The sequence below is a fragment of the Nocardiopsis synnemataformans genome (assembly GCF_965343085.1).
Lineage (GTDB): Bacteria > Actinomycetota > Actinomycetes > Streptosporangiales > Streptosporangiaceae > Nocardiopsis > Nocardiopsis alborubida.
Map to the genome: position 1 here is coordinate 1 of NZ_CBDRFA010000066.1, position 48,095 is coordinate 48,095.

General features: G+C 72.3%; 47 protein-coding genes. 26 read left to right on the plus strand and 21 right to left on the minus strand.

Annotation, left to right across the window (positions count from 1 at the left end):
• Positions 1 to 46 precede the first annotated feature (46 nt).
• From ACSIH6_RS29320 to ACSIH6_RS29340, 5 genes are all read right to left on the minus strand, one after another.
• A complete protein-coding gene (locus ACSIH6_RS29320) occupies positions 47 to 439 on the minus strand; it encodes a VOC family protein (protein WP_435111563.1) in 393 nt (130 codons plus the stop codon).
• Positions 436 to 747, minus strand: coding sequence for an ArsR/SmtB family transcription factor (locus ACSIH6_RS29325; protein WP_435111607.1), 312 nt, complete (start codon positions 745 to 747; stop codon positions 436 to 438). Before ACSIH6_RS29325 ends, ACSIH6_RS29320 begins: the two co-directional genes overlap by 4 nt.
• A gap of 137 nt (positions 748 to 884) precedes the next feature.
• Positions 885 to 1,520 (minus strand): maleylpyruvate isomerase family mycothiol-dependent enzyme, encoded by a 636-nt coding sequence (locus tag ACSIH6_RS29330; protein WP_435111564.1) that lies wholly within the window; start codon positions 1,518 to 1,520, stop codon positions 885 to 887.
• A 208-nt stretch (positions 1,521 to 1,728) separates the two neighbouring features.
• Positions 1,729 to 2,283 carry an SMI1/KNR4 family protein gene (locus ACSIH6_RS29335; RefSeq protein WP_435111565.1) on the minus strand — a complete coding sequence of 185 codons (555 nt, stop codon included), beginning with the start codon at positions 2,281 to 2,283 and terminating at the stop codon, positions 1,729 to 1,731.
• A 96-nt stretch (positions 2,284 to 2,379) separates the two neighbouring features.
• A complete protein-coding gene (locus ACSIH6_RS29340) occupies positions 2,380 to 3,003 on the minus strand; it encodes a TetR/AcrR family transcriptional regulator (RefSeq protein ID WP_435111566.1) in 624 nt (207 codons plus the stop codon).
• 100 nt (positions 3,004 to 3,103) lie between these two features.
• Between ACSIH6_RS29340 and ACSIH6_RS29345 the strand changes: the two genes are divergently transcribed.
• The 4 genes from ACSIH6_RS29345 (at position 3,104) to ACSIH6_RS29360 (ending at position 7,108) form a co-directional block, all read left to right on the plus strand.
• Complete coding sequence (locus tag ACSIH6_RS29345; RefSeq protein WP_435111567.1) at positions 3,104 to 4,549, plus strand: MFS transporter; 1,446 nt, start codon at positions 3,104 to 3,106, stop codon at positions 4,547 to 4,549.
• A gap of 841 nt (positions 4,550 to 5,390) precedes the next feature.
• Positions 5,391 to 6,095, plus strand: coding sequence for an HAD family hydrolase (locus ACSIH6_RS29350; protein ID WP_435111568.1), 705 nt, complete (start codon positions 5,391 to 5,393; stop codon positions 6,093 to 6,095).
• 105 nt (positions 6,096 to 6,200) lie between these two features.
• On the plus strand, positions 6,201 to 6,626 hold the full coding sequence (locus tag ACSIH6_RS29355) for a helix-turn-helix domain-containing protein (RefSeq protein WP_435111569.1): 426 nt from the start codon (positions 6,201 to 6,203) through the stop codon (positions 6,624 to 6,626).
• Positions 6,627 to 6,631: 5 nt separating this feature from the next.
• Positions 6,632 to 7,108 carry a VOC family protein gene (locus ACSIH6_RS29360; protein WP_435111570.1) on the plus strand — a complete coding sequence of 159 codons (477 nt, stop codon included), beginning with the start codon at positions 6,632 to 6,634 and terminating at the stop codon, positions 7,106 to 7,108.
• Between the two features lie 68 nt (positions 7,109 to 7,176).
• Here ACSIH6_RS29360 and ACSIH6_RS29365 read toward each other — a convergent pair whose 3' ends face one another.
• The 3 genes from ACSIH6_RS29365 to ACSIH6_RS29375 are packed head-to-tail and all read right to left on the minus strand — an operon-like array spanning position 7,177 to position 10,096.
• A complete protein-coding gene (locus ACSIH6_RS29365; RefSeq protein WP_435111571.1) occupies positions 7,177 to 8,046 on the minus strand; it encodes a citryl-CoA lyase in 870 nt (289 codons plus the stop codon).
• Positions 8,043 to 9,305 carry a CaiB/BaiF CoA transferase family protein gene (locus tag ACSIH6_RS29370; protein WP_435111572.1) on the minus strand — a complete coding sequence of 421 codons (1,263 nt, stop codon included), beginning with the start codon at positions 9,303 to 9,305 and terminating at the stop codon, positions 8,043 to 8,045. The genes ACSIH6_RS29365 and ACSIH6_RS29370 overlap by 4 nt, the downstream gene beginning before the upstream one ends.
• Positions 9,302 to 10,096 carry an IclR family transcriptional regulator gene (locus tag ACSIH6_RS29375; protein WP_435111573.1) on the minus strand — a complete coding sequence of 265 codons (795 nt, stop codon included), beginning with the start codon at positions 10,094 to 10,096 and terminating at the stop codon, positions 9,302 to 9,304. The genes ACSIH6_RS29370 and ACSIH6_RS29375 overlap by 4 nt, the downstream gene beginning before the upstream one ends.
• 306 nt (positions 10,097 to 10,402) lie before the next feature.
• Here ACSIH6_RS29375 and ACSIH6_RS29380 point away from each other — a divergent pair, with 306 nt between their 5' ends.
• The 6 genes from ACSIH6_RS29380 to ACSIH6_RS29405 all read left to right on the plus strand — a co-directional run bounded on the left by ACSIH6_RS29380 (position 10,403) and on the right by ACSIH6_RS29405 (position 15,272).
• Positions 10,403 to 11,392: a Bug family tripartite tricarboxylate transporter substrate binding protein gene (locus ACSIH6_RS29380; protein WP_435111574.1), complete on the plus strand. Its 990-nt coding sequence runs from the start codon at positions 10,403 to 10,405 to the stop codon at positions 11,390 to 11,392.
• On the plus strand, positions 11,389 to 12,006 hold the full coding sequence (locus ACSIH6_RS29385; RefSeq protein ID WP_435111575.1) for a tripartite tricarboxylate transporter TctB family protein: 618 nt from the start codon (positions 11,389 to 11,391) through the stop codon (positions 12,004 to 12,006). Before ACSIH6_RS29380 ends, ACSIH6_RS29385 begins: the two co-directional genes overlap by 4 nt.
• Positions 12,007 to 13,563, plus strand: coding sequence for a tripartite tricarboxylate transporter permease (locus ACSIH6_RS29390; RefSeq protein WP_435111576.1), 1,557 nt, complete (start codon positions 12,007 to 12,009; stop codon positions 13,561 to 13,563).
• Between the two features lie 158 nt (positions 13,564 to 13,721).
• Positions 13,722 to 13,925, plus strand: coding sequence for a hypothetical protein (locus ACSIH6_RS29395; protein ID WP_435111577.1), 204 nt, complete (start codon positions 13,722 to 13,724; stop codon positions 13,923 to 13,925).
• 8 nt (positions 13,926 to 13,933) lie between these two features.
• Positions 13,934 to 14,389 (plus strand): Clp protease N-terminal domain-containing protein, encoded by a 456-nt coding sequence (locus ACSIH6_RS29400; protein ID WP_435111578.1) that lies wholly within the window; start codon positions 13,934 to 13,936, stop codon positions 14,387 to 14,389.
• Between the two features lie 7 nt (positions 14,390 to 14,396).
• Entirely contained in the window at positions 14,397 to 15,272 is an 876-nt protein-coding gene (locus tag ACSIH6_RS29405) for an alpha/beta fold hydrolase (protein ID WP_435111579.1), read from the plus strand.
• Between the two features lie 31 nt (positions 15,273 to 15,303).
• Here ACSIH6_RS29405 and ACSIH6_RS29410 read toward each other — a convergent pair whose 3' ends face one another.
• Positions 15,304 to 16,863, minus strand: a complete 1,560-nt coding sequence (locus ACSIH6_RS29410) for a sodium:solute symporter (protein ID WP_435111580.1) — start codon at positions 16,861 to 16,863, stop codon at positions 15,304 to 15,306.
• Between the two features lie 31 nt (positions 16,864 to 16,894).
• Positions 16,895 to 18,085 (minus strand): anhydro-N-acetylmuramic acid kinase, encoded by a 1,191-nt coding sequence (locus ACSIH6_RS29415; protein WP_435111581.1) that lies wholly within the window; start codon positions 18,083 to 18,085, stop codon positions 16,895 to 16,897.
• Positions 18,086 to 18,375: 290 nt separating this feature from the next.
• On the opposite strand from ACSIH6_RS29415, the gene ACSIH6_RS29420 reads away from it, so the two are divergent.
• Complete coding sequence (locus ACSIH6_RS29420) at positions 18,376 to 18,642, plus strand: hypothetical protein (RefSeq protein ID WP_435111582.1); 267 nt, start codon at positions 18,376 to 18,378, stop codon at positions 18,640 to 18,642.
• Between the two features lie 200 nt (positions 18,643 to 18,842).
• On the opposite strand, the gene ACSIH6_RS29425 is transcribed toward ACSIH6_RS29420, so the two are convergent.
• Positions 18,843 to 19,406, minus strand: a complete 564-nt coding sequence (locus ACSIH6_RS29425; RefSeq protein ID WP_435111583.1) for a dihydrofolate reductase family protein — start codon at positions 19,404 to 19,406, stop codon at positions 18,843 to 18,845.
• Positions 19,407 to 19,461: 55 nt separating this feature from the next.
• Complete coding sequence (locus tag ACSIH6_RS29430) at positions 19,462 to 19,836, minus strand: hypothetical protein (RefSeq protein WP_435111584.1); 375 nt, start codon at positions 19,834 to 19,836, stop codon at positions 19,462 to 19,464.
• 165 nt (positions 19,837 to 20,001) lie between these two features.
• On the opposite strand from ACSIH6_RS29430, the gene ACSIH6_RS29435 reads away from it, so the two are divergent.
• From ACSIH6_RS29435 to ACSIH6_RS29455, 5 genes are all read left to right on the plus strand, one after another.
• On the plus strand, positions 20,002 to 20,952 hold the full coding sequence (locus tag ACSIH6_RS29435) for an MSMEG_6728 family protein (protein ID WP_435111585.1): 951 nt from the start codon (positions 20,002 to 20,004) through the stop codon (positions 20,950 to 20,952).
• A gap of 213 nt (positions 20,953 to 21,165) precedes the next feature.
• The gene (gene mug / locus ACSIH6_RS29440) at positions 21,166 to 21,711 is read left to right on the plus strand and encodes a G/U mismatch-specific DNA glycosylase (RefSeq protein ID WP_435111608.1); all 546 of its coding nucleotides are present in this window, start codon (positions 21,166 to 21,168) and stop codon (positions 21,709 to 21,711) included.
• Positions 21,712 to 22,139: 428 nt separating this feature from the next.
• The gene (locus ACSIH6_RS29445; protein ID WP_435111586.1) at positions 22,140 to 23,210 is read left to right on the plus strand and encodes a CPBP family intramembrane glutamic endopeptidase; all 1,071 of its coding nucleotides are present in this window, start codon (positions 22,140 to 22,142) and stop codon (positions 23,208 to 23,210) included.
• 16 nt (positions 23,211 to 23,226) lie between these two features.
• Positions 23,227 to 24,396 (plus strand): sensor histidine kinase, encoded by a 1,170-nt coding sequence (locus ACSIH6_RS29450; protein ID WP_435111587.1) that lies wholly within the window; start codon positions 23,227 to 23,229, stop codon positions 24,394 to 24,396.
• Positions 24,393 to 24,998, plus strand: coding sequence for a response regulator (locus ACSIH6_RS29455; RefSeq protein WP_435111588.1), 606 nt, complete (start codon positions 24,393 to 24,395; stop codon positions 24,996 to 24,998). Before ACSIH6_RS29450 ends, ACSIH6_RS29455 begins: the two co-directional genes overlap by 4 nt.
• A gap of 170 nt (positions 24,999 to 25,168) precedes the next feature.
• Here the strand turns inward: ACSIH6_RS29455 and ACSIH6_RS29460 are convergent, their stop codons facing one another.
• The 3 genes from ACSIH6_RS29460 to ACSIH6_RS29470 form a co-directional block, all read right to left on the minus strand.
• A complete protein-coding gene (locus ACSIH6_RS29460) occupies positions 25,169 to 26,083 on the minus strand; it encodes a MerR family transcriptional regulator (protein ID WP_435111589.1) in 915 nt (304 codons plus the stop codon).
• A gap of 179 nt (positions 26,084 to 26,262) precedes the next feature.
• Positions 26,263 to 26,553, minus strand: a complete 291-nt coding sequence (locus ACSIH6_RS29465; RefSeq protein WP_435111590.1) for a hypothetical protein — start codon at positions 26,551 to 26,553, stop codon at positions 26,263 to 26,265.
• Between the two features lie 26 nt (positions 26,554 to 26,579).
• Positions 26,580 to 27,725 (minus strand): UDP-N-acetylglucosamine--N-acetylmuramyl-(pentapeptide) pyrophosphoryl-undecaprenol N-acetylglucosamine transferase, encoded by a 1,146-nt coding sequence (locus ACSIH6_RS29470; RefSeq protein WP_435111609.1) that lies wholly within the window; start codon positions 27,723 to 27,725, stop codon positions 26,580 to 26,582.
• Positions 27,726 to 28,492: 767 nt separating this feature from the next.
• Here ACSIH6_RS29470 and ACSIH6_RS29475 point away from each other — a divergent pair.
• Together ACSIH6_RS29475 and ACSIH6_RS29480 are read left to right on the plus strand one after the other, a co-directional pair.
• The gene (locus ACSIH6_RS29475; RefSeq protein ID WP_435111591.1) at positions 28,493 to 31,639 is read left to right on the plus strand and encodes an AfsR/SARP family transcriptional regulator; all 3,147 of its coding nucleotides are present in this window, start codon (positions 28,493 to 28,495) and stop codon (positions 31,637 to 31,639) included.
• Between the two features lie 597 nt (positions 31,640 to 32,236).
• Positions 32,237 to 34,363: a tetratricopeptide repeat protein gene (locus ACSIH6_RS29480; RefSeq protein WP_435111592.1), complete on the plus strand. Its 2,127-nt coding sequence runs from the start codon at positions 32,237 to 32,239 to the stop codon at positions 34,361 to 34,363.
• Between the two features lie 4 nt (positions 34,364 to 34,367).
• Here the strand turns inward: ACSIH6_RS29480 and ACSIH6_RS29485 are convergent, their stop codons facing one another.
• On the minus strand, positions 34,368 to 34,973 hold the full coding sequence (locus ACSIH6_RS29485; RefSeq protein ID WP_435111593.1) for a hypothetical protein: 606 nt from the start codon (positions 34,971 to 34,973) through the stop codon (positions 34,368 to 34,370).
• Entirely contained in the window at positions 34,970 to 36,205 is a 1,236-nt protein-coding gene (locus tag ACSIH6_RS29490) for a hypothetical protein (RefSeq protein WP_435111594.1), read from the minus strand. Before ACSIH6_RS29490 ends, ACSIH6_RS29485 begins: the two co-directional genes overlap by 4 nt.
• A 632-nt stretch (positions 36,206 to 36,837) precedes the next feature.
• Between ACSIH6_RS29490 and ACSIH6_RS29495 the strand changes: the two genes are divergently transcribed.
• Positions 36,838 to 37,860 (plus strand): LacI family DNA-binding transcriptional regulator, encoded by a 1,023-nt coding sequence (locus tag ACSIH6_RS29495; protein WP_435111595.1) that lies wholly within the window; start codon positions 36,838 to 36,840, stop codon positions 37,858 to 37,860.
• Between the two features lie 23 nt (positions 37,861 to 37,883).
• Positions 37,884 to 38,477, plus strand: coding sequence for a mycothiol-dependent nitroreductase Rv2466c family protein (locus ACSIH6_RS29500; RefSeq protein ID WP_435111596.1), 594 nt, complete (start codon positions 37,884 to 37,886; stop codon positions 38,475 to 38,477).
• A 311-nt stretch (positions 38,478 to 38,788) separates the two neighbouring features.
• Here the strand turns inward: ACSIH6_RS29500 and ACSIH6_RS29505 are convergent, their stop codons facing one another.
• Both ACSIH6_RS29505 and ACSIH6_RS29510 read right to left on the minus strand, forming a co-directional pair.
• Positions 38,789 to 38,959 (minus strand): DUF397 domain-containing protein, encoded by a 171-nt coding sequence (locus ACSIH6_RS29505; RefSeq protein WP_435111597.1) that lies wholly within the window; start codon positions 38,957 to 38,959, stop codon positions 38,789 to 38,791.
• On the minus strand, positions 38,956 to 39,762 hold the full coding sequence (locus tag ACSIH6_RS29510) for a helix-turn-helix domain-containing protein (protein WP_435111598.1): 807 nt from the start codon (positions 39,760 to 39,762) through the stop codon (positions 38,956 to 38,958). Before ACSIH6_RS29510 ends, ACSIH6_RS29505 begins: the two co-directional genes overlap by 4 nt.
• Before the next feature lie 198 nt (positions 39,763 to 39,960).
• Between ACSIH6_RS29510 and ACSIH6_RS29515 the strand changes: the two genes are divergently transcribed.
• The 5 genes from ACSIH6_RS29515 to ACSIH6_RS29535 all read left to right on the plus strand — a co-directional run bounded on the left by ACSIH6_RS29515 (position 39,961) and on the right by ACSIH6_RS29535 (position 43,431).
• Entirely contained in the window at positions 39,961 to 40,413 is a 453-nt protein-coding gene (locus ACSIH6_RS29515) for an ATP-binding protein (protein WP_435111599.1), read from the plus strand.
• Between the two features lie 122 nt (positions 40,414 to 40,535).
• Entirely contained in the window at positions 40,536 to 40,760 is a 225-nt protein-coding gene (locus tag ACSIH6_RS29520; RefSeq protein ID WP_435111600.1) for a helix-turn-helix domain-containing protein, read from the plus strand.
• Between the two features lie 107 nt (positions 40,761 to 40,867).
• Positions 40,868 to 41,839 (plus strand): D-alanine--D-alanine ligase family protein, encoded by a 972-nt coding sequence (locus ACSIH6_RS29525; protein WP_435111601.1) that lies wholly within the window; start codon positions 40,868 to 40,870, stop codon positions 41,837 to 41,839.
• Positions 41,823 to 42,824 (plus strand): threonine ammonia-lyase, encoded by a 1,002-nt coding sequence (locus ACSIH6_RS29530; RefSeq protein ID WP_435111602.1) that lies wholly within the window; start codon positions 41,823 to 41,825, stop codon positions 42,822 to 42,824. The genes ACSIH6_RS29525 and ACSIH6_RS29530 overlap by 17 nt, the downstream gene beginning before the upstream one ends.
• Positions 42,778 to 43,431, plus strand: a complete 654-nt coding sequence (locus tag ACSIH6_RS29535) for a cysteine peptidase family C39 domain-containing protein (RefSeq protein WP_435111603.1) — start codon at positions 42,778 to 42,780, stop codon at positions 43,429 to 43,431. Before ACSIH6_RS29530 ends, ACSIH6_RS29535 begins: the two co-directional genes overlap by 47 nt.
• 1 nt (position 43,432) lies before the next feature.
• Here ACSIH6_RS29535 and ACSIH6_RS29540 read toward each other — a convergent pair whose 3' ends face one another.
• Together ACSIH6_RS29540 and ACSIH6_RS29545 are read right to left on the minus strand one after the other, a co-directional pair.
• Entirely contained in the window at positions 43,433 to 44,812 is a 1,380-nt protein-coding gene (locus ACSIH6_RS29540) for a UDP-N-acetylmuramoyl-tripeptide--D-alanyl-D-alanine ligase (RefSeq protein WP_435111604.1), read from the minus strand.
• 399 nt (positions 44,813 to 45,211) lie between these two features.
• On the minus strand, positions 45,212 to 46,852 hold the full coding sequence (locus tag ACSIH6_RS29545) for an SLC13 family permease (RefSeq protein ID WP_435111605.1): 1,641 nt from the start codon (positions 46,850 to 46,852) through the stop codon (positions 45,212 to 45,214).
• A gap of 115 nt (positions 46,853 to 46,967) precedes the next feature.
• Between ACSIH6_RS29545 and ACSIH6_RS29550 the strand changes: the two genes are divergently transcribed.
• Positions 46,968 to 48,008 carry a LysR family transcriptional regulator gene (locus ACSIH6_RS29550; protein WP_435111606.1) on the plus strand — a complete coding sequence of 347 codons (1,041 nt, stop codon included), beginning with the start codon at positions 46,968 to 46,970 and terminating at the stop codon, positions 48,006 to 48,008.
• Positions 48,009 to 48,095 lie beyond the last annotated feature (87 nt).

Sequence of the window (48,095 nt, forward strand, 5' to 3'; positions counted from 1 at the left end):
GGTCGCCGCCGCGGCCGGGCCCCGCACCCGGGTGACCACTGACCGCCTACTGCGGGCTGCTCGCGATCTGGAGCAGGTTGCCGCAGGTGTCGTCGAGGACGGCGGTGGTGACCGGGCCCATCTCCAGGGGCTCCTGGGTGAACCGGACGCCGAGGCCGTGCAGGCGCTGGTACTCCGCCCGCACGTCGTCGACGGCGAACTGGGCGAGCGGGATGCCGTCCTTGACGAGGGCGTCGCGGTAGGGCCTGACGGCCGGGTGTGCGGCGGGTTCGAGGAGGAGTTCGGTGCCGTCGGGGTCGTCGGGCGAGACCACGGTCAGCCACCGGTCGTTCCCGCCCACCGGGACGTCGTGCTTCTTCACGAAGCCGAGGATCTCGGTGTAGAAGTGCTCGGCCCTGGCCTGGTCGTCGACGAAGATGCTGGTCAGATGGATCTTCACGGGGTGCTCTCCTCCGGTCCGGACGTGTCTGGCGGGAGCCAGCGTTCGGCGATCCGCCGCAGCGGGGCCGTGTTGAGGTCGTGGAACTTGTAGCGACCCTCTCGCCTGGTCTCGACGAGTCCGGCGGCCTCCAGCACGGCGAGGTGCTGGGAGACCGCCTGGCGCGAGATGCCGAGCTGGTGCTTCATGGCCAGCCGCGAGCAGATCTCGAACAACGTCTGGCCGGACTTCTCCGCGAGCTCGTCGAGGATGGTGCGTCGGGTGGGGTCGGCCAGGGCTTTGAAGAGGATGTCGGCCACGACCACCAGAATAGGCAAGTAGCTACTTGCCTGTCGAGTCGGGGCGCGCCGTGTCCCGGATCGATCTGTGCGGAGGTGGCGTCCACGGAACAGGTGCCGGGGCCGACCTCACCTCATGACCGGTCCGGCCCGCCGGGCGGAGCGCGTCAGCCCTCCACGCGTTCGCGCAGGATCTCCACACCGTCGCCGGTGAGCTCGTCCAGGTGCGCGGAGCGGCCGGTCATCGCCATGACCAGGGCGAGTGTGCCCCCGCGGACGAGCGGTCCGGTGCCGGAGGAGAACGGGCCGTCGGTGGCCTGGAGCCCCAACCCCTGAACACGGCTCTTGGCGACGACGACCTGGTCCGAGCCCCGGTAGTAGTCCGCCACGCGGGTCAGCGTGGCGATCGGACGAGCGCTGACGATGCCCAGGGGTCGCCGGACGTCCTCCCCGTGCACGATCGCCTCCCCCAGGATGGCGGACTTGGGCAGGGGCGGTGACGTCGTGCTCTCCACGATCCCCCGGAAGCGTGCGAGGGTCTCGGCCCCGGAGTTCCCCATCTGCTCCGCCAGGCGCATCGCGACCTGGGCGTCGAAGTCGAACCGGCAGCGGACGACCCCGGCCAGCCAGCGAAGGCCGTTGAGGGACGCCGACGACGTCAGGTGTGCGAGTACCTCGCGCACGGTCAGGCCCGCGCACAGCGACGGCGTCGCCCACTGTTCCTCGGTCAGGCCCGACAGGTCGTCGGCCAGCGCCGCCCGCTCCTGGTGGATCAGCGGCCACAGGTCCGCGCGGCCGCTCATCGGCGGGCTCCCTGGCGCGGACGGAGTGTCGGTGACGTCATCGGGCTCTCCTCGAAAGCAGGCTCTCGCCGTGCCCCCTGCGATGGTGGGCGGACGCCGGGATTATGACTCGGGCCTACGACAGTTTCGGGCCCGTCGCCCGCTGGCAGCGTGGTGCTCGTGCCACCCGCATCGCCGGGTTCCGGCACCGACCTCGTGACGCGGCGTGTCACTCACCTTGCGCCTCTTCCTCCGCGTAGGGCCTGAAGAGCACGTCGCGTTCCATCCACGACCCGTCGAGCAGTTCACTGCGCACCTCGCCCCGGACGATTCCCAGAAGAAGGTCGGTGGTGAGCAGGTCGTACCTCTCCCACACGTCGCCGTTCCGGTCCGAGACCCGGATCGGGTACGAATCGGCCGCCGCCTCGGGTGAGGCCTGCCAATAGAGCGTGACCCCCGTGCCGGTCGAGGCCCAGGGCAGCAGCCTGGAACCAGGGTCGAGATCGTCGGGCGACCCCACGACCTCGTCCTCGAACAGGTCCTGGAGCTGTTCGGACTCCAGTCCCGACCGTTCGAGGTCGACGTGCCTGAGACCGGGGCCGGGCGCCGGAACGTGGAGCCTCACGCAGTCCAGCCAGAGTCCGCCGCCTCCTGCGTCGAGAAGCTCGCGGTAGTCCTGCGGCACGGACGTCCCGAGCCGGTGCTCGACCCGTTCCCAGTCGAACGGGCCGGACAGCGGTGCGAGACGCGCCGTTTCGATCAACTGCTGAGCACTGGTTGTCATGCGGGTGCCTTCCTCGGGGTCGCTGGTCCAGGTCCGATCCGCCCGTGACGGAGCCCGTCAGCTCTCCGCCGCCGGTGGACGGCGGCCCGGGGACGGTCAGGCCCGCACACCGGGGTCGGGCGTGTGGAGGGCGGCGATCTCGGAGAGCACCCGATCGCGGGCCGCCTCGGCCGGGTGGACGTCCACGAGCACGTAGTAGGCCAACCCCTCGGCCAGGGCGACGAGCGTGACCGCCCGCTCCGCGGGGTCCAGGGCGCGGGGCACCGCGCCCCCGTCCTGTCCGCGGCGCAGCAGGTCCGCGACCTGGCCGTGGAAGCGCGCGTACTCCTCGCGCATGCGCCGGGCGATGGCCTCGTCGGACAGGGCGAGCGCGGTGAAGGCCTGGCGGACGCGCATGTGGGCGCGCGTGGCGTCGTCGTAGGGGATCAGCTCGGTGAGCACGGTCGTCAGGAGGCGGCGCGGGCTGCCGTCCGGGCCCGCCTTGGCGGCGATGCGCGCGGAGCTCAGGGCGTTGCCCCGGTCGAAGGCGGCCTCGATCATCTGGTGCTTGGCGGGGAAGTAGTGCTGGACGCGCCCGGGCGAGACCCCGGCGCGGGCCGCCACGCTGGTCTGGGACACGGCCGCCATGCCGTGTTCGGCCGCCACGGCGAGGACCGCGTCGGCGATCTCGCGTCGGCGCTGTGCGTGCTCGGTTCCCGGTCCCCGTGTCGGTGCGTTCACCCGGCCCCTTTCTCGATGTGCACACATTGCTTTGTGATCCCGTCGGCACTACCGTACAAACCAATGTAACCACATTGCTTTGCTGGAACGAGGTGGTCCCGTGCTCCGGATCCGGACCGGGGAGACGACTTCACGCCTGCTGCTCGCCCTGGTGTGCGCCGCGCAGCTCATGGTGGTGCTCGACGTGTCGGTGGTCAACGTCGCCCTGCCCTCGATCCGCTCCTCCCTGGGGTTCTCCGCGACGGAGCTGCCCTGGGTGGCGCACGCCTACACCCTGGCCTTCGGCGGCCTCCTCCTGCTGGGCGGACGGCTGGCCGACCTGTACGGACACCGGCGGGTGTTCACCGCCGGGCTCATGCTGTTCTGCGCGGCCAGCCTGCTGGGCGGGGCGGCCCCCTCCCCCGGCCTGCTGGTCGCCGCCCGCGCGCTCCAGGGGGTGGGCGCGGCGGTGCTGGCCCCCGCGACCCTGACCATCCTGACCACCTCCTTCCCCGAGGGGCGGGCCCGCGTGCGGGCGCTGGCCGCCTGGACCGCGGTGAGCGTGGCGGGCGGCGCGGTCGGCAACCTCGTCGGCGGCGCCCTGACCGAGGCGCTGTCCTGGCGGGCGATCCTGCTGGTCAACGTGCCCGTCGGCATCGCCGTGCTGGTCATGGCCCCCTACCTTCTGGGCCGGGAGCGCCAGGACCGGGTCCCGCACGGCCGGGACCGGCACGGCAGAAACCCGCGGGAGGGTCGCGGCGGACGGATCGACCTGCCCGGGGCCGTGACGGCGACCGGCGGGACGGCCGCGCTCACCTACGGCCTCACCCGGACGGCGGAACACGGCTGGGGAGACCCGGTCACGGTGGCAGTGCTGGCCGCGGGTGTCCTCGCCCTGGCGCTGTTCGCCGTGGTGGAGTCCCGTGCGCCCGCGCCCCTGCTGCCGCCTCGGCTCCTGCGCCGCCGCGCGGTCTGGGCGGGCAACGCCATGGTGTTCCTGGCCGGGGCCTGTTTCCAGGTGCCCATGTGGTACTTCCTCACCTTCTACATGCAGGACGAACTGGGTTTCGGTCCGCTGCTGACCGGTCTGGGCTTCCTGCCGCACACCCTGGTCACCATGGCCGTGGGCTGGCTGCTCACCCCGTGGCTGATGGGGTTCGTGCAGGCGCGTGTGTTGATCGGGGTCGGCTGCCTCACCGCGGCGGTGGGTTTCGCCTGGCAGGCGGCGGCGGTCTCGGAACAGACCTACGTCGCGGCGGTGCTGGGGCCCGCGGTCCTCATGTCCGTGGGCGGCGGCCTGTTCACCACTCCGCTGACCGCCGTCGTGACCTCGGGCGCCGCTCCCGGGGACGCGGGGGCCGTCTCCGGCCTGATGAACGCCGCCAAACAGACGGGCGGCGCCCTGGGCCTGGCCGCGCTGGTCACGTCGGCCGCCTCCGGGTACGCGCCCGAGGGCGACGCGTACGGCCTGGTCTTCGGTCTGCTCGCGGCCGTTCAGCTCGTGGCGGCCGCCCTGACACCGATGCTGCCGCGGGCCGCGCGACGGGACCCCTCCGAGGGCGCGTGAGCCCTCCGGAGGTTCAAGAAACCCTTTGGCCTGCGCTGACCCTCCGGGGAGACACGCCGACGTGCTTCCCCCGCAGGGTCACTCCGCCAGCCCGATCGAGGAAAGACGCATCAATATCACACTTCGGGGTAGCGCAACAGACAGGGACGAGGAACGTGCTCCGTTCGTCATGATCCGCCTGGCGGTGGGATGGCCGACCGGGTCACGGGACCGACAGACGAGGAGGAGAACGCCATGAGGAACCCCTTGAGGACGGCGAAGAACCAGCTGATGCGGCGCACCGGGCTGGCCCGCCCGGCACCGGGAAGGCACCCGCGTGCGGGTGGGCGAACCGGTGGACGCAGCAGCGACCCCCTGGCGATGGCCCGGCGGTTCGCCCGGTCCGCGGGCCGGTCCCGGGGCGGAAATCCTCTGGCGCGTGGCGGAAGCCCGCTGGGGCGCGGAGGCCCGGATCCGCTACGTGGTCCGGCGCGCCGAACGCCTCCGGGCCGACGGAGCAGCCCCGGTGGGACCGCCATGCGGTGGCTGAACTCCCTGACCAGGAAGCGCAGGCCCCGCATCTGACCCGGGCAGCGGACCCGGCGCGGCGAGGCAGCCGCCAGGCGCGGGAGACACCGGTTTCGGACACCACAGCGTGACACCACGGCATGACACCGCGGGGCGGGCCTCCAGGGGCCCGTCCCGCGGCCGTGCGTGCGGCTGGCGTCCGTACCGCCGGGACCGCGACAGTGGTCCGGGCCCACCCCCTTCCCGGCACCCGCGCACTCAGCCGATAATCGTCAAGGCAGCCGAAGGAGCGCAGCCGCACCACGAACAGTGACGCCGTAGGGAGCCGACCCGCGTGATCTCCGACTTCTCCTCCATCCGTGCGGTCTCCTTCGACGGGGACGAAACGCTGTGGGACTTCCGCACCGCCATGCGCCGGGCTCTCGACGACGCCGTCGCCCTCCTCGACGGCAGGGGCCTGGCACACGAGGCGGGGAGGGTGTCGGCCGATTGGCTGGCGGCGCTGCGCGACGAGGTCGCCCACGAACCCGATTTCGCTCGCGCCGCCATGGAGGAGATCCGCCTCGAGTCCTTCGTCCGCGCCGTGCGGCGCTGCGGCAGCGATGATCCCTCTCTCGTCACGGAGGTCCATGACAGGTACATGGCCACTCGGTTCGGCACGATGGCCCTCTACGCCGAAACCGCCGACGTGTTGGAGGAGTTGCGCACCCGCTACCCGTGCGTCCTGGTCACCAACGGCAACAGCGACCCCGAACGGCTGGGTGTCGGCGGCTACTTCGCCCACCGTGTGGTCGCGGCCGAATGCGGACTGCGCAAACCCGATCCGCGCATCTACTCCCACACGGCCGAACTCCTCGGTCTGCCGACCGCGTCCGTCCTCCACGTCGGAGACCACCCCGAGGAGGACGTCGCCGCCGCCGCTCGCGCGGGCATGCGCACGGTCCACGTCAACCGCACCGGCAGGCCCCTGCCAACCGGGCTGCGGGCCGACGCCGAGATCACCGACCTGACCGGCCTCGTGGAGCTGCTCCGTCGGTGACGCGCGCGGGGCGCACCGGTGGTCCGCCCGGACGGCACCGCTTCCCCGGTACCACCGGTGGGAGCGGGCCGCTCTCTGTCCGACCCGCTGTCTACGGTGGGGAGCATGACCCCGAACGAGGACCGCAACCGGCGGCTGCTGCGGGCGCGCGACGCGATGGACCGCCGCTTCGCCGAGCCCCTGGACGTCCCCGGGCTGGCGCGGGTGGCGCTGATGTCCCCCGCGCACTTCTCCCGCTCCTTCCGCACGGTCTTCGGCGAGACCCCGCACCGCTACCTCCAGCGCCGCAGGATCGAGCGGGCGATGGCACTGCTGCGCGAGAGCGACCACAGCGTCACCGACATCGCCCTCGCGGTCGGGTTCGACAGCCTCGGCACCTTCAGCCGCACGTTCCTGGCGGTGGTGGGCTCCCCGCCCTCGCGTTACCGCGGGCAGGCCCCGCCGGCGGCCGGAACGGTGTGCTTCGTCAAGGCGTGGACGCGACCGAGCAGTTTCGGAGAAGCGCGCGGCGGCCGCACACCCGTAACGTAGGACGCATGTTCGACAACATCTCCATCACCGCCGTCCGCGTCCTCGACCAGGACGAGGCACTCGACTTCTACGTCGGCAAGCTCGGCTTCCAGGTCAGCAACGACGTCGACATGGGCTTCATGCGCTGGCTCACGGTCGCGCTGCCCGAGGACCCCGACCGCCACCTGCTACTGGAGGTCCCCGGCCCGCCCGCGCTCAGCGAGGAGACCGCGGCGCAGGTGCGCGACCTGCTGACCAAGGGGGCCCTGGGCGTGGCCTGCATCCTCAACACGAGCGACTGCCGGGCCACCTACGACACCCTCAAGGCCCGGGGCGTGGAGTTCACCCAGGACGTGGTGGAACAGCCCTACGGAACCGACTGCGCGCTGCGCGACCCGTTCGGCAACCACATCCGCATCACCCAGCCCGCCGAGCGGGTCAGCGAGATCACGGACACGGACCTCAGGAGGTGGGTGCGCGGGGCCGAGGCCGACCAGCGGTAGCGAGCACCGGGAGCGGGCACCGGACCGGACGGAAGTACCGGTGCCCGCCGTTCGGGGAGACCCGCCGGTCAGTCCCGGCCGGAGTCCGGGGAGAGCCGCGGGTCGTCGGCGGCCAGGTGGCGGGTCGCCGGGCCGGTGTAGCCCGCCAGCACCGCCCTCGGGAGGGGCCCCTTGATGCGCGCTCCGCTCTGGCGCTCCTCCCAGGCGTGGGCGAGGATGCCCACGGAGCGGGAGAGGACGAACAGCCCCCGGGCCAGCTCCGAGGGGAAGCCCAGTGAGGCGTAGACGACCGCGGTGGCGGCGTCGATGTTCATCGGCACGGGACGTCCGCGCCCCCTGGCCAGCGCCTCCTCCAGTGCCAGGGCGGCCTCCAGCGGGCCCGCGGGGACGAGCCCGTCCTCGACCGCCTCGCGCACCAGGCCCAGGAGCGGGTCGCGGCGCGGGTCGCGCGGGTGGAAGCGGTGGCCGAAGCCGGGCACGTACGCGCCGCGCCCGCGGTACTCGGCGACCACCTCCTCGGCCACCCGCGCCACCGGGGTCCCGTCGGCGCCGCGCTCGGCCATCTCCTCCAGGAGGGCGACGCACTGCTGGCCAGCGCCGCCGTGCACGTCCCCGAGCAGGTTGACGCCGGTGGCGACGGCGTTGTTGAGGCCCACCCCGCAGCTGGCGGCCATCCGGGCGGCGGCGATGGAGGGCGCCTGCGGGCCGTGGTCCACGGCCGAGACCAGGGCGGCCTCCAGCAGGCGGGAGCGGCGCGGGTCGGGCAGCTCGCCGCGCAGCATGAGCCAGACCGTGTCCACGAACGAGACCCGGCCGATCAGCTCCTGCACCGGGTAGCCGCCCGGTTCGATCTCGCCGGGGGCGATCCGGATCAGCCCGGTCTGCCACCAGCGGCCGATCTCCTCATGGGTCATGGACGGCACGTCCGACGCGCTCATACCGCCCCCTCCTCGCGCAGTGCGTCGATCTCCTGATCGCTGAAGCCCGTCTCGCGCAGCACGTGCTCAGTGTGCTCGCCCAGCAGGGGCGGCGCCGTGCGGGGGCCCAGGGGCGCGCCGTCCACGCGGACGCCGCTGCCGAGCACGCGCAGCTCGCGTTCCTCCCCGCCGGGGAAGGGCAGCGTGTGCACCAGACCGCGGTGGGCCACCTGGTCCAGTTCCAGCGCCTGGGCCACGGTCAGCACGCGGGCGGCGGGCACCCCGACCCGGGCCAGCTCGCGCTCCCACTCCAGGGCGGACCGGGCGCCCAGGTGTTCCTCCAGGGCCTCTCGGAGGGCCTCGCGGTGGGTCTTGCGGTCCTCGCGCTGGGCGAAGCGGGGGTCGCGCGCCAGTTCGGGCGCGCCCACGACCGCGCACAGCGCCTCGAACTGCTCCTGCTTGTTGGCGGCGATGTTGAGCGCGCCGTCGGCGGTGGCGAAGGTGCCCGAGGGGGCCGCCGTGGCGTTCTCGTTGCCGATGGGGACCGGCTCGACGCCCGCGGACAGGTAGTTGGACACCCCCCAGCCCATCGCGGTGATCGCGGTCTCCAGCATGGACACGTCCACGCTGCTCCCCTGACCGGTGCGCTCCCTCCTGACCAGGGCGGTGCTGATCGCGAAGGCGGCGGCGAGGCCGCCCAGGACGTCGGCGATGGGGAAGCCCGCGCGCAGGGGGCCGGTGCCGGGGTTGCCGGTGGTGCTCATCATCCCCGACAGGCCCTGGATGATCTGGTCGTAGGCCGGGCGCCCGCTCAGCGGGCCGTCGGAGCCGAACCCGGACACCGCGCAGTAGACCAGGCCGGGGTTGATCGCGCTCAGGTGCTTCCAGCCGAAGCCCAGGCGCTCCAGCACGCCCGGCCGGAAGTTCTCCAGCAGCACGTCGGACCGGCGCACCAGGCGGGTCATGGCCTCCCGGCCGCCGGGGGTCTTCAGGTCCAGGGTCAGGGAGCGCTTGCCCGCGTTCTGCGCCAGGAACGACGCGCCCAGGCCGCGGCCGTTCAGCTCCGCGGAGGCGCCGAGCTGGCGCGCCAGGTCTCCGGAGCCGGGAACCTCGACCTTGACCACGTCGGCGCCCATGAGCGCCAGCTGGTACCCCGCGTAGGGTCCGGCCAGGACGTTGGTCATGTCCAGGACGCGCACCCCCGCGAGCGGAAGGCCCCTCTCCCCGGCCTCGGTCCCGGCCCCGGACCCGGCGTCGTTGCCGTTGTCGTTGTCGTTCAACGTCTCTCCCCCGTTCCGGGCCCCGCGGTCCCTCCCGAGGGGTCGAGCCCGATGTCGGTGATGCGGCGGGCGGCGTCGACCACCGCGGAGGTGAAGCCCTCCACGGCGGCGTCGGTGAAGCGGGCGGTGGGGCCGCCCACGGCCAGCGCGGCGACCGGCGCCCCGCCGGTGGGGCCGTAGACGGGCGCGGCCACGCCGGAGGCGCCCCGCTCGCGCTCGCCGTGGCTGACGGCGAACCCCCGGACGCGGGCCAGCTCCACCTCCTCGCGCAGGCGGCTGACGTGCCCGGGGCCGTGGGGGGAGGCGGCGGCCACGCGCAGCAGCAGGGACTCCCCCGCCCCGATGAGCAGCACCTTGCTGGCGCCCCCGCCCCACAGGACCATCTCGTCGCCGACGTTGACGACGTGGCGCAGCCGCTGGGGGCCCTCCTCCTTGGCCACGCACACGCGGGTGGCGTCGGCGCGGACGTAGAGGTTGACGGTCTCGGCGGTGTCGGCGACGAGTTCGCGCATGACGGACCGGACGGCCTCGGGCACCTGCCAGACGGCGTGCGCCAGGCGCGACCAGCGCAGGAGGCTGGGGCCGACCCCGACCCGGCCGTCGGGCGCCGTCCACAGCAGTCCGCGCTGCTCCAGGGTCGCGACCAGCCGCAGGACCGTGGTCTTGGCCAGGCCGGTGCGCTCCACCAGCTCCCGCGTGGAGTAGCGCTGGTTCCTCTCGTCGAACAGGTCGAGCAGGTCCAGGGCGCGCGCGACGCTGCGCACGGTGCCGCCGGAGTCGCCGTCAGGCATCTCTCCCCCTTCCGTTTGGTCCATCAGGTGGTTCGTTAAGACCATCAAGTGGAATCGCGCCGTCAGCGTAGCGCACCCCTCAGCGCACGGCCAGCCCGCCCCCCGAAGAGCGCCCGTCCTTGCGGCGACCGGACTGGCCTGGGCGGAAGCGGAGACCCACGCGGGGCTGTGCGCCGCAACACACTCGTTAACAAAAGGTTTCGGTTCGCCATTGACAGTGATCACGAGGGCTCGCATGATTTCCCAGACCACGAAACGGTCCCACTGGACCACCTAGTGGACCAGCGGACCGAAAGGGAGTGAAGGATGAACAGACAGCGGATCCTCCGTGCGTCGGGGGCCGTGGCCACCGTGCTCCTGGTGGGCGCCGCCGCGACGAACGCCGCGCTGTCCGACACGAGCGCGTCGGGGGCCCGCGCCAGGATCGACATCGTCGTCCCCGCCGACCCCGGCGGCGGCTGGGACCTGGTGGCACGCGAGGCGCAGCACTCCCTGCGCGTGAACGACATCGTCGACAACACCCAGGTCCTCAATCTCCCCGGCGCGGGAGGGACCATCGGCCTGGCGCAGACGGTGCGCCGCGAGGGCAGCGCCACGACCCTGATGACCACGGGCACGGTCATGATCGGCGGCATCATCGTCAACGACTCAGCCCAGACCCTGGAGGACGTGGTGCCCATCGCCCGCGTCGCCGACGACTACGAGGTCTTCGTGGTCCCCGCCGACTCCCCGCTGGAGGACATGGGCGACCTCATCGAGGCCTGGCAGGAGGACCCGGGCGCGGTCGCGGTCGGCGGCGGTTCCCTGGGCGGCACCGACCACCTCCTGGCGGGTCTGGCCGCCCAGTCGCAGGGCGTCGAGCCCCAGGCCGTCAACTACATCCCCTTCGCGGGCGGCGCGCAGGCGCTCACCTCGCTGCTCTCGGGCAGCCTCGACGTCGGCGTCTCGGGCTACAACGAGTTCAGCGACCAGGTGGAGGCGGGCAACATCCGCGTCCTGGGGGTCTCGGCCCACGAGCGCGTCGAGGGCATCGACGCCCCGACCCTGCCCGAGCAGGGCGTGGACGCGGTGCTGCCCAACTGGCGCGGGTTCATGGCCCCGCCCGGCATCACCGAGGCCGAGCGCGCGGAGCTCACCGCGATCGTGGAGGAGATGGTGCGCACCGACGAGTGGCGCGACACCCTCCAGCGCAACCGCTGGGACGACACCTTCCAGACCGGCCCCGAGTTCGAGGAGTTCCTCGCGGCCGAGATCGAACGCATCACCGACGTCACCGAGGACCTGGGACTGTCATGAGCCAGCACAGCACATCCACCGCCCCGGGCGGGCCCGGCGCGGAGCCGCGGGAGGGGCGGCGCACCTGGTGGAGGGGGCGCAGCGAGATCTTCGTCGGCCTGCTCACCATCGGGATCGGCGTGTTCGTGGGCGTGCAGACGCTCACCATGCACGTGCCCGACAACTCGGCCTCTCCGGGCCCCCAGCTCTTCCCCGCGATCGTCGCGGCGCTGATGCTCGTCCTCGGAGCGGCCCTGATCGTCCAGGTGGTCCTGCGCCCGGCGGCGCCGGAGCAGGCGCAGGAGGGCCCCGACCCCTCCGACGGCGCCGCGGGCGTGGTCGGCGACCTGGTCGAGGGGCGCGGCCCGGCCGTGAGCGCCCCCGCGGCCCACAGCGACTGGCGCGCCGTGGGCACCGTGCTCGGCGCGGTGGTGCTCTTCGCCCTGCTGTTGCAGCCGGTGGGCTGGCTGCTGTCCGGCGCGCTGCTGTTCTTCGGCGTGACCTGGGCCTTCGGCGGCAGGCGCCCGCTGTTCGAGGCCGCCGTCGCGCTGGCCTACTCGTCCGTGGTCCAGCTCGCCTTCGTCGGCGGGCTCGGCCTCAACCTGCCCGCCGGAATCCTGGGAGGGGTGCTGTAAGTGGAGACCCTCAGTCTGCTCGGCGGCGGATTCGCCGCCGCCCTCTCCCCCGAGAACCTGCTGTGGGCGTTCGTGGGCGTCCTGCTGGGCACCGCCGTGGGCGTGCTGCCCGGCCTGGGCTCGGCCATGGCCGTGGCCCTGCTGCTGCCCGTCACCTTCAAGCTGGACCCCACCGGGGCCTTCATCATGTTCACGGCGGTGTACTACGGCGGCCTCTTCGGCGACTCGACCACGTCGATCCTGATGAACACGCCCGGCAACAGCTCCGCGATCGCCACCGCGATCGAGGGGCACAGGATGGCGCTCAAGGGCCGGGCCTCCCAGGCCCTGGCCACGTCGGCGATCGGCGCGTTCACCGGTGCGGTGGTGGCCACGACGGTGGTCGCCTTCTTCTCCCAGGTGATCATCGACATCGCCCTGCGCTTCGGCCCCGCCGAGTACCTGGCGCTGGCGATCCTGGCCTTCGTCGCCACCTCGGCGGTGGTGGCCCAGTCCATGGTGCGCGGACTCATCGCGCTCTCCATCGGCCTGGCCATCGCGATGGTGGGCATCGACGCCCAGAGCGGCGCGGCGCGCTTCACCCTGGGCGTCCCCTCCCTGTTCGAGGGGATCAGCGTGGTCACGGTGACCGTGGGCCTGCTCGCTCTGGGCGAGGTGCTGCACGTGGTCTCGCGCGACTCCCGGGGCGGGGGCGCGGGAAACAGGCTCATCGCCACCACCGGCACCCCCTGGCTGAGCCTGCGCGACCTGCGCCGCGCCGTCCCGGCGTGGATCCGGGGGCTGGGCTTCGGCCTGCCCTTCGGCGCGATCCCGGCGGGCGGCTCGGAGATCCCGACCTTCCTGGCCTACGGCACCGAGCGCAAGCTCTCCCAGCTCAGGGCGCGCCGGGGCAAGCGGCCCGACGAGTTCGGCGACGGCGCCATCGAGGGCGTGGCCGCGCCCGAGTCGGCCGCCAGCGCCACCGCCGGAACCGCGATGGGCGCGCTGCTGGGCCTGGGTCTGCCGACCTCGGCCACGGCGGCGATCATGCTGGCCGCCTTCCAGCAGTACGGGATGCAGCCGGGTCCGCTGCTGTTCGAGCGCAACGCCGACCTGGTGTGGGCGCTGCTGGCCAGCCTGTTCGTCGGCAGCGTCATGCTGCTGGTCCTCAACCTGCCCTTCGCGCCGCTGTGGGCCAAGCTGCTGCTGATCCCGCGGCGCTACCTGTACGCGGGCATCACCGGTTTCGCGGCGCTGGGCGTGTACGCCGCGTCCTACTCCGTCACCGACCTGTGGCTGCTGATCGCCCTGGGGCTGCTCGGGTTCATGATGCGGCGGTACGAGATCCCGGTGGCGCCGGTGCTCATCGCGGTCATCCTCGGGCCGCTGGCCGAGACGGAGCTGCGCCGGGCCCTGGCCATCGGCCAGGGCGACGTGGGGGTGCTCTTCGCGGGGCCGATCACGATCGGGATCTACACGGTCCTCGTGGCCGCAGTGGCCCTGGTCGCCGTCCTGCGGGTGCGCGCCCGTGCCCGTTCGCGCGCGGCACGGCGTGAGGAGACCGTCGACGCGGGGTGAGCGTCGACGCGGGGGCCGGTCCTGGGTTTTCCGGGACCGGCCCCGCTGTGTGTGCGGAGGCGGGCGGTGAGGCCCGGTCCCAGCCGGTCGCGGCCGACCCCGAGCCCAACGTGTCAGTTTGTCTTGACAAGCTGGAACTGTCAGGCCAAACTGACAGCATGGACACGGATCGTTCGTCTTCCACCCTGGCCTCCGACGACCCCGCGACGGGGCTGCGCGCGGTGCTCGCGCTGCGCCGCCTCGCCGAACGGGTCGAGGCCAACCAGGTGGCCGCCGCCCGCCGGGCGGGCTGGTCCTGGCAGCAGATCGGTGACGCCCTGGGCGTCACCCGTCAGTCCATCCACGCCAAGTACGGAAGGTGAGAGCCACGATGGGCGCGCAACGGGATTTCGGCATGGGCCGGATGTACCTGGACGCCAACGCGGAGGCCCTGTACCGGGGCGACCGCAAGGTGGGGACCGAGCACGTGGTCCTGGCGCTGCTGGGCGACCCCGGTTCGGCCGCCGCCCGGGCCCTGGACGCGGACCTGCCCGCCGCCCGGCGGGCACTGGAACGGTTGGACGCGGACGCCCTGGCCTCGGTCGGCGTCCGGGCGGAGCCCTCCGGCCCGGTCCTGCCCGGCCGCGAGGGCGACCGCCTCGCACTGACCCCGGCGGCCAAGGCCGTCTTCACCGGGCTGCGCAAGGAGGCGGGGCGGGAGCGGGTCGGCACCGAACACGTCCTGCTCGGCCTGCTGGCCCGCACCAGGCCCGACCCGGCGGCCGAACTGCTGGACGCGCTGGAGGTGGACCGCGCCGCGGTCCGCGCCCGCCTGGGAAAGGGGTGAGACGACGATGCGCACTCCAGCCCCCGCGTACACGACCGGCTCGGTGACCTCCCGCGACGGCACCGTTCTGGGTTACCGGCGACTGGGCACCGGACCGGCGGTCGTGCTCGTGCACGGGTCGATGATGTCCTCCGCCAACTTCATGGGGCTGGGCGCCGCGCTCAGCGCCGACTTCACCGTGTACCTGCCCGACCGCAGGGGCCGCGGGCTGAGCGGTCCCCACGGCCCCGGCTTCACCTTGGAGCGCGCCGCCGAGGACGTGGCCGCGCTCGTGGAACACGCCGGAGCGCGCGACGTCTTCGGGCTCAGCGCCGGCGCCGTCCCCGTCCTGCGCTGGGCCCTCACCTGCCCCGAGGGGTACCGCGTCGCCCTGTACGAGCCGCCCCTGCCGGTCGGGGGCTCCTCGCCGACGGCCTGGTTGGAGCGCTACGAGCGCGAGATGGCCCGGGACCGGCTGGCCGCCGCGCTGGTGACCGTCGCCCGCGGGACGCAGGACTCCCCACTCATGGAGGTGCTGCCCCGGTGGCTGCTGGTTCCGCTCATGGGTCTGGCGCTGCGCGCCCAGGAGCGGCAGGGCGGCGACGAGGTTCCCCTGCGGAACCTGGTCCCCACCGTGGGCGCGGACGCCCGGATGGTCCGGGAGGCGACCGGACTGGTCGGGGACGCGGCCACCGTGCGCGCCGACCTCCTCCTGCTCGGCGGCAGCCGGAGCGCGCGCTACCTCAAGAACGCGCTGGACGCGCTGGAGGCCGCCGTCCCCCGGGCCCGGCGGGTGGAGCTGCGGGGCCTGGGGCACCTGGCCGCGGACAACGGCGGACGGCCCGACCGGGTCGCCCCCGCCCTGGCCGACTTCTTCGGCGCCCGTCCGGTGCCCCGCCCCTGATCCGCCGGGCCGGGAAACGGCCCGGGCAGGGTCAGGACCGCTCCCCCTCGTCCGCCGGTGAGGGGTCCCCTCCGGCGCGGGGAGCCTGGCCGGTTCCGGTGTCGGAGGGCTCCCCGGGCGCGGGCGCCTCCTCGGGGCGGGGCGCCGCGTCGCGGTGGCGCAGCGACAACAGGTAGCCCAGGCCCAGCACGATGGCCGTGCCGATGGCCGTGTACCAGGTGAAGCCGACCAGGTCGGGCTGGAAGAGGAACAGCCAGACCATGGTCGCCACCGCGACCGCGAAGGAGACCGTCGCGTCGAGCTGGCGGGCTCCGCGCACCCACAGTCCCAGGAAGAACGCGCCCAGCAGGCCGCCGTAGGTCAGGCTCGCCACGGACAGGCCCAGCTCCACAACCGGGTTGTCGGTACCGGTGAACATCGCCGCCGCCCCGATGAAGACCAGCCCCCAGCCGAGGGTGAACAGCCTGCCCAGCCGCAGGCCCTGGGCGTCGGTGAGCGTGCGCCTGCTGAACCGCTCGTACAGGTCGGCCATGGTCGAGGAGGACAGCGCCGACAGCGAGGACGACAGGGTGCTCATCGCCGCGGCCAGGATCCCCGCCAGCAGCAGGCCCGACAGGCCGACCGGCAGCCCCTCGACGATGAACGTCGGGAAGAGCTCGTCGGAGTTGGCCAGGCCCAGCTCGTCCACCGAGGCGCCCTCGAAGTAGGCGTACAGCGCCAGGCCCACGGTCAGGAACAGGGCGAACTGGAAGAACACCACGACGGCGCTGCCGATCACCGCCTTCTGGGCGTCGCGCAGGCTGCGGCAGCCCAGCAGCCGCTGCACGATGATCTGGTCGGCGCCGTGGGAGGCGGTGGAGAGCAGGGCGCCGCCGAGGACCGCGGTGACCGTCGCGTAGGGGGCCGAGATCGGGTTCGAGGTGAAGTCGAGGAACTGGGTCTTGCCCGCGTCGGCGGCCACCGCCAGGAAGTTCACGTCGAGGCTGCTCGTGATCACCACCAGGGCGGCGACGCCGCCGACCGCGTACACCGTCATCTGGAGGACGTCGACCCAGACCACGGCCCGGATACCGCCGACGAGGGTGTACAGGACCGTGACCACGCCGAGCAGCGCGATGATCGCGAAGTAGGACAGGTCGATCCCGTAGGAGTCCAGGATGATCTTGACGGGGATGGCCGCAGCGAACAGCCGCACCCCGTCCGCGAGCAGCCGCGTGAACAGGAACGCGACCGAGGCCGTGCCCTGCATGCCGCGGCCGAAGCGGATGCCGAGGTAGGCGTAGGCCGTGGTCATCTCGCCCCGGTAGTAGCGGGGCAGCAGCACGAAGGCCACGACCACCCGCCCGATCAGGTAGCCGACCGCCACCTGGAGGAACGTGACGTTGCCCAGGTAGGCCACGCCGGGGATGCTGATCACGGTCAGGGCGCTGGTCTCGGTGGCCACCACCGACAGGCACACCGCCCACCAGGGCAGCTGCCGGTTGCCGATGAAGTAGTCCTTGACGTCGCGCTGGCGGCCGGACAGCCTGAGGCCGAGCCAGGCCGAGCCCAGCAGGTACACCGCGATGACCACGAGGTCGATTGTCTGCACTGCGCTGCTCCGGGTGGTGGGGGGCGGGGGCTTACCGGTCCCGTGCCTCGACGCGCAGGCGCGCGGGGACGGTGGCCGCGGGTTCGGGGAGCCGGAGCGGCGAGGCGCCCGGTGTGAGACGTCCGGCCACCGGCGCGCGGCGGGCACCGGTGCAGGAGGGCACGGAACCGGGGAGCCCGTGCCAGGTGAGGAAGCCGATCAACGCGAACAGGTAGGCCTCCTTGGCGTCGCTGTCCAGTCCCAGGGCGTCGAACGTGGCCAGGCGCGCCGGGCGGAGCCGGTCGGCGAGGCGTTCCATGAGGACCGGGTTGCGGGTGCCACCGCCCGAGGCGAGCGCCTCGGTCACCCCGTGGGGGCGCAGCGCGTCGGCGACGGTGGCGGCGGTGAGTTCGACCAGGGTGGCCATCAGGTCCCCGTCGCCGGGCGTGCCGGTGGTGCGCAGCGCCGCGTCGAGGTAGCCGGGACCGAACAGCTCCAGCCCGGTGGTCTTGGGCGGGGGCAGGCGGTAGTAGGGCTCGGCGAGCAGGTGCTTGAGCAGGGCGGGGTCGGGACGGCCGGAGCGGGCGATCGCCCCGTCGGCGTCGAAGTCGGCGCGACCGCCGCTCACCCGGCGCGCGGCGGCGTCGAGCAGGGCGTTGCCGGGGCCGGTGTCGAAGGCCAGCGGCGGTTCCCCGCCCCGCAGGACGGTGACGTTGGCGATGCCGCCGAGGTTGAGGGCCGCGGTGGGTTCGGGGCGTGCGCCGAGCAGGAGGGCGTCGAGCACGCTGGCCAGCGGCGCGCCCTGCCCGCCCGCGGCCACGTCGGCCGTGCGCAGGTCCGAGACCACGGGCAGGCCGGTGGCCTCGGCGATCCATGCGGGCTGGCCCAGCTGGAGGGTGCCGTGGACCGTGGCGCCGTCGGCCCAGTGATCGGCCCAGTGGAACAGGGTCTGGCCGTGCGAGGCCACCAGGTCGGCCCGTCCCCCGGCGAGCTCGCCGACCGCGCGCAGCGCCGCGTCGGCGAACGCCCGGCCGACGCGGGTGTCGAGCTGGCAGACGGTCTCCATGGTCGTGCGGGCCGGGGGGAGGGCGCCGCGGATCATCTCCCGCAGGTCGCGCGGGTAGGGCGCGGTGCGGTGCCCCAGCGGTGTCAGGAGGACGAGGTCCCCGTCCAGGGCGATGCGGGCGGCGGCGACGTCGATGCCGTCGGCCGAGGTTCCCGAGGACAGGCCGATGACGATCACGCGGCCCCCGTCCGGGGGCGACGGGTCCGGGCGGTCGCGGGAGGTCTGGGCCCGGCCGTGGGAGGTCTGGGCCCGGCCGTGGAGGCGGGCGGTCCGGCGGCAGACCTGGGGGCGGGGAACCCGGGCCCGGCCGTGGGAGGAGGCGGGTCCTCCGGCCGGGCTCGGTGGACCTGACCCGCGGAAAACCCGTGGACACCACCCATGCGACCAGCCCTCCCGGTCTCGGAACGCGTACCAGCGGTATACCGCGCGTCGCGGCGCGTCAACCGTTCCCGGCGACCGGTACGGCGGTGTCCCCTGGTGCCGACGTGGTGGACAGCGTGGGCCAGACCGGCTCCGACGGCGGCCTGCCGGACGTGTCGGCGGTACCGACCGAGGAGCCGCGCGCACGGTCGGGGGAGCCGTTCACGCTGCCCGGCACCGGGGACGAGGGCAGCTGGCGGGTGCTGACCACCGCCCGGGAGGACGGCGGCGTCTTCGTGACCGCCCAGTTCCTGGGCTGGATCGAGGACCCCTCAGCGGCGCGTGTGCGGAGCTGGCCGCCGGAATGGGGGTGATCGGCGTCGAAGGCCAGTGGGGGTTGAACCCGGTGGCGGTGTCGTGTTCGCCGTTCCCGACCTCACCGGTCTGCGGATCGAAGCAGTCGGAGACGGTGCGGGCGGGCTGCCCGTCAGCCTCCCGGCCTTGGAGGACCGAGCTCGCGGTCGAACGCCTGACCGGCTGGCCCGTTCCTCCCAGAACCCGGCGGACGGGTCGGCTAGCGCGCCACCCGGTAGCGGAGGTAGACCACTTTCGAGTCGAAGGTGCGGGTCTCGATGAGTTCGAGGCTCACCCGGTGCTCGCGTTGGGGGAAGAAGGGAGTGCCACCGCCGACCAGCACCGGGTGGACCCTGGTCCGGTACTCGTCGATCAGGCCCAACGCGGCCGCCTCGGCGGCGAGAGCCGCGCCGCCGATCGCGATGTCGCCCTCCCCCGGATCGGCTCGCAATCGCTCGATCTCCTGCGCCAGGCCACCGGATGCCAGCCGGGCGTTTCCCCGCACCTCCGACAGGGTGGTGGAGAACACCACCTTCGGGAGCGCTTTCCAGATCGCGGCGAATTCGAGCGTCGAGTAGTCGAGCGACGGGTTCTGGTCGGCGGTCTCCCAGTACAGCATGGTCTCGTAGAGCCGTCGTCCCAGCAGATGGACGCCGGCCTCTCGTACCTCGTCGGTGGCGAGGCGAAAGACCTCCTCGTCGGGCTCCGCCCAGTCGATGGAGCCGTCCGGCCCGACGACGTAGCCGTCCAGCGACACGGCCATCGAGTAGGTCACTCTGCGCATCAGAAGTCCTCCTCCGTAACGGCTTCGACAGTATGACCACCGGACACCGCAGGACTCATCGCGACTCGCGGGATCCTCTGGGCCGAGTCACCTCACCGCTCCAGGATCCGGTGCGGGTCAGGGACCGGGCAGTCTTGGGGTTCGGGCACGGTGGTGCGGACCTTCTCGCGCGCAGGACGCTCAGCGAACCCACCTCACCGGGCTTCCGGGCGACGGCGGCGATCCGCTCGGCGAGCTGCTCACCCGCGGCCCGCGCCCCCGTGTCGCCCGCGGCCCCGGCCCGGGACACGGCCGACTCCAGGAGTTCGGTGGCGGTGCCGCTGGCGACCAGGTCCTGGTAGAGGTCGGCGTAGGCCTCCTCGTCGAGGTTGTGGAAGTCCTCGTCGGCAAGGAAGCGCTCCTTGAGCGCCCCGCTGCCGCCCATGGACATCCCGCCACCGGCCGCCTCCCGCCCCGGGTGCGGGCATTCCCTCCGGCGGTTCCATCCCCTCGGGGAAGAGCGAACCGGCGGAAGGGATAACACCGGCGGCGGGCGGGTAGCCGACCGCACGACGGGCCTGACCGGCGAGAACGCCGCGGGCCGGACGGGGGGACGATGCAGACCTTCCTGCCCCATCCCGGGTTCGCCGAGTGCGCGCGGGTGCTGGACGACCGCAGACTGGGCAAGCAGCGGGTGGAGACCATGCAGGTGCTGCGGGCCCTGGTGTGGCCCGAGTACGGGTGGAAGCGCCACCCGGCCGTGGCGATGTGGCGCGGTTTCGTGCCCGCGCTGGTGGGTTACGGAGTGGCGGTGTGCCGTGAGTGGCGCCGCCGCGGGTACGCCGACTCGGTGCTGCCCTCGCTGCTGGCCTTCACCGGGGGCCGCGTCCCCGAGGAGGAGGAACTGTGGGAGCGTGACATGCTCCCGCCGTGGCTGGGGGACGGTGCGCTGCACCTCTCGCACCGCTCGGCCCTGGTGTACAAGGACCCGGCGCACTACGAACCGCTGTTCCCCGGCACGCCCGGCGGCCTGCCCTACGTCTGGCCCCGGCCGGTCTTCCCCCGGTGGCCGCTGCGGCGCGGCACCTCCGCGGCGACACCGGTCGAGGAGGCCGCGGAACTGCTGGAGGCGGTCGCGCTGTCGGACGGGCAGGCCGCCGCCCTGGAACGGCTGGTCGACGGACGCAGCGCGTCGCTGCGGCTCACCGGCACCGGCGACACCCTGCCCGGCCTGCTCGCCGGACTGTGCACGCCCGGCGAGACGCTGTGGCTGGTGCCCGGACCGCCGCCGCCCAGGCCGAGGGGGAGCAGCGCCGCCCCGGGCCCCTCGGAGGCGGTGGGGCGGACCAGCCGGTCGACCGCGCGGCAGCCCGGTCCCGAGGACGAGGCGGCGATGCGCGAGGAGGTCAACGAACCCGAGTTCCGGTTTCGCAGGGTTCCTCCCGGGGACGGGGCGGAGGCACCCGTGCCGCTCTCGGCCGGGCTGGTCGTCCTCGACGGCGCCGAACTGCCCGAGCCGCGCTCGGCCCCGCTGGTGCTGCGCCTGTTGCCCGCGGTGGACGCCTAGGGTCGTTCCCAGGGGCGGTGCTTGGGGCGGAGTGGTCCCGGGCAGGAGACTCCGACAGCGACGCGGTCGTCCGCGTCACCGACCGCGCACACGAGAGGGCGGCACATGGATTCCGCGAGCGGACGAGCCAAGGGCGTGTCGAAGGCCGAGACCCCGCCTTCGCGCGCACGTTCCGCCTCGCCCAGGCGGACGCCCGGCCCGAGCAGGGCGGAGCTGGAGGCGGCCCGGGACAGGCTGGTCCCGGACGTGGTCGCTGAGGACCTGCGCGTGCTCTTCTGCGGGATCAACCCCGGCCTGACCTCGGGCGCCGTCGGACACCACTTCGCCAAGCCGGGAACGCGTTTTTGGCCCTCCCTGTACGGGTCCGGCTTCACTCCGCGCCAACTCAGGCCGGACGAGGAGGACGAACTCCTGTCCCTGGGCCTGGGCATCACCAACGTCGTCGAGCGGACCACGGCCCAGGCGGACGAGCTGAGCCGGGAGGAGATCGTGGAGGGCGGGCGCAGGCTGCGGGGGAAGGTCCTGCGGTGGCGGCCCCGGTGGCTGGCCGTCCTGGGCGTGACCGCCTACCGGGAGGCCTTCGCCGACCGCCGCGCGACGGTGGGGCCCCAGGACACGGAGATCGGCGGCACCCGGGTGTGGCTGCTGCCCAACCCCAGCGGCCGCAACGCGCACTGGCAGCTGGGGCCGCTCACCGAGGAGTTCGCGCGCCTGCGTCGCGCCGCCGGGACACCGGATTGGTCCGGCGGGACGGCCTGACCTCGGCCGCCCGGCACGCCGAAGCACCTCACCACGCGAGGGCGCACGCCGACCGGTGTGCCCATCCGCACCCACCGTTCCCCGGCCGGGTGCGCGGACACCGCGGCCTCGGTGTCCGGAAGGTGGAGCAGCACACGCCCGTCCTCGGTCACCGAGGCGAAGCCCCTGCCGCGCACCGAGAACGCGACCATGCCGAAGTGGACGCCCTCCTCGGCCTCCGGGAGGGCGAGCGCGGCCTTGCGCGGCTGGGACAGAGTGGTCACGGGGGCGATGCTGGACGTCCCCGCCGACATACGGCCGGTGCGCGCCCGGGCCGCGCGAGCCCCGTCGGCGCATGACATCTGTCATGCCCGTCCGGTGCGGATCGCAGGGGGAACCGGTGACCGGCGGCACCCTGTGGCGATCACGCTCCGTACTAGCGTGAAACCATGCACAGCAACGACGGCCGCTCCCCTCGGACGCCGCTCCCGCGACCGGACCCCGCGTTCTCCACGACTCCGGGTGCCGGACCGGCTCAGGCCCCCGCGCGCACGCCCTCCGCGCTCTCCTGTCCGGCCGCGCCGAGCCCGCGCCGCCGCGGTCCGCGGCCCGTCCCGCCGGGCGTGGAGTACCACCGCGTGCTCGCCGGGGACAAGCGCCGCATCGGGCGCGGCGTCCTCGCGATCGTGCTCCTGCTGGTGGGGATGTTCGCCTTCAGCGTCGTCTTCTCCCAGGCCGCCGCCCTCGTCGACACGCAGATGGACAGGACCAATCCGGCGGCGGGCGGCACCGACTACACGCCGCTCTACCACGGCGCGACCATGTTCTCGCTCGCGCTGCTCATCCCGTGGAGCATGCTCATCCAGCGGTGGCTCTACGGCGTGAAGGGCGCCTCGCTGCACTCGGTGGTGTCGGGTTTCCGGTTCGACGTGTTCGGCCGGGCACTCCTGTTCATCGGCCCCCTCTGGCTGGTCGCCTCGGTCGTCCAGAGCGTCCTCATGCCCGAGGAGCAGACCTACTGGTCGTCCGCCGACCTGGTCGGCATGTTCGCCGTCACCCTCCTGCTGACGCCCCTACAGTCCGCCGGTGAGGAGTACGGCCTGCGCGGACTGGTCTTCCGGGTCGCCGGGAGCTGGAGCCGGGGGCCGCGCACGGCGCTGGTCCTGGGCGTCCTCGTCTCCAGCCTGGCGTTCATGGTCATCCACCTCTCGACCGACCCGTGGTTCAGCCTCCTGTACTTCACGATCGCCGTCAGCCTGGCCGTCATCACCTGGCGCACCGGCGGGATCGAGGTCGCGGTCGTCGTCCACACGCTGAACAACACTCTGCTCTTCCTCCTCGACACCGCCTTGCACACCGACATCGGCGCCTCCATCACGGACCGGGCGGCGGGTGCCGGATCGCCCGCCGTGCTCGTGCCCATCGTCAGCGTCGTCGTGGTCACGGCGGTGGTGTGGGTGCGCACGCTCAGGACGGGACCGGCCCTGACCCCCGCGAACCCCCAGCCGGTGCGGGTGTGACGGAACAATGACGGCCATGAGCAACCCGCCCCTGGTCGGCGCACGCAGGTTCGAGACCTACGTGCGCTGGTCCGCCTACATAGCCGTCTCGCTTCCGTCCGGCACCCTCCTCAGGAGCGCGGTGGAGGCCGACCGGCTCACCGGAGCGCCCCTGGCCGCGCTGGTCACGGCGGGTGCGCTGTGCCTCACCCTGGTCATCGGGAACATCCTCGTCACCAGGTGGAGCATCGACGTCGTCGTCGGGCGCGCGCGGCGGTTTCGCGTCGGCGGTGTCATCGCGTGGGCGCTGGTCCTCGCGTCCTTCGTCACCGTGACCCTGACGATTCCCCTGCCCGCGATGGGCATGACCGCCGCGGCGGCGATCGGTTCGGTCGCCGCGAGCTTCGCCCCCGTCCTGCACTCTCGCCGGGCGCTGTTGCTCAACGCGGTGGCCCTGGTGCTGACCGTCCCGCTCGTGGGCGTCGCGGATCTCGCGGTCCTGCTGGTCGGGGCGGTGATGATCAGCGCTGTCCTGTGGCTGTGCTGGTCGAGCGCGTGGATGCTGCGGGTGCTGCGCGAACTCCAGGCGGCCCACGAGGACCGCGCCGCGCTCGCACTGGCCAACGAACGCCTGCGCATCTCCCGCGACCTGCACGACGTGTTCGGCCGCACCCTGGCCACGATCGCGGTCAAGAGCTCACTGGCCTCCGAACTCGTCCAGCGCGGCCACGGCGAACGGGCCGCGACGGAGATCACCGCGGTCCGCAAGCTGGCGGAGGAGGCGGGCACCGAGGTCCGCCGCGTCGTACGCGGCGAACTCCGCACGACCTGGGACGACGAGCTCTCGGGCGCCCGGTCGCTGCTCAGGTCCGCAGGCGTCCGCTGCACGGTGACCGGCGACCCCGTGCCCCAGCGGTGCGCCGAAGCGCTCGCCTGGGTCGTGCGCGAGGGCGTCACCAACCTGCTGCGCCACGCCTCGGCCACCCAGGTCACCATCGCGACCGCGAACGAGGACGCGGAGGTGCACCTGACCATCGCCAACGACGGGGCCGGTCCCCCGTGCTCCGCGCAGGACGGCGAGGGCACGGGGCTGCGCGCGATGTCCGAGCGCCTGCACGCGCTCGGCGGACGCGTCACGGCGCGCCGTGACGGAGACTGGTTCCTGCTCGACGCCGCGCTCCCGCTCCCGAAGGACACCTCAGCATGACCCGCATCCTCGTCGCCGACGACGAACACCTCATCCGCGACGCCATCGCCGGACTGCTCGACCTGGAGGAGGACTTCGAGGTCGTCGCCCAGGCGGCCTCGGGCGAGGAGGCGCTGGCCATGGCCCTCAAACTCCGCCCCGACGTGGCCCTGCTCGACCTGCAACTGCCCGGCCCCGACGGCATCGAGATCGCCCGCAGGCTCGCCACCGAGCTGCCCTCGTGCCGGTGCGTCATCGTCACCTCGCACGGCCGCCCCGGCTACCTGAAGTCGGCCCTGGCCGCGGGTGTGAACGGCTTCCTGCCCAAGACCGTGTCCTCACGCACCTTCGCCGAGGTCGTGCGCAAGGTCGCGGCCGGGGGCCGCTACGTCGATCCCGAACTCGCGGCCGAGGCGATCAGCGCGGGCGACTCCCCGCTCAGCCCGCGCGAGGCCGACGTGCTGGCCCTGGCCCGCGACGGCGCGCCCGTGGAGGAGATCGCCCGGCGCGTCTCGCTCTCCCGGGGGACCGTGCGCAACTACCTCGCGGCCGCCGTCGCCAAGCTCCACGCCGCCAACCGCCACGAGGCCGCGCGCGTCGCCGCCGAACACGGCTGGATCTGAACCGGGCCGGACCTGTTCGCGGCGGCCTTCCTGCGGGCGGGGGGAAAGGTTCGGCCACCGCGACCAGCGGTGCCGCAACCAGCGGTGCCGCAAACCACGTCCGGGCTCCGGCGGGGCCGGAGCCCGGCGCCCGGCGCCCGCCAATCCCGTGCCCGCTGACCCTGGACCCGCTAGGCCGTGTTTTGGGTAGCGGGTGAGTCCTGGGCGGACAGTTCTATGGCCAGTTCCATACAGCGCCATCGGGCTGGGGAGAAGTCGTAGGGCATCTTGCTGATGGCTTTGACCATGCTCATGGAGCCTGCCTCCCGCTTGCCGGGGATGAAGTTGCCCTCGTCATCGGTGGGAGGGGGGTGCAAAATGTCCCAGGCGTCGAAGAGGGCATCGTCGTCCTTCTCCAGGCCGGACTCCTCGATGACGGCATGCAGGGCGCTTTCGAAGGCGTGCCGTTCGGCGGCCACGTGAGCCACCCGTGGATCATCGACGGCGACACTGTCGTCGAGTGCCTCCTCGGCGCTATCGAGGCGGTCGGAGTCCTCCCGCAGAGTGGGATGCGTGGCCAAGGCGATGAAGCGGGTGGCCTGGACAGCCGCGCCGAGCGGGCCGAAGATCCGCTCAGTGACCAGCAGAGTGTCCAGGTCCGCCTGACGCAGGGAGCCCTCGGGCAGGCTCTTGAGACGGCCGGTGACGAAGTCGGAGAGCAGGCCCATCCGGCTGCCTTCGGTGCGCATCCGCTGCACGGCGGTCCGTTGCCGCCCCAGTTCTGTCTCCTGCTCGGCGAGGGTTTCCTCCAACCGCTCCAGGACGCCCGCGATACCGTCTGCGCTGTCGGCGCCGGCGGAAGCCGTGCCGGTGGTGAAGGCGTCACGGATGTCGTCGAGAGCGATCCCGGCGTCGGCCATCCTGAGAACCCACAGCAGGCGGATCATGTCCTCGTACCCGTAGCGGCGACGGCCATCGCCGCCCCGCTCAGGCTCGGGGAGCAGCCCGATCTCGTGGTAATGACGGATCGCCCGTGGCGTGGTGCCGGCGAAGGCCGCCGCGTCACCGATCTTGACCTGGCGGGGTGGCATGAAGGACGAATACACGAGCAGGGACCTTTCCTCAAGGGACCGGGACGTAGGACCACCGAACCACATGCCGCTACGGAAGGTGCAACCCCATACACACCGCCCCGCGCCAATGCCAGGAAACGCGCCCTTCCTCCGTCATGACCGCAGGCCCGTCCTTTCCTGCTGGGGCGTCCGCACGACGGCAGGCTGCGGGTTCACAGCCACTGATGAATCGCCGCGACCCGAACCGTCGCCTCGGACCGAACCGCAAGTTTGCCGAACCGGGTCGGCACGGCCCGGTGCTGCTTGAGACGGCTGATCCCGCATTCGACCGCGTGCCGGACCTGGTAGTCCTCGCGGTCGAAGACGGGCGGACGGCCACCGCCACAGCCGCGGCACCTGCGGCTTGTGCCCACCGCAGGCAGCAACGACTCCAGCACCGACCACTGCCCATCAGAAAGATCCCCTCGCCCCACATCTTGATCATCACCGTGCAGGGCGCGCACACAGGAATCCGAACCTACAACACGGCCTAACCCTGGGCCGCGGCCAGGAGGACGTCCACCAGCCGGTCGGCGGCGTCCGGACGCCCGTGCTCGCGGGCCCGTTCCGCGATCTGCGCGCGCCGCCGCGGGTCGGCCAGCAGCGGTTCCACCGCCGCCTGGAGCCCCTGGGCGTTGACTTGGTCCAGCAGCGCCACCGCCGCGCCCGACTCCTGGAGGTGGCGGGCGTTGTGGCGCTGCTCGTCGCCCGCGGACGAGGCCAGCGGGACGAACACGGCGGCCTTGCCCAGCGCGGTCAGCTCCGCGATCGTCCCCGCGCCGCTGCGGGAGACCACCACGTCGGCCAGCGCCAGCACGTCGGGGAGTTCGGGGCCCACGAAGTCCGTCAGGTGGTATCTCTCGGCGAGGCCGGGCGGGAGCTGCGCCGCACTGCGGCGCGCCTCCTCCAGGTTCGCCGGCCCGCACTGGTGCACGACGTTGGCGCGCGCGAGCAGCCAGGGCAGGATGTCGCGGATCATGCCGTTGATCTGCACGGCCCCCTGCGCCCCGCCCGTGACGTAGACGGTGGGCAGCGAGGAGTCGTAGCCGGTGAACCCGAGTTCCTTGGGCGCCCGGTCGGCCTGCCCGGTCAGCACCTCGGGGCGCACCGGGTTACCGGTGATGACCGCGTTGTCGCGCGCGGAGTCGGGCAGCAGCTCGGTCGTGGACGGGGAGGACACCGCCACACGGGCCGCGACGCGGGCGAGGACCTTGTTGGCCAGGCCCAGCCGGACCGTCTGCTCGTGCACCACGAGGGGACGGCGGCACATCTTCGCGGCCAGGCCCACGGGCACGGCCACGTAGCCGCCGGTGGCCAGCACCACGTCGGGGGCGAAGTCCGAGACCAGCGCGCGGGCCTGCGCGACGCCCCGGGGGACGTTGCTCATGTCCTTGATGTTGGCCCGCGAGGCGAGCTTGAGGGGGTTCTTCGAACGCCGGATCTTGCCGGTCGCGACCGACTCGAAGGCGATCCCGTTGGCGGCCGCGACCCGGGACTCCAGGCTGTCCGCCGTGCCCACCCACAGCACGTGCAGGGCGATCCCGGCCGCCGCCAGCCGGTCACGCAGCGCGCGGACGGCGGTGAGGGCCGGATAGGTGTGCCCGCCTGTCCCTCCTCCGGTCACGATCAGGCGCATGTCCCGTGCAGGGGGGTTGCCGCTGTTCACCAGTTCCTCCCGGAGGATGCCCCGGAGCGGGGCCGCAAGAAGCTACCGACAGAGAAAAGGGCCACACGCGAGCGGCGCGGCGCTCGTCCTGTGCCCAACAGCACCGTAGCCGCCGCCGGACCCGCCCCGGAACGCCCCCCGCTCCGGCCGGAGTGGGGACAGCCACACCGGCCCCTCCCGGAGGTGGGCCGGACCGCCAGAACACCGCCGTGGGCTCCTCACCGCGCCGACGTCCTGTCCGCCGAACGGAAACGGCACCGGTGAGAGGGAGAGCGGAGAACACGTCCGGCCATGGAACCCGCGTTCCCCGGAATATCAGGAACGCCACCGTGCCGCACGGGGAGGGTGGGACCGAGGAAGCCTCACGGGTGGGCAGCGGTTCGGCTGAACACGCGCCGGGAGTGCGTGTCCGGTCGGCCCTGAGTCCGCTCCCCGCCACACACGAAGCCCAGAAAAGGGTTTGCGCGAGGTAATTTCACACCCCGCAGCGAACGCCACCACCAGCACGTTCATCCGAAAAAGAGACAGGGGCACCCGTTTCCAGTCGAACAGACAAGAACCACACAAGCCGACTCCAGAAACATTTCAGTTTTCCCAGAACCACCTTCACCAGAAAATGCACGTGCAGAATATCGAGCACCAATACAAAGAGGACAAAGGAAGTTTCAACAATCCCAACGGGGCACACATATATGCAAGAACGATAAACGGGGGCACTTCCCAACAAGGATCCGCCGGTGAGACTCTGCGTTCTGGGTTCCATCCATCTGAGCAGCGACGGACGCCACGTCACCCTGACCACCGGCAAGGAACGCGCACTCCTTGCCGCGCTGGCACTGACCAGCCCGGCGCGGCTTCCCCTCCGGGAGTTGGCCGACCGGCTCTGGAACGGCTCGCCCCCGGAGGGGTACCGCGGCACACTGCACACCTACGTCACGCGCCTGCGGGGCAAGATCGAGGCAGTGGGGCTGGACCGCGGCATCCTGTCCCACACCGCCGAGGGCTACCTGCTGCGCCTCCCCGCCCAGGCGCTGGACTGGGAGCGCTTCCGGAGCCTGCGCTCACGCGCCCGGGCCCTGCACCAGGCGGGCCGGTCCGCCGAGGCGCGCGCGGCCCTGGAGGAGGCGCTCGCACTGTGGAAGGGGCCTCCCCTGCCCGGTGTGGGCGGGCGCTGGGTCGAGCAGCTGCGTGTGGCCATGGAACGCTCCCACCAGGACGCACTGGCGCTGTGGGCCTCGTTGGCCATCGCCGAGGGCGACCACGCGGAGGCGGTGGAGGTCCTGGGTTCGGCCCTGGTCGCCTACCCCGTCAACGAGCCCCTGCACGGCCACCTCCTGCACGGGCTCCACGCCCTGGGCCGGACCGCCGACGCCCTCGCGGCCTACCAGCGGCTGCGGGAGCGGCTGTCCGAGGAGCTGGGCGTGGACCCCTCCCCGGCGCTCCGGCGGCGGTTCGAACTGCTGCTGCGGGCGACCGCTGGCCCGGATGGGGGCGGTGAGCCGAAGGCCGCACCGCCCCCGGGCGGGAAGCCCCGGCCGATCGTCGACAACCTGGCGCGCGAGCCCCGGCACTTTCGAGGACGCACCGCACAGACGCGCCTGCTCTGCTCGCGTCTGCGGGAGACGGAGTCCGGCTTCGCCCACCTGTGGGTCGTCTGCGGGATGGCGGGTGTGGGCAAGAGCCAGTTGAGCCTGCACGTGGCCCACCGGGTCAAGGACCTCTACCCCGACGCCCGGCTGTCGGTGGACCTGCGCGGGCACGACGAGCGGCTCGCCCCCCTGACAGCGGAGGAGGCCCTCACCGAACTCATGCGCCTGCTGCGCGTCCCGGTACCGCCCACCGTGCTGAGCCTGGCCGAACGCGTCGCGCTGTGGCGCGAGCACACGCGGTCGATGCGCCTGCTGCTCCTCCTCGAAGACGCCGCCAGCGCCGAACAGGTCCTTCCGCTGCTCCCCAGCGGAACACGGTGCGCGGTGGTGATCAGCAGCCGTTTCCAACTTCCGGAGATCGACGGCGCCGACCACCTGCCGCTCGGGCTTCCCTCCGACGACGAGTGCGCCGAGATGTTCACCGCCGCCCTCGACCGGCCCTGGGGCGAGGAGGAGGCCGACACCCTCGCCGAGATCATCGACCGGTGCGACAGGCTGCCGATGGCCGTCGGACTGATGGCGAACCTGGCCCAGATCCATCCGTCGTGGTCGCCGCGCGACCTGCTGCACCGGCTGCCCTCACCCTCCTTCCCGGGATTGAGCGCCTTCCGGGTGGGGGGCCGGGACCTCTCACGCATCTTCGACGTGTCCCTGGGCGCCCTGGGCCCGAGGGCCCGGGACGCCTTCCTCCTGCTGGGGCTGCACCCCACCCGCGGCATGGACGGGCGGGTGGCGGCGGCGCTGGTCGGCCCCGACGAGCACGCCTCACGGCAGGCCCTCATGGACCTGGTGAGCGCCCACCTGCTGAACGAGCCGGAGCCCGACCGCTACGAGGTGCACGCCCTGCTCCAGGTTCACGCCCGCCACCGCGCGCACGACGGTCTGTCCCCGGAGCAGGCCCACGCGGCAAAGCAGCGGATGTACGCGGCCTATCTGGATCTGACGAGCCGGGCCGACCGGGCCCTGCACCCGCACCGGCCCGGGCGCGACAGTCACGAGCCGTCCCCGACCGGGGAGCGGTGGCCGGAGGAGAGGGCCATGGCGTGGTTCCGGCGTGAACTGGCGACCGTGCTCACCGTGGTGACGGAGGCGGACCAGCACGGCGCGGGCCGCACCGCCCTACAGCTGGCGCGGGTGGTGTGCGACCACATGGACGCGCACGGCCCCTGGCCCGAGGCGGTCACCCTGCACACCGCCATGGTGGAGTGGGCGCGCGATCACGGGGAGGACCGTGAGCGGGCCAGGGCCCACTTCGACCTGGCACGCGCGCTTCTGCGCGTGGGAGAGCTGGATCGGGCCGCAGAGCACAACCGAACGGCCCATGAGCGGTGGTCCGAGGCCGGGGATCCTCTGGGACAGGCGTGGGCCGTGGCCCAGCGGGCGATGATCTCCTTTGTCGCCAACGACTACGCGGGGAGCCGGACCCTCGTCGAGCGGGCGCTGGAGACGTTCGAGGCGTGTGGAGACCGCCCCGGACTGGTGTTCTGCCTGCGAGTGCGCGGGCTGTGCCATCTCGCGGTGAGCGCCGCACACGAGGGAATCGCCGACCTCAGCGACGCCGCCGCGGTACTGGAACGCTCGCGGGACCCGCAGTTGCTCATGGAGGTGCGGATCAACCTGGCGGGTGCCTTCCAGCAGCTGGGGTACCACCGCCAGGCCTGGGCGCTGTGCGAGATGGTCCTGACCACGGCTCGCCAGCGCGGCGACAGGCGCAAGGAGGCGTTCGCCCTGACGAACATGGGGGAGCTGTCCCTGCAACGGGGGCGACCGGAGCGGGCCGTGCCGTGCCTCCGGGAAGCCCTGGAAATCCTCGAGACCTTTCGCGACCCGTGGACGACGGGCACGGTCCTGACGACCCTGGGGGCCGCCCAGACCGCCACGGGACATCTGGCCCAGGCCCGGACCCACTTCCGCCGCGGCCTGGCCATGGGTGAGTTCCTCAATCCCCTCGCGACCGTCGACAGCCTGCTGGGGCTGGCCCGCATCGAAGCGACGGACGGAGACAGCGCACTCGTGGGCAGCTACCTACGGAGGGCGGCCTCAACGGCCGAGCGACACGGTCTGCGCAAGGAGCGGGCGGAGGCACTACGTGCCTTGGGCCAGCACCTGAGCTCGCTCGGCGAGGCGGCCGAGGGGCGCGCGTGCCTGAGCCGATCCGAGGCGATCTTCATCGAACTCGGTTCCGCCGAAGCGCAGATCGTGCGGTCACTGCTGGATATCTCACCAAACAGGTAGGAAAAGGCTTTTATCTGGCCCAAATCTCAGGATGCAATCGCTACACTCGTAGCCAGACTGACACCAGTCTGGAGCCATGTGTCTGACATGTGCTCTTTGCGGTAAAAGACGGGACGCCCCAGTTGCCTCTGGGGCGTCCCTCTTTCATCGCGCTACGACCGACCCCTGACACTGCTCCGAGGGCGACGCAGGGGCCCGACGCGAGAGATGGCGATGAAGACAATAAGTATACTCCTCCTGAGTTCCCTCCTTGTCATGACTCCGCACACCTGGGCTTACATTTGGGAAGTCCCGCTTACCCCAATGGTGGTGCTTGGCTAACCCTTAGGTTAGCTTGGCCGGCAGGGCCTGACGCCGTTGGCGTTGGGCCCTATTTCTTTTCCCGAGTACCGTTTCCGCTGGCCCCTTCCTCACGCCTTGCGAGGTCCCAAGCATGCGCACGTGCAAATGCACGATTCAACCAAGGCGAGAGCGCACGACGGTTTCAGAGAGCCGCCCGCCAGGGAAAATAAATCAACACCGAAAAAGAAGGACCTGAACTCAGCCCGCACCTTGAGCCCCTTACGCACCATTCGTCACAGGTGCTTAGGAGACCACGTGGACTCCCCCGGTCACACCTCCCCGACCACCGACGCGGGCACGCGGACCAACGCCGTGCGCGGCGACATCAGCGGAACGGCCGTCCAGGTCGGCTCACTCCACGGGGACGTGAACCTGCACCTCGCACCCGCGGCCGACCGCGTCCCCCGCCAGCTCCCCGCCTCACCCGCCGTCTTCGTCGACCGGCCCCACCCCATGCGGGCGTTGGAGACGGCCGTGTCGCGCGCGCACGCCCGGGGCCGCCACGCGCTGGTGGTGATCACGGGCTCCGCGGGAGTGGGCAAGTCCGCCCTGGCGGTGGAGTTCCTGCGCGCGCACCCGGAGCTGGGCGGCGGCGGGCAGCTGTTCGTGGACCTGCACGGCTTCTCCCCCGGGCCGCCCGCCGATCCCCACGACGTGCTGGACGTGCTGCTCCGCGCCGTGGGCGTGCAGATCGGGACGGCACCGGCGGACCTCGCCACACGCGCGGCCTGGTGGAGGTCGGCCACCGCGCACGCACCCGTGGCGCTGCTGTTGGACGACGCCCTCTCCGCGGCCCAGGTCCGCGCCCTGCTGCCCGGGGGCGAGCGCGGCACGGTCGTGGTCACCACGCGTCTGCGTCTGGCCGGGCTGCGCCTGGACGGCGGACAGTTCGTCGACCTGCCGCCGATGACGGGGGCCGAGGGCGTGGCCCTGCTCTCCGAACTCAGCGGCCACTCCCCCACCGGGGAGGCCGACCGGGAGGCCATGCACGGCGTCGTCTCCCTGTGCTCGGCGCTACCGGTGGCCGTGTGCACGGTGGCGGTCGACCACGGCACCCGCAGCCGGACCTGGCGGGACACCGAGCGACGCCTGCGCTCCGCTCCCCGTCGGCTCGACCACCTGGACACCGCGAGCAGGGAAATGGGTATGGACGTGTCCGTGCGCAGCGCCTTCGACCTGTCCTACGCCTCCCTCCCGGACTTTCCCGCCCTGCTCTACCGACGCCTGGCCTGGCATCCGGGCCCCGACGTCACCGGTGAGCTGGCCGCCCGCCTCACCGGCCGCCCGGTGGCCGAGTGCGAGGCGGGGCTGGCCGCCCTGTCCCGCCACCACCTGCTGACCGAGCACAGCGCCGAGCGCTTCTCCTTCCACGACCTGCTGCGCCTGCACGCCGCGGAGAAGGCCGAGGCCGAGGAGGAGTCCGGCGCCCGCCGCCGGTCGCTGACGCGGCTGGTGTCCGGGGTCGCCGACCTGGCGGTGTCGGCCGACGCCGTGCTGCGGCCCTACGCGGGCAACCGGGCGGTACCGGGCTCCTCCTTCGCCGACGCCGCGCAGGCCACGGCCTGGCTCAACCGGGAACGTGACAACCTCGCCGCCCTGGCCGAACTGGCGCCGGAGCTGGGAGCGCACGAACACGCGCCGCGCCTGCTGGACGGCCTGTGGTCGCTGTTCCTGCACCACGGCCAGGCCCGGCTGTGGCTGCGTGCCGCGGCGCCCGTGCTCGGGGCATCGCCAGCCGACCTGGAGGAGACGACGGTCGCGCGGCTGCTGAACAACCGCGCGCTGGTACACAGCCACCTCGCCGCTGTCGAGGAGGCGATGGCCGACCTGGACGCCGCCGAACGGGCCTGGCGGCGCCACCAGGACCTGGAACGCCTGGCCCAGACCCAGCAGCGGCGCGGCATCGTGGCCTTCCAGAACCACCTTCCCGGGCAGGCCGCCGACCACCTCGCCCGGGCGGTGGCGACGGACGAGCGCACCGGGGTCACCCACAACCTGGCCATCAGCCTGTTCATGCTCGGCCGGGCCCGCCACGCCCTCGGCGACCTCGGCCCGGCCCGCCACGCCCTGGAGCGCGCCCTCCCCCTCCTGGACGGGGACGCCTACAACCAGGCCCGGACCCGGATCGTCCTGGGCACCGTCCTCGCCGCCATGGAGGAGTTCGCGTCCGCCGCGGGGGAGCTGGAGCGGGCGCTGGAGGTGATGCGCGGGCGCGGCTCGGCCTCCGGCCAGGGCAAGGCCCTGGAGGCGCTCGGAGAACTCGCCGAACGCCGCGGGGAGCCGGGCCGGGCCCGCGAGGCCTACGAGGGGGCGGTGGCGCTGCTGCTGCCCACGGACCCGGCCAGACTGCGTGTGGAGGAACGCCTGGAGGCGTTGGGATGACCCGTCACCGGGGTGCGGCGCGCACGTACACCTCGTGGACGGGGGCGCGTCCCGGGACGGGTCCGCCGTCTCCGCCGCCGTCTCCAACGCTGTCGGCCCCTGAGGGGACCGACGGGTTCCGTGCGGGCCTGAGCACGGTGTCGGGCAGCGCCGCCAGGTGGCGACCGCTGACCAGCCACGCGTGCACGAGGACCGCGGCCGCGACCGTCCCCCATCGCTCCGCGCGCCCGATGGAGGCGCCCGGTGTGACGAGGACGAGCCCCCTCGGACTGACCAGGACGCCCCGGCCGTCCTGGCCGTGCACCCCGGCCACCAGGCACCCTGGATAGGCGCGCAGCAGTGCGCACCCCGCCTCCCGCGGCGAGGGGGTCGCGTGCCCGCAGCGGCACAGGAGGATGTCGGCGACGCCCGCCCAGGGCCGCTCGGCCGGGCGGCACGGGTCGGCGACGAGTGGGGTGTCCGGCACCGCAGGCAGGTGCCTCCCGGAGGGGGCGGGGGTGTCCGGCCCCGCGAGAGGACGCCCCCAGGACGGCTCGACGGTGAACGCGTACTCCACTGGCGCGACGGCCACCGCGTGCCGGACCCGCGCCGGGAAGGCCGCCCCGGTCACGCCGCCCACCCCCGCATGTCCCAGCCCAGCGGACGCAGCGGGCGCGCGGCGGGCAGGATGTCGGGTTCGTCCAGCCCCAGGACCTCGTAGAGCACCGTGCGCGTGCGCTGGGCGAAGCGGCCGGGGTGGGAGGTGATCCGCGCGGCCACGGCGCGCAGCGCCTCCCGCTCGGCCGTTTCCACGGAGCGCGTGGCCCGGCCCATGAGCGGGGCGTCCCCGCGCACGGACGGAAGGGTGCGCAGGACCTGCCCCATGGGCGAGGCCGTGTCCACGTCCGCCCGCCCGCCGTCGGCCACCAGCACGGGGCGCCCGGTCAGGGTGGCGTAGACGGTGGTGGAACCGTGGTCCCCCACCACCGCGTCGGCGGCCGCCAGGGCGCTGGCCCATTCGGCCTCGACCGGCACCACCTCCAGTCCCTGGGCGATGAGCGGGCCCAGCCACTGGTGCACCTGCCAGTCCCCGTGGGCCGCCCACACGTTCGGGTGCACCAGCAGACCGACCCGGCAGGACACGGACACCGCCTCCACGACCAGGCGTTCGAGCAGGGGCCGCCCGGCACCCAGCAGCGACGAGCGCCCCCACGTGGAGGCCGCCACCACCCACACGTCGTCGGGGCCCAGCCCAAGCTGGGAACGGCACCACGGGCGCCGCTCCAACGAGGCCAGGATCCGGTCCGCGGCGGCGTCCCCCACGACACGGGCGCCGCCGACCGCCTCGGGGCACGCGGAGGCCAGGCGCAGGGCCTCGTCGTCGTGGGCGAGCGCGATCCGCTCCGCGACCAGGCGGCCGTCCCGGACCAGGCCCTCGCGCCCCAGGCCGTAGGTGGCGCGGACGAGCGCGCCCTGTCGTCCGAGGTGGGCGGGGGTGAGCTTGTTGAACCCGACGCCGTGCGCGAACAGCACCACGGGCGCGTGGATCCGGTCCAGGGCCCGGCTGGTGCTGGCCGCCAGGGCGAGGTCGAAGCGGGTGTTGACCGCCTGCTGCCAGGGCACCACCACGACTCCGGCGCGCGCCAGCCAGGCGGCGAGCCCGGCGCCGAACACCTGGTCGGGCGCGACCGTGAAGACCACCTGTACGCGCGGGTCGGAGGCCACGGTCGCCACCGGGTCCATCAGCCGTTGCGCGTCGGCGACCGTGCACGCCACGGCCAGCACCCGGCGGCACCCGTCCCAGGTGGTCCACCGCCCCGCGTCCATCCCGATCGGGGCGCGGGCCCATTCCGAGTTCCCCATCCGAAGCTCCCTCCCAGCAGATTCCGCACGGATGCGGCCGTCACCGTGAGGATGGGGGATCGGACTCGACACGCCTCTGGACGCCCCGCTGGACGGCCTCGGACGCGGCACTGGACCGCGACCGCGGCCCGGGTCACTCCCGTTGGCGCCTCCCGCTGAGGTCGTTCCGCGCCAGCACCGCCACGACCAGGAACGCCCCGCTGACCAAGCGCCGGCCCGTCGGACACCAGGTAGGTCCGCGTGCCCTCGGCCGAGACCGCGAGCATCGTTGGCGCGTCTTTTACAACGTGAGAAAACTGGCTTCCCCATGATGAGAGCACAGTCACATCGACCTGCCCCTGTCCGGAAACCCGTCGGGAAAACCCCTGCCCAGAACGGCACCGAAGCACACGAACGGGAGATCTCCTGGACAGGAGCGTTGTACGGGGATCCGCCGCGTGCTGTATAACGATAGAAAAACCGCCGGGAAACGCACGGGTTCACGTGCAAGCGGACGGCCGGCGGGGCGGGCACGGCGGTGGGAGGACGGCGGGCGGCGCGGGCCGCGCGGCGCGGGAACGCCGCCGACGGGGCCGCGGTCGGCGGGGACGCACACGGTCGTGCACGTGTGCACCATGTGCGGAGGAGGCGCTGTGGCCATCAGCCTGAAGGACGTCGCGGAACACGCGGGCGTGTCGGTCAAGACGGTGTCCAACGTGGTCAACGGCTACCGCCACGTCACACCCACCACCCGCCAGCGCGTGCAGCAGGTCATCGACGATCTCGGCTACCGGCCCAACCTGACCGCGCGGCACCTGCGCAAGGGCCGCACCGGCATCATCGCGCTGGCCCTGCCCGAGCTGGGCAACCCCTACTTCGCCGAGCTCGCCGACGCCGTGATCAACTACGCCGCCGGGCTCGACCGCATCGTCCTGCTGGACCACACCTACGGCCGCAGGGACCAGGAGGTGCTGTTCGCGCAGGGCTTCCGCGCGCGGCTGATCGACGGGCTGATCCTGAGCCCGATCGAGCTGGAGAACGAGGACCTGCTCGCGCGCGGGCACGACGCCCCCCTGGTGCTGCTGGGAGAGCGCGAGTACGAGGCGCCCTACGACCACATCGCCATCGACAACGTGGCCGCCGCCCGCACCGCCACCCAGCACCTGCTCGACCTGGGCCGCCGCCGCATCGCCTTCATCGGCGCCCGCCACGGCCGCTCGCGCCAGCCCGCCCACCTGCGCCTGCGCGGATGGCGCGAGACGGTCACCGCGGCGGGGGCGGCGGCGGACGACGCCCTGGTGGCCACCACCGACGGCTACACCCGCCAGGACGGCGCCCAGGCGATGGCCCGCCTCCTGGACTCGGGTACCGCGCCCGACGCCGTCTTCTGCTACAACGACCTCATCGCGATCGGCGCCATGCGCACGCTCACCGAGCGCGGCCTGCGGGTGCCCGAGGACGTCGCGGTCGTCGGCTTCGACGACATAGAGGACGGCCGCTACTGCACGGCGACCCTCACCACCATCGCGCCGCACAAGCAGGCCATCGCGCGGGCCGCGGTGGACGCGCTGCTGGCCCGGCTGGAGGGCGGCGCGGAGGGCGGGGGACCCGAGTCGCGCCGCGTGCGCCCCGGCTTCGCGCTCGTGCCCAGGGAGAGTACGCTCGGTCGGCCGTGACGCGACGACGACGGGAGCCCGCCGTGACCCACGACCCCTGGACGGTCGACTTCTGGTTCGACCCGGCCTGCCCGCTCAGCTGGATCACCGCGCGGTGGCTGCGCGGGGTCGCCGAGGAACGCCCGGTCACGATCCGGTGGCGGGTCATGAGTCTGTCGGTGCTCAACGAGGGCAGGGACGAGGACCCCGAGGGCGACACGGAGGGCTACCTGTGGATCCCCGCCCGCGTGTGCGCGGCGGTGCAGAGCGGCCACGGGCACGAGGCGCTCGGCCGGTTCCACGAGGCGCTGTGGACCGGGGAGGACGGCGCGGAGGGCGAGTGGATCGGCGACCTCGCCGACGCCCTGCGCCGGGCGGGGCTGCCCGAGGAGCTGGCCGACGCCGGTTCCTCCGAGGAGCACGACCCCCTCCTGCGCGCCTCCCACCACGACGCCGTGCGCCGGGTCCACGGCGAGGTCGGAACGCCGATCCTGGCCCTGACCGATGCCGACGGCGCGTCGCGGGCTCTCTTCGGCCCCGTCGTCGCCGAACTGCCGGACCCGGATGAGACCCTGCGCCTGTGGGAGGCGGTCGTGCTCCTCACCGGCGTCCCCCAGTTCCGCGAGATCAAGTTCTGACCCGCGCGGCCACCGGATCGGCTGCGGGACACGCGGGAGAAACGACCCCAGCGACGGGCTTCAGTTGGTCTGCTCGGCCAAGACGGCGATGACGCCCCCGGTGCCGCGGACATAACAGAGCTGGCAGGCGTCCTCGTGCTGCGCCAGTTCGGCGCCGTGGGCGCGGGGCTTGGCTGTGGACGAGCACGGAGCCCGGTGTGGGTCCCTTCGCCTCTTGGTCGGGGTGGTACCAGCGAGGTAGCCTCACCTCTGTGCGGCACGAAACCGGCCCCGCCCACTACCCCTGGGCAGGGCCGGTTCATGCTGGGCTGCTAGCAGCCACGTACCGCCTTGAGCAGGGCATCCCACTCCTGGGCCTGAAACCCGAGGTGCCCAGCGTGCCGGTTCTGAGTGTCCCGAACCAGAGTGGTACTGCCTTCGGCGACCTCCACGCAGTTACCGCCGCCACCGTCGCTGTAGCTCGACTTGTGCCACTCGTTCATGCGGCCTGCTGCTCCTTAATCTGACTGATCAGCTCAAGAGTCGACCGCGTCGAAAGCGCCTCGCCCTGCATCGCACTGAACAGGTCGAACGCCCTCTTCACCGTCTTCTCGGAGTCTACGATCTCACCTCCCATGGCGTGCTCCAGGTACAGCGCTTGCTGACGCGTACCCAGATCCACGACCCGGTAGGGGGCGCAGAGACCCGGAGCGCCGTCGAGGGGAATCGCTTGGAACCGGATCGTACCGTTTCTGACCAGGTTCTCGACCCACCCCAGTTGCTCAGCAAGAACTTCCCGTGAGCCGATGGAGCGGGTCAGGACTACCTCGTCCACCAGAAACCACATCTTCACCGAGCGCTGCTTCAGCGCGTCCAAGCGGATGACGCGAGCATGCACGATCTCCTCGACTTCTTCGTCCGTGGCCTCCGGAGTCCGCGCTTTGACCAACGCACGAGCATACTCCGGGATCTGTACCACCCCAGGAAAAATGATGGATTGGTACTCGCGGATCTGGGTGGCTTTCCGCTCAAGCGACAACGCGCTCTTCAGCTGTTCCGGAACGCCGCCTTCGAGTTTGGTGTCCTTCCAGAAGGACACCAGATCACCGTCTGTTGCGAAGAGCGCTTCCAGTTTGTCCACATGCTGGCGCTTTGGGATGCGTATGGCCCGTTCGATGGCACCGACCATCGACCCGGTGACCCCGAGTCTTTCACCGACTTCAGCCAGAGACATGCCCCGCTCATCACGGAGTTTCCGAACAGCCTTGCCAAACGGGACCCACTTGGCCTTGACATCTTGAGGCATGGCAACAGTAAACAACAATCTGCGCCTTTCTGACACCAACAGACTCAGAAAAAAACAGTTTTCATGTTGCCATAGCGCTCTGAGCTGGGATTGTGCATAGTCGCCTTCAGGACAACATCGGGCACGAAAAGAGCCCCGGGACCGTCGTGACCGGTCGCCGAGGCGCAGTGCCCCACCCCGAAACCCCCGAGGTGAGACATGCCAAAGCCTATCGTCCAAGCCCCGGCACTTCCACGCCGACTGTGCGGAACCCGTACCAAATCAGGCATCCTGCTCGGCCCTGACCTCAGCCACGTCAAGATCGCCCGACGGTGGGCCGCCCAGGCCACCCGCTCCCGCCCCAGCCTGGCCGAACCGATCAGCGTCGCCGTGTCCGAAATGACGACGAATGCCCTGCGCCACAGCGCTTCCGGGCTTCCTCACGGCACTATCCGCGTGGAGGTCGAACGCACCCCGCGCCACCTCGAACTCCGCGTCACCGACAACGGCCCCCGCCCCGGAGAAGAGCCCACCTTCCCGGCCGTACCCGCCCTCGAACCCCTGCGCCCCTGCGGAAACGGACTGCGCCTGGTCGAAGCCCTGTGCTCCTACTGGGACTGGAAACAGCATCCCTGCGGCGCGATCACCGTCCGCGCCGCCTTCCCCTGGTAACCCAGCCCCTCCATACTCCGCGCCGTCCCCCCGGGCCCCGCCTTTTCCTTCCCAGAGAAGGCGGGGCCACCACCCGACCAGCCGCTCACCGCTCACCGCTCACCGAACACGGAAAGCTCCTCGTGCCCGACTACCGCGACCTCCTCGACGGCCGCCCCGACGTCCTCACCCCCGGCGAAGTCGCCCAACTGTTCAACGTGCGCACCCGCAGCCTCCACCGAGGCGACTGGGACCGTGTGCTCAAACCGTTCCGCACCCTGGGCGGAGCACGCCGCTACCCCAAGGAGCACATCGCCGCCCTGCTGAACCAACAGGACACCCCGTTTCCCCATGAGCCGGTGCGGTAGTGACGCGTCCCCTTGCCCGTCGTGCTCGGGGGCTGGCCGTATCGATTGCTCCCTAGTCGTCACCCCGAACAGATGACACGAACACTCCCCAGGAAAGCAGAAGACACATGGGCGCCCCTTCCCCCCTACTCTCCGCCCCACCAGGGCCTATCGCTGTGGTCACCGGCGGTACCAGCCGCGAACGTGACCGCTCCCTCCTATCCGGGGCGGAGGTCGCCGCCTGCCTCACTCGCCACGGTGTTCCCCACTACCTGGTGGACCCCGCTGGCCCCGACCTGACCAGCCAGCTCCGAGGAGCGTGCGCGGCTTTCCTCGCGATCGCCGGGCAGGGTGCCGAGGACGGAAGGCTTCAGGGTGTACTCGACTCCCTCGGTATCCCCTACACCGGGTCGGGGGTGATGGCCAGCGCGGTCGGCATGCACAAGCCCACCGCGAAGATCGTCGTCGCCGCCGAAGGGGTGCCCGTGGCCGACGGTGAACTCGTCTCCGCGGGCAACACGTCCTTCGGCTGGGAGGATCTGGGGTGGCCGGTGATCGTCAAGCCGACCTCCGAGGGCGGGTCGGTGGGGATGGCCATCGCCCACAGCGAAGCTGAGCTGGCGGCGGTCGTCTCGGCCAGCGTCGAGGACCTGTTGGTGGAGCGTCTGTACCCGGGCCAGGCTGTGACCGTGGGCGTACTGGAGGCTCTCGACGGTACGCTCACGGCGCTGCCGCCGCTGGAGGCCCGCACCACCACCGACTTCTACAGCTATGAGGCCAAGCGCGACCCTGCGTTGCACACCTACATCTGTCCGGCCGATGTGCCCCACCAGATCAGCACGCTGCTGGGCCGGTACGCCAAGAGCGCCCACCGCGCGCTCGGTTGCTCCACCTACTCCCGATCCGACTTCATGGTCAGCGAGGACGGCACGGTCGTGTGGTTGGAGGTCAACACCCTGCCGGGCCTGTCCCCGACCGGGAACCTGGCCACCATGGCCAACGCTGCGGGCCTCGACTACGACCAGCTCATCGCGCACATCCTGCGCCCCGCCCTGGCCCGCGCCCAGGAGAAGGAGGCCGCCGGTGCTGTCAGCCAGTGACATGGACGCGGCGGCCCGCCGTCTGGACGGCGCCGTTGTGCGCACCCCCGTGGTGTCCTCTCCCGGGCTGACCCGTGAGGTGGAAGTACCGGTGGTGTGCAAGACCGAGAACCTCCAGCACAGTGGTGCGTTCAAGTACCGGGGGGCGCTGCACGCCCTGCTCGGGCTGTCCGATGCTCAACGGGCGCGGGGTGTGGTCGGGGCTTCCTCGGGCAACCACGGCGGCGCACTGGCCCTGGCCGGACACGAACTCGGGGTGCCCGTGACCGTGGTCCTGCCCGCCGACGTACCCGCGGTGAAAGCCGACCGAGCCCGCGCCCTGGGGGCTCAGGTGGTGTCCTACGACCGGCACACCCAGAACCGGGACACGCTCGTGGCTGAACTGGCCGCCGAGCACGGGTACACCATCGTGCCCTCGGCCGACCACCCCGCCGTGATGGCCGGGGCTGGCACCGTCGCCGTGGAACTCCTCTCCCAGACACCCGGCATACAGACCCTGCTCGTGCCGGTGGGCGGCGGCGGCCTGGCCGCCGGGTGCGCCACCTGGCTCGCGGAGGCCGCCCCGCACGTGCGGGTCATCGGTGTGGAACCCGAGGACGCGGCCGACACCGCCGCCTCGCTGCTGGCCGGGGAGCGGGTGCGCATCGACGTGCCCGCCACGTGCGCGGACGGGCTACGCCACACCACCCCGCCACCGGGCCCCTTCGAGGTGAACCAACGCCTGCTGACCGGGATCGTCACCGTGTCCGAGGCCGACATCGCGACCGCGATGCGGTGGTGCTTCGAGCACCTGCGCCTGGTGGTCGAGCCGTCCGGGGCGACCGCTCTGGCCACGTTGTCCGCCCGGTGGGGCGAGATCGGCGAGGGGCCCGTCGGGGTGGTGCTCTCCGGCGGTAACGTCTCCCGGGAAACGTTCGTCCGGCTGGTAGGAGAACCCGGTGGCAACCAGGTGCGGGGCCTGCGAGAACACGAGCACGCTGCATGAACCGGTGGAGGCGATCACCCAGTACGCCTCTCCCGAGCTGATCAGCGCGATCGCGTATGACGGACACGACCCCGGCGCCGACCCCGCGTGGGCGGTGTCGGGGGCCGCCTCCCGCGAGGAGTACAGCACGTGGTGCCGTCACGCCTGCGGGATGGCGTGCTTGCGCATGGTGCTCACCCACCGCGACGGTCAGGCTCCTCCGCTACTGGAGCTGCTGCACGGGGTCCGCAAGGCGGGCGGGTACGTCGAACAGCCGGACGGATCGGTGAAGGGGTTGATCTACGCGCCGTTCGTGGAGTACGTGCGCGACACCCACCGCTTGGACGCCCGGGTGCGCACCGACCTGGACACCACCGCTCTGCTCCAGGAGCTGGGTCAAGGGCAGATGGTGCTGGCCTCGGTGCACAAGGAGATCCGCCGACCGGGCCGTCCGGCACCGGGCCGGGGCGGACACCTGGTGCTCGTGATCGGCCACCAGGACGGGACGGTGCACTTCCGTAACCCGTCCGGGCACCGTCCGGACGCCGTCTCCGCGACGCTCCCGGCCGAGCGTTTCGGGGAGTTCTTCGCCGGGCGGGGCGTGATCGTGGACCCCGCCCAGCGGTGATTCACCGGGCCGCGAGCGCGTCCGCGAGTTCCCCCAACCCGAGCGCGTTGGCACCCTTGACGAGCACCACGTCCCCCGACCGGAAGTTGTACCTGCTCAGCCACTCCCCAGCAGCTGCCTTCGTCGCTTCCACCTGCCCGTCGGGACCGTACTCGGTGGCCAGCACACGCGCGTCGGCCTCGCCCACCGCGACGAGCACGTCGATGCCCAGGACTGCGGCGAGCGCTCCGATCTTGCGGTGCTCCTCCGCTGAGCTGGTACCGAGCTCGCGCATCTCCCCGAGCAGGGCGATCGTGCGGCCTGTGCGCTCCTGGCCCAGGTGGGCCAGGGCGCGCAGGGCCGCCGCTGTGGAGTCGGCGTTGGCGTTGTAGGCGTCGTTGACCACCGTCACCCCGTCAGAGCGTTCGGTGACACGCATCCGCCCCTCCGACAACGACTCCGCCGCGGTGAGCGCCTTGCCGATCTGGGTCACGTCCATTCCCGCCGCACCGGCCACCGCGGCGGCGGCGAGCGCGTTGGGCACCTGGTGCTCCCCGACCACCTGGAGGCGCACCGGAGCGTCCCCGGTCGGGGTGTGCAGGGTGAACGACGCCCTGCCCTGCCCGTCGAGGGTGACGTCGGTGGCGTACACGTCCGCGCTGCGCTCCACTCCGAAGGTGACCACCCGGGCCTTGGTGCGCGCGGACATCGCGGCCACCCGCGCATCGTCGGCGTTGAGCACCGCCACCCCGCCCTCCGCTTCCGACGGGAGCGCTTCGACCAGCTCGCCCTTGGCCTTCGCGGTCATCTCCGGGCCACCGAACTCCCCGGCGTGCGCGGTGCCGACGTTGAGCACCGCCCCGATCCGGGGCGGGGTGATCTGGGTGAGGTAGGTGATGTGGCCCTGCCCGCGTGCGCCCATCTCCACCACCAGGTGGCGGGTGTCGGCGATGGCTTCCAGCGCGGTGAGCGGGAGACCGATCTCGTTGTTGAACGACCCCTGCGTGAACACGGTGGCTCCGGCGCGCTGGAGGACCTGGGCGATGAGGTCCTTGGTGGAGGTCTTCCCCGAGGAGCCCGTGAGCGCGATCACGTCCAGGTCCGCCAGCGCCTCGACGTGGGTTCGCGCCCAACCGCCCAGCGCGGTGAGGGGGTCGTCCACCACGATGGCGGGCACGTCGAGCGGGCGAGCGGCGAGCACCGCAACCGCCCCGGCCTTGACCGCGGACGGAGCGAAGTCGTGCCCGTCCCGGCCCTCCTCTCCCTGGAGTGCGACGAACAGGTCCCCGGGGCTCACCTTGCGGGAGTCGAAAGCGACCCCCGTCACCTGGGTCACGGGATCAGCGGCAGTGACGTGGCCGCCGGTGACGGCGGCGATCTGGGCGAGGGACAAGGGCTGCATGCGGCCTCCGGTGTTCACTCGGTGTGACGGTTCGACCGTACCGAGGAAGACGGTTCAAGCGGAGGGTTTCAGGGGTGCCGAATAAACCGGGGTCCGCTCTCCAACGCGTTCTGGGCTACCAGCTCTGGGAGGCCGAACACCCGTACGCGCCCCGGGTGCACCCTGGCACGGGTACACCCTGAGTAAGGACGAGCGCAGGAGGCTGGACGAGGCGCGTGAGCGCCTGTGGGAGGCGGTCGTGCTCCTCACCGGCGTCCCCCAGTTCCGCGAGATCAAGTCCTGACCCGCGCGGCCACCGGCTCCGACGCGACACGGCGGGCCGCTCGGACCGCCGGGCCGGGCGACCCGCCTGGGTGCGAGGGCGCAGAGCCACGTCCCCACGGTGGCGCGGGGCGCGAATCAGGTCCCGATGCCGGTGAGCGCGGCCATGAGCGGGACGAGCGCGATGATCAGGGCGGCGCCGATGACGTCGAAGCAGACCCCGGAGCGGATCATCCGGGTGATCGGCACGCAGCCCGAGCCGTAGACGATGGCGTTCTGCGGCGTGGAGACGGGCAGCATGAACCCGAAGGACGCGGCGAACGTCGCCGCGAGCGCGGGCACGAACGGGTCGACCCCCGCCGCCACCGCCAGGGGGATGACGATCGGGACGACCACGGCCGCAGAGGAGGTGTTGCTGGTGGTCTCGGAGATGATGACGGCCAGGACCACGCCGAACGCGGTGATGGCCAGGGAGCTGGTGATCCCCAGGCCCGAGGAGGCCGCCTGGCCGATCGTGGCCGCGAGCCCGGTGGAGGAGAGCAGGGCGCCGAAGATGATGCCGGTGCCGAAGAGCAGGATGGTGCCCCAGTCGATCCGCGCGGCGTCGCTCCAGCTCAGGGTCATCTCGCGCCGCTTCCAGCTGACGGGCAGCACGAAGAGCAGGCAGGCGCCCAGGACCGCGACGATGCCGTCGTTGAGGCGGTCGTCGACCAGCGCGTAGAGGGCGGCGTCGGTGCCGGTGAACAGTCCGACGAAGGCCGGGGTGAGCCACAGGAGGACGGTGGTACCGAAGGCGAGCACCGTGTTCTTCTCGGCCCGGCTCATCGGCCCCTGGGCGGCGCGCTGCTCGCGGATGTACTCGGTCACGCCCTCGATGCGGCGGATCTCGGGGCGGTTGATCAGGAGCAGCACCACGGCCAGCACGGCGAACATGCCCGCGACCAGGGGCAGGGCGGTCAGGACCCACTGCGTGAACGGGATGCGCTCGCCCGTGGCCTCCTCGATGAGGGCACGGCCGATGAGGTTGGGCGGGGCGCCGACGGGGGTGAGCAGGCCGCCGACGCTCGCCCCGTAGGCGAGCATGAGCATCAGTGCGGCGCCCACCCGCAGCCTTCTCGGGTCGAAGCCGGGGCGCACCACCCCGCGGTCCTGCATCAGGCGGGCGATGACCGCCAGGATCCCCAGCGCCGTGGGCATGAGCATGGCCACGGTGGCGGTGTTGGAGATGAAGCTGGACACCACGCAGGTGATGGCGCCGAAGGCCAGGATGATCCGGGTGGTCGAGGAGCCCACGCCCGGCAGGGCGAGCACGAAGAAGGCCAGGCGCCGCGCCACACCGTGCTTGAGCATGGCCTGCGCCAGGACGAACACGCCGATGAAGGTGAACACGGTCGTGGACCCGAAGGGCGCGAGGACCTCGTCGGGGGGCGCCACCCCCAGCAGGACGATCGCGGCGACCCCGATCAGCCCGCCGATCGGGATGGGCACGCTCTCGCAGATCCACAGGGCGATCACCCCGAGCAGGACCGCGGCGAGCAGCTGCTGTTGCCGGTCCATCCCCAGCGAGAGCAGGGCGAAGACGATCGCGAGCGCGGGGGCCAGGGCCCATCCCAGCGTGGCCCGGCCCCGTTCGAAGCGCTCCTCGGTGGGCGAGAGCCTCTGCCGCGCCAGATCCTCCCGCGACCGTCCGCCCAGGAGGGCTGCCTCCACGTCGGTCCGCCCCGCCCGGTCGGGCGGAGGAGAGGCGGGAGGTGGTGCGGGTGTGGTCTCCGATGACATGCGGTCTCCTTCGGTCGGTGCGGAGACCACTCTCAACGTGTGACCGCGATCACGTCCAAGACGTAGTTTCTCTCAGACCCATAGACTGCGCCTATGAATCGGTGTGTGAGCTGACATGGACGCGCGGCAGCTGGCCTACTTCCTGGCCATCGTCGACCACGGCGGCTTCGGCAGGGCCGCCGAGCACCTGCACATCGCCCAGCCCTCGTTGTCCCAGGCCATCGGGGGTCTGGAGCGGGAGCTGGGCGTGGACCTGTTCCACCGGGTGGGCCGGGGCGTCGTGCTGACCGACACCGGCACCCGGCTGATCGAACCGGCCCGCCAGGTGGTCCGGGACCTGGAGGCGGTGCGCGACACCGCGCGCTCGGCCCGCGGGCTGCGGCGGGGGCGGGTGGACCTGGTCTCGACGCCCTCGCCGGGGATCGAGCCGCTCACGACGCTGATGGCCTCCTTCGCGCGGGAGTACCCGCTGATGACGGTCAACGTGGCGGGGGCGTTCACCCCCGAGGAGGTGGTCCAGCACGTGCGCTCGGGGGCGGCCGAGATCGGGCTGCTGGGCTCGGCGGGCCACCCGCGCACCGCGGACCTGCGGGTGCTGCCCATCGAGGAGCAGCCGCTGGTGCTGCTGTCCCCGCCCGAGACGGAGGGTGCCCAACCCGAGCGGGACGGGTCCGGCCGGGACGAGACCGAGCCGAGCGGGTCCGGCCGGGACGAATCCCACCGGGACGAGACCGAGCGGAACGGGTCCGGATCCAGTGCCGCCTGGCCCGACTCCGACCGGATCAACCGCGCGGACCTGGACGGGCTGAGGCTGATCGCCTCCCAGCGCGGCAGCCTCATGCGCCAGATCGTGGACGACATCCTGGCGGACGGAACCGACGCGCACCTGGCGGCCGAGGTCGACCACCGCACCTCGATCCTGCCCCTGGTGCTGTCCGGGCTCGGCCACGCCGTCATGCCTTCCTCCTGGAAGCCCATCGCCACGCGCATGGGCGCCCGGGTCCGCCTCATCGAACCGGTCTCCCACCTGCGCGTCATCATCGTCAGCCGCGCCTCCCGGCTGACACCCGCCGCGCAGGCCTTCCTCGGCACCGCCGAGCTCTACGCGAGGACGCGCTCGGGAGCGGCACAGGAGGGTCGTTCCCAGCAGGCATAGGCGCCGCCTATGGGTCACATCGCAGATCCGTCTTGGACGCGGCCGGGTGCGGCGCGCTTGACTTCCGGGGAACCCGACCGACGGAGG

Bases quoted from the DNA above. Each gene is read 5' to 3' on its own strand.
- ACSIH6_RS29330 (WP_435111564.1), bottom strand. From the start codon at position 1,520: ATGAGCGGCCGCGCGGACCTGTGGCCGCTGATCCACCAGGAGCGGGCG.
- ACSIH6_RS29335 (WP_435111565.1), bottom strand. From the start codon at position 2,283: ATGACAACCAGTGCTCAGCAGTTGATCGAAACGGCGCGTCTCGCACCG.
- ACSIH6_RS29355 (WP_435111569.1), top strand. From the start codon at position 6,201: ATGACCCCGAACGAGGACCGCAACCGGCGGCTGCTGCGGGCGCGCGAC.
- ACSIH6_RS29360 (WP_435111570.1), top strand. From the start codon at position 6,632: ATGTTCGACAACATCTCCATCACCGCCGTCCGCGTCCTCGACCAGGAC.
- ACSIH6_RS29365 (WP_435111571.1), bottom strand. From the start codon at position 8,046: ATGAGCGCGTCGGACGTGCCGTCCATGACCCATGAGGAGATCGGCCGC.
- ACSIH6_RS29375 (WP_435111573.1), bottom strand. From the start codon at position 10,096: ATGCCTGACGGCGACTCCGGCGGCACCGTGCGCAGCGTCGCGCGCGCC.
- ACSIH6_RS29380 (WP_435111574.1), top strand. From the start codon at position 10,403: ATGAACAGACAGCGGATCCTCCGTGCGTCGGGGGCCGTGGCCACCGTG.
- ACSIH6_RS29385 (WP_435111575.1), top strand. From the start codon at position 11,389: ATGAGCCAGCACAGCACATCCACCGCCCCGGGCGGGCCCGGCGCGGAG.
- ACSIH6_RS29395 (WP_435111577.1), top strand. From the start codon at position 13,722: ATGGACACGGATCGTTCGTCTTCCACCCTGGCCTCCGACGACCCCGCG.
- ACSIH6_RS29400 (WP_435111578.1), top strand. From the start codon at position 13,934: ATGGGCGCGCAACGGGATTTCGGCATGGGCCGGATGTACCTGGACGCC.
- ACSIH6_RS29405 (WP_435111579.1), top strand. From the start codon at position 14,397: ATGCGCACTCCAGCCCCCGCGTACACGACCGGCTCGGTGACCTCCCGC.
- ACSIH6_RS29425 (WP_435111583.1), bottom strand. From the start codon at position 19,406: ATGCGCAGAGTGACCTACTCGATGGCCGTGTCGCTGGACGGCTACGTC.
- ACSIH6_RS29430 (WP_435111584.1), bottom strand. From the start codon at position 19,836: ATGTCCATGGGCGGCAGCGGGGCGCTCAAGGAGCGCTTCCTTGCCGAC.
- ACSIH6_RS29435 (WP_435111585.1), top strand. From the start codon at position 20,002: ATGCAGACCTTCCTGCCCCATCCCGGGTTCGCCGAGTGCGCGCGGGTG.
- ACSIH6_RS29445 (WP_435111586.1), top strand. From the start codon at position 22,140: ATGCACAGCAACGACGGCCGCTCCCCTCGGACGCCGCTCCCGCGACCG.
- ACSIH6_RS29450 (WP_435111587.1), top strand. From the start codon at position 23,227: ATGAGCAACCCGCCCCTGGTCGGCGCACGCAGGTTCGAGACCTACGTG.
- ACSIH6_RS29455 (WP_435111588.1), top strand. From the start codon at position 24,393: ATGACCCGCATCCTCGTCGCCGACGACGAACACCTCATCCGCGACGCC.
- ACSIH6_RS29470 (WP_435111609.1), bottom strand. From the start codon at position 27,725: ATGCGCCTGATCGTGACCGGAGGAGGGACAGGCGGGCACACCTATCCG.
- ACSIH6_RS29490 (WP_435111594.1), bottom strand. From the start codon at position 36,205: ATGGGGAACTCGGAATGGGCCCGCGCCCCGATCGGGATGGACGCGGGG.
- ACSIH6_RS29505 (WP_435111597.1), bottom strand. From the start codon at position 38,959: ATGAACGAGTGGCACAAGTCGAGCTACAGCGACGGTGGCGGCGGTAAC.
- ACSIH6_RS29510 (WP_435111598.1), bottom strand. From the start codon at position 39,762: ATGCCTCAAGATGTCAAGGCCAAGTGGGTCCCGTTTGGCAAGGCTGTT.
- ACSIH6_RS29515 (WP_435111599.1), top strand. From the start codon at position 39,961: ATGCCAAAGCCTATCGTCCAAGCCCCGGCACTTCCACGCCGACTGTGC.
- ACSIH6_RS29525 (WP_435111601.1), top strand. From the start codon at position 40,868: ATGGGCGCCCCTTCCCCCCTACTCTCCGCCCCACCAGGGCCTATCGCT.
- ACSIH6_RS29540 (WP_435111604.1), bottom strand. From the start codon at position 44,812: ATGCAGCCCTTGTCCCTCGCCCAGATCGCCGCCGTCACCGGCGGCCAC.
- ACSIH6_RS29545 (WP_435111605.1), bottom strand. From the start codon at position 46,852: ATGTCATCGGAGACCACACCCGCACCACCTCCCGCCTCTCCTCCGCCC.
- ACSIH6_RS29550 (WP_435111606.1), top strand. From the start codon at position 46,968: ATGGACGCGCGGCAGCTGGCCTACTTCCTGGCCATCGTCGACCACGGC.